Consider the following 57,671-nt stretch of genomic DNA (forward strand, 5'->3'; position numbering starts at 1 on the left):
CATGATGCATCGCACAAATTTATATTGACAACAATAAAAAGCTCTTCCAAAATGAAGCCGTATTGTGCATTGCAACATTTAACCAGATTGAGTCCAGTTCACCCAAACATCTTTCAGGAGTAGCAGCATGACAACCGCACAGCAACAATTTAACGACTTCGCCACCGAACAATTCGAAACCATCTTGCGTTTTACGCGCATTTCAATTGATGCCGCAGACCGCCTAGTTAAGCTACAAGTTGAAACTGCAAAAAATACGCTTGAAGATTCAGCGCGTAATGCAAAGGAACTTTCAGGCATCAAAGATACTCAAGCCGCTTTTGCTGCGCAGCAAAAACTATCGGAAGCAGCAGTCGACAACTCTATTTCTTATAGCCGTAGCTTGTATGAAATTGCATCACAAGCACAAACTGAATTTAGCAAACTTGTTGATGAACGCAGCGTTTACTTCAACAAAAACATTGTTTCAGGTCTAGATCGCTTTGTTAAATCGGCACCAGCCGGTACAGATGCGGCCGTTGCAGCTGTAAAATCCACAGTTCAAGCTACTGCTGCTGCAGTTGACAGCATGACTAAAGCAGCCAAACAAGTTGCTGACTTTGCAGATGCCTCAGTCAAAGCAGCATCAACTGCAACTGCTGATGCAGTTAAAACTGCCGCTAAGAAAACAAACGGTTCAAGCACAACGGCACAATAATTAACGAATTACCGTATCAAACAAACGGGCACTGAAAAGTGCCCGTTTTTTATTACCCAAGGGCCAAAGCCTCTAGGATTTTACTCTTCAGTCACTTCCGCAACCACAACCACTTCAGCCGGCGCATTCGCAGCCGCCTCATCATTCAAAACAGCTTTAATTGACAAACGAATACGACCTTTTTCGTCTTGCTCAATCACTTTAACACGAACGATCTCGCCTTCTTTCAGATAGTCGCCCACGTTATTGATACGCTCATTCGCGATTTGGCTAATGTGCACCAAGCCATCTTTACCTGGCATGATTGAAACGATAGCACCGACGTTTTTATCCAAGATCTTAACCACTGGACCTTCGTAGATACGACCAATTTCAACTTCAGCAGTGATTTCTTCGATACGACGACGCGCTTCAGCTGCGCCTTCTGCCGAAACAGAAGCAATCGTGATCGTACCATCTTCAGTAATGTCGATTTGTGTGCCAGTTTCTTCAGTCAAAGCACGAATAACCGAACCACCTTTACCAATCACATCACGGATTTTTTCTGGATTGATTTTCATCGTGTAAAGACGTGGAGCGTGTTCGCTCACTTCTTCACGCGCGCCATCCAATGCGCCTTTCATGATACCGATGATGTGAACACGACCTTCTTTAGCTTGGTCGAGTGCAACACGCATGATTTCTTTGGTGATACCGGTGATTTTGATGTCCATTTGCAGCGCAGTAATACCGTTTTCAGTACCCGCAACTTTAAAGTCCATATCGCCGAGATGATCTTCGTCGCCCAAGATATCCGACAATACCGCGAAGGCATTACCTTCTTTAATCAAACCCATTGCGATACCCGCAACGTGGTTTTTCATCGGCACACCTGCATCCATCAATGCCAAAGAACCACCGCAAACCGACGCCATTGAAGACGAACCGTTTGATTCAGTGATTTCAGACACGACGCGCATTGAGTAAGCGAAATCTTCTTTCGCTGGCAACATCGCGATCAAAGCACGCTTAGCTAAACGACCGTGACCGATTTCACGACGTTTTGGCACACCAACACGACCAGTTTCACCCGTCGAGTACGGAGGGAAGTTGTAATGCAGCATAAAGCTGTCAGTGTAACCGCCATGCAATGCATCGATTTTTTGTTCGTCAAGCTTAGTACCCAAAGTGGCAGCAACAATCGCTTGAGTTTCACCACGCGTAAACAATACCGAGCCATGCGCGCGCGGCAATACACCAGTGCGAATCGAAATTGGACGTACAGTGCGCGTATCACGACCATCGATACGTGGCTCGCCCGCCAAAATTTGACCGCGAACGATTTCGCCTTCCAAACCTTTAAAGATGCCTTTGATTTCATTGGCAGCCAAAGTGCCAGTTTCTTCAGTAATCAGCGCGTCTTTCACCAAAGCCCAAGTTTCATTGATTTTTTGCGTACGAGCTTGTTTTTGACGTAATTTGAAACCTTGTGCCAAGCCTTCAGCAGCGATGCCGCGTACTTGCGCGATCAAAGCTTCGTTAGCAACAGGGGCAGTCCAGTCAAACAATTCTGGATTCACTTCATCCGCCAATTCATTGATCGCGTTAATTGCCACTTGCATTTGCTCGTGACCGAATACGACCGCGCCCAACATAATGCTTTCAGACAATTCGCTGGCTTCAGACTCAACCATCAATACCGCTTGACTCGTACCCGCAACAACCAAGTCCATTTGGCTGTCTTTCATTTCTGACATAGCTGGGCACAATACGTATTCGCCGTTAATGTAACCCACGCGCGCAGCGCCGATTGGGCCATCAAAAGGCACGCCAGACAGAGTCAACGCAGCAGAAGCGCCGATCATTGCGGCAATATCAGAATCAACTTCAGGGTTAATCGACATCACGGTAGCGATAATTTGGATGTCGTTAAAGAAACCTTCAGGGAACAACGGGCGAATCGGACGATCGATCAAACGGCTCGTCAATACTTCTTTTTCCGATGGCTTGCCTTCACGTTTGAAGAAACCACCAGGGATTTTACCTGCAGCGTAAGTGCGCTCTTGGTAATCAACAGTCAATGGGAAAAAATCTTGGCCCGGTTTAACCGAGCGAGCGGCAACGACAGTCACCAATACAGAGGTACCATCCACATCAACCATCACGGCGCCAGTCGCTTGACGTGCAATTTCACCGGTTTCGATGGTGACGGTATTTTTGCCAAAAGCAAAAGATTTAGTAAATTTATTGAACACTCGTTGTCCTTTTCACAATGTTTGCCAGCGACCATGGCCAAAGAAACTTCCGCTGCGATGGGATCGATCAAGCTCATCACTTGCACATCGCCGATTCCGGCACAACCAAACTTTACTTCGCCGCCGGAATCGCTATTGGGCGCAGTAAAGGTTTAAAACGGGGAAGTACAAAGAAAAAAAGCCGCAATCGTTTGACTGCGACTTTTTTGCTGTGGGTTTTACTTACGTAGACCCAATGCAGCGATCAGACTGCGATAGCTATCGTTGTTCGTGCGTTTGAGGTAATCCAACAAACGACGACGACGAGAAACCATAGCCAAAAGACCACGACGTGAGTGGTGATCTTTCTTGTTAATTTTAAAATGTTCAGTCAAATCATTGATACGAGCAGTCAACAATGCAACTTGAACTTCAGAAGAACCCGTGTCGCCTTCCTTGTGTTGGAATTTTTTAACGAGTTCAGCTTTTTGAGCAACAGTAACAGACATTCAAACTTCTCCAAAAAATCACCCGAGGGTGATTAGACAAGCATAGATTGAGTCTTTCAACCCATTCCAGCTCCATTAACTTTCTACGCCAAGTGGGTAGAAAGCAGTCGTTTGGGTCGCAGTACGCTATCAGCGCCCACTTCACCCAAACCGATGAACACAGGATTATCCGACTTTTCCAGATTGCCGTAAAGCCTTAACTCCCCGAGCGGTGGATTAATCAGATCTAGAATCGGCATACCATTGCGCATTAATGCCGTTTGCGCCGCATTGAGCTGCAAACTTGGCAATTCAATGATGAGTTGCTCAGCAGGCATCAGCTTGGATTCTCGCTCCAGCATCTCCATTGCAATGTATTCATCCAAGGTAATGGCATCTTCTAGCTTAAAGCCGCCAGTCAACGTCCGGCGCAAACCTGACAAATACGCACCGCAACCTAATGCATTACCAATATCTTCAGCCAAAACGCGGATATACGTGCCTTTAGAACACAGCACATCCACAATCAGCACTGGCGCCTCATACGAAACAACATTTATTTCGTAAATCGTGATGGGGCGAGACTTTCGCTCAAGAACAACACCCTCACGGGCATATTCATACAGCGCTTTACCAGCAACCTTTAGCGCCGAATACATAGGTGGGGTTTGCTCAATCGGGCCAGTGAACTGCGCCAGAATCGGCAAAATTTGCGCCAAATCAGCAGGCGCTTCACCCGTTTCGCTAATTTCGCCCTCACCATCCAGCGTGGTCGACATTTGACCAAAGCGTATCGTTGCGCGATAACCTTTATCGGCATCGAGCATACGCTGGGCAAACTTAGTCGCCTCACCGAAACAAAGTGGCAAAAGCCCCGTTGCATACGGATCCAAAACGCCGGTATGACCGCCTTTTTCCGCTTGCAATAGCCAACGGCACTTCAATAAAGCGCCATTACTCGAAAAACCAAACGGCTTATCCAGCAGCAATACACCATCGATCTTACGCTTGGCCATCTTCTTCCGGCGCTTTTGGCAATGAGTTAGCTTGCTCAATTTTATGCGTCAAATCCATACCGTACTCAATCGATTCATCATATTCAAAATGCAATTCCGGCATTTTGTAGAGCGAGAAACCACGAGCGATTTGCGCGCGCAAAAAACCTTTCGCACGCTCTAATAAATGCGCGATTTCTGGGCGATGGCTTGCATCACCCAAAAAAGTATAAAACACCTTAGCGTGCGAATAATCGCGTGACACTTCAACGTCAGTCACGGTAATCAATGCCGCGTGTGGATGATTGAGTTCGGCGCGAATTACCGTCGCTAAATCTCGTTGAATTTGCTGAGCAACACGGTCAGCACGAGTAAATTGTTTATTAGCCATAATCTCTGTGAGGAGTGCGGTGCGAGGAGTGAGGTGAACAGCCTCTCAGCACCAATTAATAAAAAGCAAAAAGCGCAAGCACCACGAAGGGCCTGCGCTATTGTGTCGGGATGAGAACACCTCACACCTCACCCCTGACACCTCACATCATTACAGCGTACGAGCGATTTCCACCACTTCGAAGATTTCTAATTGGTCGCCCAATTGAATGTCGTTGAAGTTTTTCAATTGCAAACCACACTCGAAACCTGCTTTTACTTCTTTCGCTTCATCTTTAAAGCGCTTCAGATTTTCCAGCTCGCCTTGATGAATGACCAAGTTATTCCGCAAGACACGAACACCCGCCGAGCGTTTAACAACACCTTCCATTACCAAGCAACCTGCAATCGTACCCACTTTCGATACTGCAAAGACTTGACGAATTTCAACCAGACCAATGATGGACTCGCGACGCTCTGGTGCCAACATACCTGACAACGCAGCTTTAACATCATCCACAGCATCATAAATAATGTTGTAGTAGCGAATATCAACGCCTTCAGCTTCAGCCAACTTACGAGCAGAAGAATCGGCACGAGTATTAAAGCCAATCACCACGGCTTTCGACGCCAAGGCCAAGTTCACATCCGACTCAGAAATACCGCCGACTGCACTGTGCAAGATTTGCACGCGAACTTCACTGGTCGAAAGTTTTTGCAAGCTTTGTGACAATGCTTCTGACGAACCTTGTACGTCGGCCTTGATAATGATAGGCAAGTTTTTCACATCGCCTTCAGTCATCTTGGTAAACATATTTTCAAGTTTCGATGCTTGCTGACGAGCAAATTTCACATCGCGGAATTTACCTTGACGGAACATCGCGATTTCGCGCGCTTTCTTCTCATCAGTAAACACCATTGCATCCACACCAGCCGCAGGCACTTCAGACAAACCTAAAATCTCAACTGGCATTGACGGGCCAGCTTCGTTAATTGGTTTACCATTTTCGTCCAGCATCGCACGAATACGACCATACACTTGACCCGCCAAAACGGTATCGCCTTTGCGCAAAGTACCTGATTGAACCAACATCGAAGCCACAGGGCCGCGACCTTTGTCCAAACGCGCTTCAATGATAATCCCCTTAGCAGGACCATCGACTGGCGCAGTCAATTCAAGCACTTCAGCTTGCAACAGAATCGCGTCGAGCAATTCATCAATACCCAAGCCTTTTTTCGCTGATACGTGGATAAATTGAGTATCACCACCCCAATCTTCCGGTACCACTTCTTGCGCAACCATTTCTTGACGGATGCGCTCGAAATTCGCTTCTGGCTTATCAATCTTGTTCACTGCAACGACAATCGGTACACCCGCTGCTTTCGCATGGTGAATCGCTTCAATCGTTTGTGGCATCACGCCATCATCAGCAGCAACCACCAACACCACGATGTCAGTCAACTGAGCACCACGGGCACGCATTGATGTAAACGCTTCGTGACCAGGGGTATCAAGGAAGGTAATAACACCCTTGCCGGTTTCAACGTGATACGCACCAATATGCTGAGTAATACCACCCGCTTCGCCCGATGCCACTTTGGCGCGACGAATATAATCGAGCAATGACGTTTTACCATGGTCAACGTGACCCATAACGGTCACAACTGGCGCACGTGATGTTGAAACGTGATCCGTTTTTGCTTCCTCATCCAAATAGATATCCGGATCATCAAGCTTGGCAGCAACTGGCGTATGGCCCATTTCTTCGACAATAATCATTGCCGTTTCTTGATCCAACACTTGGTTAATCGTCACCATCATGCCCATTTTCATCAGCGCTTTAACCACTTCAACGCCTTTAACGGCCATTTTGTGGGCTAAATCGGCAACTGAAATTGTTTCTGGTACATCCACTTCACGCGCAACTGGCTCAGTTGGCGCAACAAATGCATGAGCATTATCTTGCGCAGCGGCATTGTTATTACGCTTGCCACCTTTTTTAGACTTCCAGTCATTACCCGTATCACCGCCGCGGGTTTTAATGCCTTTTTTCTGACGACCATCATTCCAGCCGCCTTTCTCGTCTTTCTTCGGTGCAGCCGCGCCGACAGCTGGTTTTTTATCCGCTGGCTTAGCTGCGGCAGGTGCTGCTGCGGCCTTTTCCGGTGCATGAATTGGCGTTTCTTTCGGACGACGGAAGTCAACACGCGCACCAACGCGCGGCGCTTCGTGACCTGGCTTCAAGTGCGGTTTCACTGCGGGTTTTGCTTCAGCAGGTTTTGCGACCTGCTGTGGCTTAGCTTGCTGTGGTTGCTGTGGTTGCTGTGGTGCCGCTGCGGCAGGAGCCGCAACCGGAGTCGCATCAACAACAGGTGCAGCTTCAACAACCGGCGCAACGACTTCAGCAGGCTTTTGATCGCGATTTTTCTTCGCGGCCATTTCTGCAGCTTGACGTGCATAGAGTTCGTTTTGGCGACGTGACTCAGCTTCGCGTGTTTGACGCTGCGCTTCATCAATCACCAGAGTTGGCGCAGCAGGCGCAACAGCAACGGGCGCAACTGGAGCAGCAGCGACAGGCGCTGCAACGGGCGCAATGGGCGCCGCCGGTGTTTCAACAACACGCTTTTTACGCACTTCAACCTGAATCGTTTTCGACTTGCCAGTGGCGTCGGTTTTACGAATTTCAGTTGTTTCTTTACGCGCCAACGTTACTTTTGGCTTTTCGCCTGCTTGACCATGTTTTTGTTTCAAATGACCAAGCAACAATTGCTTGTCATCCGAACTTAAAACATCATCGGCATTCGTTTTATTTACACCTGCAGCTTGCAATTGCTGAATCAGCTCTTGCGTTGGCATTTTTAATTCGGCAGCAAACTGGCTGACTTTGGGTTCACTCATTGATTACTCTCCCGCGCCTTAGGCGAACAAATGTTCGCGCGCTTTCATGATCAGTTGTTTAGCGGTTTCTGCGTCGATACCAGTCATTTCGGTTAATTCATCGACCGCCAAATCTGCTAGATCGTCACGGGTACGTATCTCTTTCTCGGCCAATACAGCAGCCAGTTCTGAGGTCATACCTTCCAGCGTCTTCAGGTCTTCGGACTGATGCTCAAGTCTTTCTTCACGCGCAATGGCTTGCGTTAGCAAGGCATCACGTGCACGAGAGCGCAGTTCGTTTACGGTTTCTTCATCAAACGCTTCGATTTCCAGCATTTCATTTAATGGCACATACGCCACTTCTTCTAATGTATTAAAGCCTTCCTGCACCAATACACTGGCTACATCTTCGTCAATATCCAGCGCCTGAACAAACAGGGCGCGAATTTTGGTGAATTCTTCTTCATGCTTTTCTTCAGCTTCATCAACGGTCATGATGTTGAGCTTCCAACCGGTCAATTCAGCCGCCAACTTCACGTTTTGACCGCCACGGCCAATGGCCATCGCCAAGTTTTCTTCATCAACCACCACGTCCATGCTATGGCTATCTTCATCCAAGATGATGGAGCTCACTTCAGCAGGTGACAAAGCATTAATCGCAAATTGCGCCGCATCAGGCGACCACAACACGATATCAACGCGTTCACCAGCCAGCTCATTACTTACTGCATTGACACGCGTACCACGCACACCGATACAAGTACCTTGTGGGTCAACCCGTTGATCGTTCGATTTAACAGCAATCTTGGCACGCATGCCTGGATCACGCGCTACACCTTTAAGCTCGATCAAATTATTTTCAATTTCTGGCACTTCAAGCTCAAACAGCTTCGCCATGAAATCAGGTGCGATCCGTGACAACACCAGTTGCGGACCACGTCCATTGCGATCCACGCGCAACAAGAATGCTTTCACACGATCCCCGACGCGCAAGTTTTCTTTTGGAATCATTTGATCGCGCGGCAAGATCGCTTCTAGTTTACCCAACTCAAGAATCGCATTGCCACGTTCGATACGTTTAATGCTGCCCGACACGATATGTTCGCTACGTTGCAAGAAATCATTCAGGTTTTGTTCGCGCTCAGCATCACGGATTTTTTGCAAAATGACTTGCTTAGCGGCTTGTGCGCCGATCCGGCCAAATTCAATCGGCTCTAACTCAACTTCCCATACATCGCCCACTCGCAAGTCAGCGCTATAGTCAGGCGCATCAGTAATTGCGATTTGACGTGATGGCTCTTCGTGGTCGTTATCCTCAACCACATCCCAGACGCGGAAGCTACGGTATGCGCCAGTATTGCGATCAATCGAAACACGAATTTCAACTTCGTCGTCGTAACGTTTTTTAGTTGCAGAAGCCAGCGCCAATTCAAGCGCGCCAAATACAACATCTTTTTCTACGTTTTTTTCGTGTGCAAGTGCTTCGACCAGCACTAGAATTTCACGATTCATAAATTAGTCCTCCGGCCTAGAACAACAGCCAAATTAACAGTATTTGCCAAATGGGTTTAAGTGCTTCAGCAAAAATCTTCTTGCATCGTTGTCTCGCCTTGCCGTACTAAGGCGTACTGCCTGCGGCTTCGACGCCTCGCCATAAAATTTTTGCGCGAACACCTACCGATTAAAACTGCGGTTCGATCCGAACGCGATCAATCGCCGACAAAGCCAATTTCAGCTCTTCGCCCGCCACATCAATCACCACATGATCATCCACCAAGCCCAACAACTTGCCGATTAAATTCCGGCGACGATCAGGCAAGGGCAACCGAAGCTTAACCTTCACCATCTCTCCGGCAAATCGCTCAAAATCCGCCGGTTTCTTAATTAGGCGATCCAATCCCGGTGAGGACACCTCAAGGCGCTCATGGGGAATATTTTCAACCATAAACAGACGCAACAAATGATTGCTCACTGCCACGCAGTCATCGATGGTGACGCCGCCTTCTTTGTCGATAAAAATGCGCAACAAGCCTTGCTCGCCCATTTCGAAATCGACTAATTCGTACCCTAAACCTGGTAAGGTACTGTCCAACACAGATTGCAGATTGACCGCCATACTTCCCTTCTCAAAAGCTACAAACAAAAAATGGGCTGCAAACTATTGCGCGCCCATTCATACAATGTTGAAAGCACTCCCGCTTTTTACGGGATTTTCCTGATTCTAACAGAAAAGATAAGCTGGCGAAATACTCCCTCACAAAGATGCACTTGTCTCATCGGTGCTTTTGCCCATAAAGTAAGGCTACGAAGGAGACAACACAATGAATCAACCTTGGCTCGCAAGCTATCAAGCCGATGTACCGCACTCGGTCAATCTGGATGAATTTGCATCCGTTCCCGAAGTCATCGCCCAAAGTGTCGCCAAGTATCGCGACCGTGATGCATTTATTAATATGGGTAAAGCCATCAGTTACGCCGAACTAGATCGGCTCTCAGTGCTCTTTGCAACCTATCTGCAACAGACTCTAAAATTACCTGCCGGCTCACGTGTTGCGGTAATGATGCCCAATTTATTGCAATACCCCGTTGCGATTTTCGGCATTTTGCGCGCGGGCTATATTGTCGTTAACGTCAATCCGCTGTACACCCCGCGTGAACTAGAGCATCAACTCAATGATTCTGGTGCTGAAACGATCTTAATTTTAGCCAATTTCGCGCATACGCTCGAAGCTGTTTTCAAAAAAACCACCATCAAACACACGATTGTGACCGAGCTGGGCGACCTACTTGGCTTCCCAAAAAGCCTGATCGTCAACAATGTCGTTCGCCACATAAAAAAATTAGTGCCGAAATACACCCTAGCTGGGCATACTACGTTTAATCAAGCTATTAAAGCAGGCCAGAGCAATACCCTCACCCCTGTAAAACTCGGCCACGATGACATTGCCTTTTTGCAATACACGGGTGGCACGACGGGCGTTGCCAAAGGTGCAATGCTGACGCACGGCAACATCGTTGCCAATATGCAGCAAGCGCACGCATGGATCAGCCCAGTAGTCGGCGACGGCCAAGAAATGATCGTTACTGCACTACCGCTGTATCATATCTTTTCGCTCACAGCGAACTGCATGGTGTTTAGCAAAATTGGCGCAACCAACCTACTCATTACCAATCCACGCGACATTCCTGACTTTATTAAGACACTTTCCAAATACCCAGTGACTTGCATCACAGGCGTCAATACTTTATTTAACGCACTCCTCAACAACCCTGAATTTGCAAAGCTCGACTTTTCACGCTGGAAGCTCGCGCTGGGCGGCGGTATGGCCGTGCAACACGCCGTGGCCGACAAGTGGCAAAAAACCACTCATGTTCCGCTGATCGAAGCCTATGGCCTCACCGAGACTTCACCAGCCGCAATGATCAATCCAATGAACACCCGTGAATTCAACGGCATGATTGGCCTACCCGTGCCACTCACGGAAGGTGAAATTCGTAACGATGAAGGCGTCGTCTTGCCGACCGGCGAGCGTGGCGAACTCTTTATTCGCGGCCCGCAAGTGATGAAAGGTTACTGGAATCGCCCTGAAGACACGGCGCAGATTCTAGGCAACGACGGTTTTCTGGCCACAGGTGACATTGCCATTATGAAACCCAGTGGCTTTTTCCAAATCGTTGACCGCAAAAAAGACATGATTTTAGTATCGGGATTTAATGTTTACCCAAATGAAATCGAAGACGTCGTTGCCAATCACCCTGGCGTACTCGAAGTAGCGTGCATTGGTATTGCCGACGAAAAGACAGGAGAAGCAATTAAACTGGTGATTGTCAAAAAAGATCCAGCCCTGAGCAGCGAACAAGTCATTGAGTTTTGTCGTGGGCAACTTACCAATTACAAAATACCGCGCAGCATCGAATTTAGAGATAGCCTACCCAAATCGAATGTGGGTAAAATTTTGCGCCGAGAACTGCGCAATGCCCCCACCCCGACCAAGGACCCATCATGAATCTCTTGCCGTTTTTTAAACTAATGGCTGAACGCAGCGCATCCGACCTGTTTTTAGCCGCCGATTCGGCCATCGTGATCAAAATTCAAGGGTCGTGCCACCCAGTTAACAATCAAATTTTAAGCGCCGAACACGTCAAACAACTCGCTTATCAACTGATGGGCGAAGCGCGCGTCGCGACGTTTGAGCGCGACCTTGAAATGAATTTTGCCTATCCCGTCAGCGGCATTGGCAATTTTCGGGTTAACGTTTTCAAAAGCCGCGGTAGTGTCGCTCTGGTCGCCCGCTTCATTAAGCCCAAAGCCGACACACTAGAAGAACTTGGCATGCCCGAGATCCTCAAAGATTTGGTCATGGAAAAACGCGGGATTATTCTGGTCGTTGGCGCCACCGGCTCTGGCAAATCGTCGACCGTTTCAGCCATGCTAGAGCACCGCAATGAAAACCACAGCGGCCACATCTTAACGATGGAAGACCCCATCGAATTTATCTATAGCCACAAAAAATCCCTCGTTAATCAACGCGAAGTCGGCACCGACACACACAGCTACGACGATGCGCTACGCAACGCGATGCGTGAAGCACCGAATGTACTAATGATCGGCGAAATCCGTGATCGCAGCACGATGACTTACGGAATGCAATACGCGCAAGCTGGCCATTTGTGCATTTCAACCTTGCATGCCAACAATAGCTACCATTCGCTCAGCCGGATTGTGAATTTTTTCCCGCAAGAAGCACGTGAGTCGCTGCTCTATGATCTATCGACCTCACTCAAGGCGATTATTTCACAGCGCTTAGTGCGCTGCAAAGACACCGGCAAACTCAAACCCGCTGTCGAAGTGATGCTGAACACCAACCGCATTGCTGAACTCATCAAAAACGGCGAACTCGCCGAAATCAAAGAAGCGATGGAGCAATCACTTTCTGAAGGCTCACAAACCTTTGAGCAATCGCTGTATAAAATGTACCGCAATGGTGAAGTAGAACTCGATGAAGCGCTACGCAATGCCGATTCGGCAACCAATCTGTCGTGGATGGTGAACAACGCGCAATCGGTGCAAGAGCAAGAAGCCAGCCGCAAAGCCGCCAACAATCAGCCCACCGAACCTGATGTGACTTTCGATATTTCTCTGCATTAAGACTTGCAACTAAACAAGGCCGCTTTGGCGGCCTTTTTTCATTTTTGGAATTAATATGAAACTCTACGGTATCCCAAACTGCGACACGGTAAAAAAGGCTCGCAACTGGCTCACTGAAAATGGCATAGCCTATGAATGGCACGATTTTAAGAAGCAAGGTTTGAGCGAGGAACACGTCGCACAGTGGCTCACGCAAATCGAATGGGAGCAACTGATCAACAAACAAGGCACGACCTGGCGCAAACTGGACGACACCACCAAAGCCAGCGTCATTGATGCCGCCAGCGCTACCGACGTCATGCTCGCCAATCCATCGGTCATCAAGCGCCCAGTCTTGGTCACCGGCAACAGCACCAATGTCGGCTTCAAGCCTGAGCTCTATCAAGCACTACTCAGCAGTTAAAACCATAGGTATTGCTATATAAGTATTCAAATAGAAACCTTATATGGCAATACCCCATATTTTAAACCTGAAAAAAATCAGCATAAATTCGAAAACAAGTATAAAAACACAAAAACCCAAAATTAAATAAATCACCGCCAGCCGCCCACAAAAAAAGCCGACCCAAGGTCGGCTTTTTGATATTTAGTTCAACTGCAATTATTTCAAATGACCGCGAATCAAAGACAGCATTTGGCCGAATACACGCGGCGTACCACAAAGCACATCGCCCGACTCAAGGAATTTTTCTTCGCCATTAAGATCCGTCACCAAACCACCCGCTTCTTGCACCAAGAGCGTACCGGCAGCGATGTCGACGAGTTTCAGGTCGAACTCAAAGAAACCATCAAAGCGACCACAGGCAACATAGGCCAAATCCAGCGCAGCAGCGCCCGGACGGCGCACGCCTGCGGCTTTTTGTGCCATATCGCGGAAGATATTTAGGTAGTTTTCTAGATTATTGAATTTGGTATACGGGAAGCCAGTACCAACCAGTGCATCCGACAAATCACGGACTTTCGATACGCGGATACGGCGGTCATTCAAGAATGCGCCAACGCCACGTGTCGCGGTGAACAAATCGTTGCGATTTGGATCGTAAACGACGGCTTGGGTAATCACGCCTTTATGTTCCAGCGCGATGGAGATGGCGTATTGTGGGAAGCCATGCAAGAAATTCGTAGTACCATCAAGCGGATCGATAATCCAAACGTATTCAGAATTACCGCGCTTGCCCGACTCCTCTGCTAAAATCGCGTGGGTCGGATAAGCCTCAAGAATCGTCTCGATGATGGCTTGTTCCGCAGCACGGTCGACTTCAGTCACGAAATCGTTGTGACCTTTTTTCTCAGGTGTAATTAGGTCCAGATTATTCGACGCACGTTGGATCACGGTCGCGGCGCGACGCGCAGCGCGCACCGCAGTGTTCAGCATTGGATGCATGACTTCTCACTATTAAAAAAGATCGATAAATTTAATGGCGTATTCTACCCGTCTCGCACGGAGTAATAAACCCGCTTATGCAGAAAGAAGCAAATCAAATGACGCAAACTCGTTTTTTATCCCACATTCGTGTGTTTCTGACTACCTCAGCGCCAGCGATCCACTAAAATTGCGCACTACCCTACTCGTTCCACACCCAGCGAAATACTAAAATGATCAATAACGAAACTGCCTGCTTAGCTAACATCCGCGTCGTCCTCTCGCACACCAGCCACCCCGGCAATATCGGCTCGACCGCCCGCGCGATGAAAACCATGGGGCTGACGCAGCTCTACCTGATCAATCCCAAAGAATTCCCGTCTGAAGTCGCCGACGCGCTCGCCTCCAGCGCGCGGGATATTTTGGCCAATGCCAAAGTCGTTAGCTCCATGGAAGAAGCACTGGAAGGCACCACCTTGCAAGTGGCGATGACCGCGCGCCGCCGTGAACTCTCGCAACCACTGCAAACCCCGCGCCAGCTCACGCCTGAACTGGTGCAAGCTGCGCGCACAGGCGCTGCAGTCGCCTTGGTATTTGGTGCAGAAACCAGCGGACTAACCATTGCCGAGCTGGAACAATGCAATCGCCGCGTCACGATCCCAACCAATCCAGATTATTCCAGCCTCAATCTTTCGCAAGCGGTGCAAATTTTGGCCTACGAGCTACGCACCGCATGTTTTGAAGAAGGCTACGACGACATTCGTTACCTCGAAGAAAACCGCGAACGCGCGCCGCATCAAGCCGTAGAGCTGTTTTTTGAGCATTTCGAAGAAGTGTTACTGACGATTGGCTTCTTGAAACCGAACGCACCAAAACGCCTGATGCCACGCCTACGCCGCCTGTTCGTTCGCGCGCAAATGGAACGCGAAGAACTCGACATCATGCGCGGAATTTTGCGTGCGGCGAGTGAATTCAAAACGGGAAAGAAAGAATAAGAAGATTAATATCGATGGTATATGGCCGTAGTCTTTATTTATAATTACCTACAGCCATATACACCTCAACAAAAAATCAAGAAGCCGCTTTTTCACCACCGAACTCTTCAAATGCCAACAAAGCTTCAGCCCCCGTCATCACACTGGGACCTCCGCCCATATAAATGGCGACTTGTAACATCTCCATAAACTCTGCACGAGTCACGCCCAATTTGACGCAGGCTTGTGCATGAAAGCCCAAGCAGCCTTGGCAGCGTGCCGCAACTGCAATACTCATCGCCATTAATTCTTTATGTTTTTTACTCAACGCGGCTTCCGTGTGCGTCGCCTTGGTGATTTGCATAAAACCTTGCTGCGTCTCCGGAATTTCCTTCGCAAACTCACGTAATTTGCCGCTAATATCCTGCACTAACTTGCGATAATTTTCTGTCATTTTTATTCCTTCGCTAACAATCAAAATACTATTTTATATAATATAACTCAACAATATTTATTGCGCAAACGCAAACAGGCCTCATAGCGAGGCCTGTTTAAACAAAATACAGCTCAAATTAAGTGCGTGGTAACGTTACACCGACTTGGCCTTGGTATTTCCCGCCACGATCACCATAACTGGTTTCGCAAACATCATCGGCATCAGCCTCAAAGAACAACACTTGAGCCACGCCTTCGTTGGCGTAGATTTTGGCGGGCAGCGGCGTCGTATTTGAGAATTCCAAAGTCACGTAGCCTTCCCATTCCGGCTCAAACGGCGTGACGTTCACGATAATGCCGCAACGTGCATAGGTTGATTTGCCGAGGCAGATCGTCAAGGCGTTACGTGGAATACGGAAGTATTCCACCGTGCGAGCGAGTGCGAACGAATTCGGCGGGATAATGCAATAACCTTTGCCCGATACATCGACAAAACTGCCTTCATCAAAGTTTTTTGGGTCCACAATCGTTGAGTTGATATTGGTAAATACTTTGAATTCATCAGCGCAACGAATGTCGTAGCCGTAGCTAGACGTACCGTAGGACACAATTCGTTCACCATTCACTTCTTTAACTTGGCCGGGAACAAACGGTTCGATCATGCCGTGCTCTTGCGCCATCCGGCGAATCCATTTATCTGACTTGATACTCATGGTTTTGTACTCATATTAAAGGGGTTAACGTGTTTGTCACACAGCTGTAAATATTCTTCCCGTATTGTAACGGTATTAGCTGCTCCCGCTAAGAACTCGGCACAGTCGGATTGCAATTAATCAAACATCTCGTTCGATTTTAGATTTGTGACAAAGCAAATCTTGCTCAATGCAAGCCCATTGCCGACAATGATTTAAAGGCAACACATCAACCTTCGGAGCATTCAATGAGTTCAAACCCTTGCCCAGCGCTGGTATTAAATAGCACTGGCGACACCCAATTTGATACCAACGCCCTCAAAGGCCAAACATTCGTGCTGTATTTTTACCCGAAAGACAGTACGCCAGGCTGCACCACCGAAACCGGTGATTTCCGCGATCTACATTCCCAATTTTTAGCCGCGCAATGCCAAGTTTTTGGGATTAGCCGCGATTCATTAAAAAGCCATGAAAACTTCAAAACGAAACTGAATCTGCCTTTTGAGCTGGTTTCCGATCCGGATGAAGTCGCCTGCGAAGCATTTGGTGTAATGAAATTAAAAAATATGTATGGCAAGCAAGTCCGTGGTATAGAGCGCAGCACGTTTGTAATTAACGCAGAAGGAGAAATCATCAAGGAATGGCGCGGCGTGAAAGTACCTAATCACGCGGCGGAAGTTCTGAGCATTGTGCAATCTATGCAGTAAATACTAAGCGGCCGACGAGCCGCTTTTTTATTGAATCCAAGTACATGCGCAAAAGTTTTATGGCAAGGCGTGAGGCCCCAATACAAGTCGTACGACGAGGCCAAACAAGGAAGCCAAGAAAACTTTTGCTTTAATACTAAAACAAGGAGTGCATCATGGCCGCCCGCAAACGTAAAGCCCCGAGTGACAGCAAACTTTTTGTGCTGGATACCAATGTATTGATGCATGACCCCACCTCAATTTACCGTTTTCAAGAGCATGATGTGTTTGTGCCGATGATGACACTAGAAGAGCTGGATTCGAATAAAAAAGGCATGACCGAAGTCGCGCGTAATGCACGGCAAGCCAGTCGGTTCATGGAAGAGCTGGTCGCTGGAATGGAAAATAGCCTGCACGACGGCGTTTCACTCAGCAAAGGCAGCAAGGATCAAGCCACTGGGCGTTTGTTCTTGCAAACAGAGGCGATCACCAGTGTCTTGCCAGCTCAATTACCCATGGGCAAAGCTGACAACCAAATTCTCGGTGTCGTCCATCATTTGCAGCAGGTTTTTGCCAAACGCGAAGTGATTTTGGTGTCTAAAGACATCAATATGCGAATTAAAGCGCGGACTTTAGGCTTGGCCGCTGAAGATTACTTTAACGACAAAGTTTTAGAAGACACCGACCTGCTCTACAACGGTATGCGCGAAATTGACATCGATTTTTGGGAGCGCAATGGCAAAGATCTACAAAGCTGGCAAGAAGGTAATCGCAGCTACTGGAAAATCAAAGGCCCTGACGTACCCGATCTCTATGTCAATCAGCTTTTATTCCAAGCGGGTGATACGCCACTGCAAGCCCGTGTGGTGAGTATTGATGGTAAAACGGCGGTGTTTGAAAGCCTCAAAGACTATACCCACACCAAAAATGCGATTTGGGGCATTACAGCGCGCAATCGAGAGCAAAATTTTGCACTCAATTTGCTAATGAATCCCGATGTGGATTTTGTATCACTGCTCGGGCAAGCGGGTACCGGTAAAACGCTACTCACTTTGGCTGCGTGCTTAGTGCAAACTTTAGAGAGCAAGATTTACACCGAAATCATTATGACCCGCGTCACCGTCCCCGTCGGTGAAGACATCGGTTTCCTACCTGGCACGGAGGAAGAAAAAATGATGCCGTGGATGGGCGCATTAGAAGACAATCTGGATGTACTGAATCAAACCGATGCCGAAGCGGGCGATTGGGGCCGCGCAGCCACTCGTGATTTGATACGTTCACGGATTAAAGTGAAATCACTTAACTTTATGCGTGGCCGTACTTTCCTGAAGAAATTCTTGATTATCGACGAAGCGCAAAATTTGACGTCCAAGCAAATGAAAACGCTGATTACGCGCGCGGGCCCCGGCACCAAGGTGGTCTGTTTAGGAAATATCAGTCAGATTGACACGCCTTATTTGACCGAAGGCTCGTCGGGTTTAACCTATGTCGTTGATCGCTTTAAGGGCTGGGGACATTCGGGCCACATCACCTTAACGCGCGGCGAGCGCTCGCGCTTGGCCGATTACGCCGCTGAGGTGCTGTGAGGCTTAAGGAATATTTCATCGACTTAAATATCTAGAGCCAATAAAAAACCGAGCCTTGGCTCGGTTTTTATTTTACAGGTATATGAATATGATCTTCAGTAGCAATAGCCTACAGCCAAATACCCGTTAATACTTTAATTTAATCATCACAAGTCGCCTCAAAATGCTCGCAACATTCAAGCGTTCCTAAGGAAGATACAAACTCAGGCACTAATAAAGGCCACTGAGTATTTGGGCCTTTACCATCAACGCCATAAATAGCCATTGCACTACAAAACGCTGATTTTATTTTGCCACTAACAGCGCCCACACTCATTCGGTAAATTTTATAAAGTAGCGTACGTTTTTCAAACGGCTCCACCCTGAATTCAAAAAATTCACTATTCAAGAATAAAATGTAACCTGGTCCATCAAACATAGTTTCACCAGAAACAGCAAATAGATAAGATTTGGCTTCTTCGTCGTAAACCCACCATAAACCACTAGCAATTTCCTTCCGAATTCGCTTTTGAAGGTAAGGAAAAGGCTCTGCATCTACCAAAATATTCTGAATATCCCCAAAGGAGAATGGCCTAAATGTGTAATTCATTTAAAGATCCAAGATCTCAAAGCAAGGCCAACAACAACACCGCAGCCCGCGCAGGCAATCGCGCATTATCCGCGACCAGCCACATATTCACCGAGCGGCCATCAACCGAGACCGACAATTGATTTAGCCAGACTTTATCGCCGCCAATCGCGTCTTGCGGCGTGGCAATGCCTGCATCGCCTTCCGCTTTCATATGGTACAAAGTCGGTGCATCGGCCATTGCGGCTTCAACTTGCGCCAAGGTGACCGCTTGACTCAATTGCACACTCAAACTCACCGCATGGCCAAAAAAGACTGGTACACGACTCACGGTCAGGCAGTTCACTGATGTGCCAACGGCGGCCAATTCAGTCGTAATACGCTCTTCTTCACCGCGCAGAGCCGTTGGCAAAATATTAAACGCCAAGCGTTTTGGGTAACCTGCCAGCTCAACTTCTTGCTGTGCGAATAATTGCCGCGTTTGCATCGCCAAAGCATCAATTGCCGATTTGCCGTCTTCGGACACCGACAACATCGCCGTTGCCGCAGAGAAATCAATCGTTGCCAAGGATTTCAAAGCAGCGAGCGGCGCTGAAATCATCGACGTCAGCACATGTGGCAGGCCAATACATTGGCCGCGCTGCGGTCTGCCGGTTTTGCTATCCGTCGCCCCCGTCAAATCAATCACCGCCGCGCCCGCTTCAGCGGCGATTTGAGCGTATTGCGTCGCCAAATCCGGAGCGCCAACAAACAACACTGCATCGGCTTTTTTCCAATCAAACGTCGCCACATCAATCATTGGCAAAGAGTGCTTTCGTAATTCGACTTCGCTGGCTTCATCATCGTCGGTCAATGGGTAAAGTGCGGTCAAAGCCAATGGCATCTCGCCCAATACATCCAATACCGCCTGAGATGCAGGGGTATCTGCCCCAACGAGTGCAACAGAAATAGCTTTAGACATATACCAACTCCAAGTATTGAACCGCAAGTAAGGCGGAGAGGCTGCATTTTACTCGTTTAAGCCAGATAAAACGAGCAGGATTTTTAAGCGGAGAAGCGAGGAAAATGGCTTATTTTGTACTATTCACCTGATACAAAGCATCTCGGCTCGATTGGATTAAACGTTCTAGCTGACCGCTCTTTTCCAAGGTATTCAAACCCGCATTAAACGCTTTCACCCAACGCTCGGCATTGGGGTGTTTTTTGTAGACGACGACATGCAGCGGCGCATCCCAATACGCTTCTTTTTGGCAACTGATAGAAACGCGCTCGACTGGCGTTAAATGTTGCGCCATCAAATAAGGTGCGACTTCAGCGTCAATCGGGAACAACTGAATATAACCAGCCAGTAATTTTTTAAAGTTAGCCACATCGCTGTGCGCTGCATCAACTTTCAATACGCCTGCGGCCTGAAGCTTGGCAAAGTCTTCAGAGTAATAATTCCCGCTCGTAATCCCGATGGCGTACGGCGATAAATCCGCCAAGGTTTTCCACGGAAATTGCTGACCTTTTTGATGACAAAACACCATGCGCAGCGACATCACCGGGTCGGTATACAATAAATCACGCTCGCGATCGGCATTTTTAGCCCAGCCAAAACTACCGTCATAAATGCCACGGCGTGGCGCTTCGATGGCACGATTATTGGGCACCGATTTAAGAACGACTTCAATATTTTCTAGCGCAAATGCGCTGACCACAATCCGCGTCAGCAAGCCTTGAAACGGTAGTTTTTCGCCCATATACGGTGGATATTCCTGCAATGTCAGCGTGATTTTTTCTGCATACACGGGCGCTGACAGCAGGCAAAGCCCAAGCAGACTAGCCAAAATTTTCATCACCCGCTCCTGCAATAGGATTTGAATTTCAGCCTAGCTTACAGGCATAAAAAAAGGCCTTCACGGCCTTTTTTTAAATGATGAATGGAAAAACAATTACAGCGCAGCAACCACCGCATCGCCCATCGCCGAGCAGCCCACTTTCGTCGTGCCCGCTTCAAAAATGTCCGCCGTGCGCAGGCCTTGTGCCAGCACTTTCTTAACCGCATTTTCAACACGCTGCGCAGCCGCTTCGTTGTTGAAGGTGTAACGCAACATCATCGCCACCGACAAAATCGTTGCTAATGGATTGGCAATGTCTTTGCCCGCGATGTCTGGCGCCGAACCATGACTCGGCTCATACAAACCTTTGTTATTCACATCGAGCGATGCGCTTGGCAACATGCCGATTGATCCGGTCAACATCGACGCTTCATCGCTCAAAATATCGCCAAAGATATTACCCGTGACCACCACATCAAATTGCTTCGGTGCTTTGACCAATTGCATCGCCGCGTTATCAACCAACATATGGCTGAGTTCTACGTCTGGATATTCTTTGGCCATGTCAGTCATGATTTCTTTCCAGAACTCAGTGGTTTCCAAGACGTTGGCCTTATCGACTGAGCACAGCTTCTTGCCGCGCTTTTGCGCTGCTTGGAAAGCCACATGGCCAATACGACGAATTTCAGATTCGGCGTACAGCATGGTGTTAAAGCCTTCGCGCTCGCCTGCTTCATTCACGCGAATGCCGCGTGGCTGGCCGAAATAAATATCGCCGGTTAATTCACGCACGATCAAAATATCCAAACCTGAAACCACTTCAGGTTTCAGCGTGGAAGCATTCGCCAATTCTGGGTACAAAATCGCTGGACGCAGATTGGCAAACAAACCCAAATCTTTGCGAATTGCCAAGAGGCCGCGCTCTGGGCGCAATGGGCGATCTAATGTGTCGTATTGCGGGCCGCCAACAGCGCCGAGCAAAATCGCATCGGCTTCGCGAGCCAAGTTTTGGGTGAATTCTGGGTACGGCGAGCCGTATTGATCGTAAGCTGCGCCGCCGAGTGGCGCTTCTTGCAGCTCTAAATCCAAACCATCATTTTTTAAAACTTCGAGCACTTTGCGAGCTTGTGCAACGATCTCAGGGCCAATGCCATCACCGGGCAGAATCAATACTTTCATGGTGTTCTCGTGGGTTTAGTGAATTAATTATTCTTAGTTTCGTGCCAGCATGTATATGAATGTAGACTTTATAAAATAAAGCCTACAAGGCAATACCCATTAACACATTAAAATATTTACAATCGGCAAACGTAGAAAAAGAGGGGCTAGCCCCTCTTTTTGCCAAGACCATTCGCTTAGAACGATACTTTGTAGTTCACATCGCAGTCCGTCATCACGATCACACGTGGGTGCGTTTGCAGCAATGAAGCTGGCAATTGCGTCGTGATTGGGCCATTCAAGGTGCGATCCAGAATCTCAGCTTTCTCAGCGCCTTTCACCACGAGCAAAATCGCGCGCGCTTGCATGATCGTACCCATGCCCATCGTTACCGCATGGGTTGGCACTTCGTCGATGTGGTTAAAGAAGCGTTTATTCGCTTCGCGAGTTTCTTGCTTCAACGTGACTTTGTACGTACCGCGTGACAAATGCTCATCCGGCTCGTTAAAACCGATATGACCATTGCCGCCAATGCCGAGCAATTGCAAATCCACCGGACCTTGCTCAAACATCATTTTGTCGTACAAACGGCATTCTGCATCAACGTCAGCCGCATTGCCATCCGGCACGTGCGTATTACCGGCTTGAATATCGATATGGTCAAACAAATTTGTTTGCATAAAGTTGCGATAGCTTTCTTTATGCGTCACTGGCAAACCAACGTATTCATCCAGATTAAATGTTTTTGCGTGCGCAAAGCTCACCAAACCTGCTTGATAGGTTTTTACAATTTCTTTGTACAAACCCACTGGCGTACCACCGGTTGCCATACCCAAAATGGCGTTCGGTTTGCTGCGTACCATAGAAATAATCAGGTCGGCTGCGGCACGATCTAAATCGCTTTGATTTTTAAATTTATGCAGGATCATTCGTTTAGTTTCCAATAATGAGTTCGACCGTAAAAGGATACGACAAAACTCGAAGAATAATATTGATTCAAGTTGAAAAAAGCGGCTCCAGTGAATCAGCCGCTTTATTTATTGCATTACTTAGCAAATAACCAAGGTTGATTTGCTTGATGCAGCGCTTCAAATGCACGAATTTTGTCACTATGCGCTAAAGTCAAACCAATTTCATCCAAACCATTGAGTAAACAATGCTTACGATGCTCAGTTACATCAAACGGAAACACTTCACCGCTTGGTGTTGTAATCGTTTGCGCAGCCAAATCAATTTTTAGACGATAACCTTCAGTTTTCGCCTCAGCAAATAACTGATCGATCACGGCAGCGGGCTGAACAATCGGCAATAAACCGTTTTTAAAACAATTATTAAAGAAAATATCAGCAAAACTCGGTGCAATCAGCGCACAGAAACCGAAGTCTTCAATTGCCCATGGTGCATGTTCGCGCGAAGAGCCGCAGCCAAAATTATCGCGTGCTAGCAATACTTGCGCGCCTTGATTGCGTGGCAAATTCAGTTCGAAATCTGGATTGAGTTTGCGCTGGCTGTTGTCGATGCCCGGCTCGCCCTGATCCAGATAACGCCACTCATCAAACAAATTCGGGCCAAAGCCTGAACGCTTAATTGATTTTAAAAATTGCTTTGGAATAATCGCGTCGGTGTCGACGTTGGCTCTATCCATCGCGCAAACCAAACCATCCAAAGAGACAAATGCTTTCATTTCGCCGCCTTTTCGATGGCTTCGCCACCTTTTTTAATATCTTGACCGATGCCCGACACGGTATTGCAAGCCGTTAACGCCAGCACGAAACTACACAAGAATAATGAACGCAACATAGACAAATCCTTAAGCAAAATCGCGTACGTCAACAAAATGCCCAGCAATCGCTGCCGCGGCGGCCATTTCTGGGCTCACCAAATGCGTACGACCACCTTGACCTTGGCGACCTTCAAAATTGCGATTCGACGTGGACGCGCAACGCTCACCTGGCTCCAAGCGATCCGCATTCATCGCCAAGCACATCGAACAGCCCGGCTCACGCCACTCAAAACCCGCGTCGATAAAGACTTGATGCAAGCCTTCGGCTTCCGCTTGCGCTTTCACTAAACCTGAGCCTGGCACAATCAAGACTAATTTCACGCTATCGGCTTTTTTCTTGCCTTTCACCACACCCGCAGCCGCACGCAAATCTTCGATTCGGCTATTGGTACAGGAGCCGATAAAGACTTTATCGATTTTAATATCAGTCAGTGGGGTATTGGCTTCTAAACCCATATATTGCAAGGCACGCGTGTAGCTACCCTGCTTGGTTGCATCCGTTTGCGCCGCTGGATCAGGTACTTTTCCAGATACGCCCAACACTTGCTCAGGCGAGGTGCCCCAAGTGATTTGCGGCTCGATGTCTGCTGCATTTAATTCAACGACAGCGTCAAACACCGCACCTTCGTCCGAAACGAGGTTTTTCCAGTTTGCCACTGCTGCATCCCATTGCTCCGCTGTCGGCGCAAAAGGACGACCTTTAAGGTAGTCGAATGTTTTTTGATCAGCTGCGACCATACCAGCGCGTGCGCCGGCTTCAATCGCCATATTGCACAGCGTCATCCGGCCCTCAATCGACAAGGCGCGAATCGCTTCGCCGCCAAACTCAATCGCATAGCCTGTACCACCCGCCGTGCCAATTTTGCCGATAATCGCCAAAGCGATATCTTTCGCGGTAACGCCACAACCGACTTGGCCATCGACGCGCACCAGCATCGCTTTAGATTTTTTTGCGACCAAAGTTTGCGTTGCGAGTACATGCTCCACTTCCGACGTGCCAATACCATGCGCCAACGCAGCAAATGCGCCGTGCGTTGAAGTATGGCTATCGCCACAAACGACGGTCATGCCCGGCAAAGTTGCGCCATTCTCTGGGCCAACCACATGCACAATACCTTGGCGCAGGTCTTTAAACGGGAAATACGCTAGCGCGCCAAACTCTTTAATGTTCGCGTCTAGGGTTTCAACTTGCAAACGAGAAATAGGATCTTGAATCCCTTTTTCCCATTCATTGGTTGGCGTATTGTGATCGGCTGTCGCAACGACAGACGAATTGCGCCACGGCAGTCGATGCGCTAGTTTTAAGCCTTCAAAGGCTTGTGGACTCGTCACTTCGTGTACCAAATGACGGTCGATATAGATTAAGCAAGTACCGTCGGCTTCTTCATGCACAACGTGAGACTGCCAGAGTTTGTCGTAGAGCGTTTGAGCCATAACAATCATCGCAAATAAGGCTATCAGGGAACTGCCGAAGTTAGCACAGAAGCCCTTTTGCGACAACCCGCAATACCCGATTTACCCAACATCGGCGATCAATTTTGACCTTCAAGTTAAGGCAGAATAATAATAAGCACTTAATCTCAAGGATAGGCGCAATGAAAGCCCTAATTTTTACTCTAGCGCTGCTGACTAGCGGCGCGAGCTTTGCCGCGTCGTGCCAACAAGTCGCACAAACCCTCGCGCAGCAAAAATCACTGCCAGCAGCAGAATTGGCCGACATTTTGAATTCACTCAATCGCAGCCAGCACTTGCCGGAAAAATTTGTCACCAAGAAACAAGCTAAGAATGCGGGCTGGCAGCCGGGGAACAGCCTATGGCAAACCCAGCCGGGCAAATCCATCGGTGGCGATCGCTTTGGCAATCGTGAGCAACGCCTGCCTCGCGGCAATTATTTTGAAGCTGATTTGGATTACCAAGGTAAAAAGCGCAATGCTAAACGTTTTATCTACCAAACCAAGGGCGATCAAAACAGCGGTGCGCGTTACATCACCACCGATCATTACGCCACATTCACCGAGGTGCCAGCATGCCAATAAAAACTCAAATTCAATTGCGCCAAATTCGCACGCTGCACGATATTTATCAGCAACTGGGCGAGCAGATCGAGCTACCGGCTGAATTCGGCGCCAATCTAGATGCGCTCTACGATTTTTTATCGACCGACTTGGCTGGCCCGATACAAATTCACTGGCCCGACTGCCAGCAATCCTTGGCATTCCTAGATAAAAAAGACGCCGAAGCCATCATGAATCTATTTAAAGACATTGCAGATGAAAGAGATGATTTTGAGCTCATAAAACACTAGGGTATAGCCACCTAGCCATTATTTTAAATAAGCTACATAGATATACATACCAAATAAAAAGGCTCACAGTAATGTGAGCCTTTTTATTTGAAAAATCCTGCCTAGCAGAAAAATTCAATCTTTGCGATGTAATAAAACACACACGTCACATGCAACAGTGCCATGTGTCATAAAGCGATGGCTTATATGATGAATGCAAGTGAAATCATTATGCCATTCGAAAGGAGTAGACCATGAGCAAAAAACTCAGCCCTCGTGACATTCGCAAGCAGCTCGGAATGAACCAACAAGATTTCTGGAGCCAAATCGGCGTCACCCAAAGTGGTGGCTCGCGCTACGAAAGTGGCCGCAATATGCCCAAGCCCGTCGCCGAACTCCTTCGTGTGGTGCATGTGGAAGGAATCGACTTGGCGAGCTTACGTAAAGAAGAACTTCAAGTACTGGAAATTTTACGCACTGAACGCCCTGAATTACTCAGCGAGTTAATCCAAAAAGCCAAAGAAACTGAAGCTGCTTTAGCCTAAACGCTCAGTTTAACGGGCAAGCCAATCGCTTCAATCCGCGCAGCCAACTGCTGCATCCACTCAGTGGGTGCAGCCGCAAGGCGCGGTGCCTCAATCTGCAATGACGGCCGTGCCAAACCATAGAGCAACACGCCCTGCAAAGGCACACCTTGCGCCAATTGCTCGGCCAAAAATCCCACGTATGCACTCAATACTGCCTCGTCAGGCAATTCACCATCCAGCGCAAACATGCAGGTCTGCACCCACGTAGGGCACAAGGCCGCGGCCGTCGCCAAACGACGCGTCACTTGCTGGCGATTCAGTTTGATTTGGTTTACAAATTCAAAGCCATCTTGCGGCGCACGATCGAGCTTAAACCACACTTCGCCCTGCATCGTCGCCATTTGCTGCAAACCCGCTTGCACATTGGCTTTATCGAGCTGACTACCATTGGTAATCAATACGGTTTTAATTTGCCCACGCAGCACAAATCGATCTAAAGCACGCCCAACCACGTCAATACACTCCAAAAACTGCGCAGATGTGGTCGGCTCGCCATTGCCAGAAAACGCAATATCGTTCAAACGCCGCGCACCTTCAGGCACAGCGCGCTGCATAAAATCGCCATGCACGATGTCGTTCAGCATCAAATCAAGCTCAGATTCAAGCTGAGAAACGAGGGTATCGGGCGCTGGGCCGCGCTGTAAATCAGGTACCTGGCAATACACACAGCGCCAATTACAGGCATTGTTTGGATTTAAATTAATCCCGACTGAAACACCACCCGCACGACGCGACACCACCGGATACACATAAGTTAGGCCCGCAATATCTCGGCTATGGTCATCCACACGCAGTGGCGTGATGACCGGTATTTCAAGCGTCATTTTGCGGTGCTCTCACCAATAAAACCGGCGTTTTGGTATGTCGCAACACACCCTCAGCAACGCTACCGAGCAAAAGATGCGTTAAACCACCGTAACCGTGCGTCCCCATCACCAACAACTCGGCCTGCCACTTCTCACCCTCTTCAACCAAGGAACGCGCAATTTGCCCGCCCCAAATTTCCAACAAATCGACTTCGACCGTTAAGCCTGCAGCGCGCAACTCTTCGGCACGCGAATCTAATAAATTTTGCCCGCCAACGCGCAAAGAACTTTGCAATTGCGGCACATCCAAAAATTCATTCGCACTCCACGCAAACTGAGCCAAATCAATCACATGCACCAAGCGAACGATGGCGTGCTGCTCATTAGCCAAGCGTTTCGCCTCTTGCAAAGCCGCCGCACTGGTATCACTGTGATCGACTGGCACTAAGATTCGTTGATACATGATGAAACTCCTTAATCAATTGATAATTTAGTCTAGCAGGCCAAAGCTATTGCAGCATCAGAGTGTCGAGCATAAACTCAAACCACTTTATTCATTAAAACTACTATGCCACGAATTAAACTCGACTTACCAGAGTGCAAGTTGTTTCAATGCGATATTTCTGTTCGAATTAGCGAGATCAACTATGGCAATCACTTAGCTAATGATGCCTTACTCGGCCTACTGCACGAAGCTCGCGTACTCTGGTTAAAAAGTATCGGTTTTCGCGATGAATTAGACGTTGGCGGCGCAGGTTTAATCCTTTGCGATGCCACACTGGTCTTTATGCAAGAAGCTTTTCATGGCGATCTGTTGCATATTCGCCTTGGCGTAGCTGAAATCAGTAAGGCACAGTTTGAACTTTATTATCATGTAACAAACCAAGACAAGACCATTGCTAAAGCCAAAACCACCATGGCCAGCTTTAGTTACACGGAACGAAAAATCACCCACTTGCCCGAATCCTTGCGGCAAGTTCTAGCATGCTCAGGAGCATCAGCGAATGAAAAAATATCCAGCCAATAGTCCAGAAGCAATGGCACGTATCTTAGTGATGCAAATGATGTGTGATGGCAGCTTTGATCCCGAAGAAATCGACGAACTCGAGCATCTGCACGCCTACGAAATCCTCGGGATTACCCGTAAAGGCTTTATCCAGGTACTACAAGCCTACTGCAATGACATTACTGACGAAGCCGATGAAAATGGCCAAATTAAACTAATCGACAAGCAACGCATTGACGATCTGCTTGAAACCATCGACGAGCCACAAAAACGTTTACAACTTGCCGCATTGGCACTTGATATTGCTAAGTCAGACCAAGAAATCTGTGACGCAGAACTCGCCGTTTTTAGCCGCATGTTAAAGAATTGGCACCTCACACTGGATGATTTGGCCGTCGCGTTTGGTGATTAATACTGGAAATGCGCTTGCCTTGAGTCCGTGCATAGAGCTAAAAACAATAAAAAGTCTATTGAATCCATAAGGTGAGCTATGAGCTGGGCTGCAGATTTTCACAAATCCTTTGAACGCAACTTCATTCCGACTCTCGGAAGAAAATTTGCTTTCATTGGACTATTTTTAGTCTTTCCAACGCTTATGCTCATCGCCATTGCATCGGCGGAGTCGACGCTATCTCGCGTTGTGAGTCAACTCGATGCATCAACTCGCCAGCAAATTATCGATGAACTAAGTCAACTCAAGCTTTACGCTTGGATTGCACTTTTTATTACCGCGCTGCTCTGCATTATTGAAGTGACCTATTTGCACTTCTGGATTACCAAACCCATTCGCTTGATCGACCAAGTGTTTGACGACGCAGCCAGCCATGATGGTGATCTTTCCAAAAACATTCCTGCGCCTTATTCCGATGAAATCAGCCAGCTTGCTTTAACGTGCAACCGCTTTTTAAGTAAGCAGCGCGATATTGTCTCAAACGTGCAAACAATGACCGTTGGGATGGCGCTGGAAGCTGCTAAATCACAAAAACACATTAAAGATTCTGCATCCGCGACCACGCAACAAGATCAATTAGCCAAAAAAGTCGTTGAAGCCAGTAACTCAACAACCGAAGGCATTAACCAAGTTTCAAGCCGCACGGGCGAAATCTCGCAAACAACGGCACAAAACTTAGTGATGGCGCGGCAATCTTATGCCGAGCTGCAAGACGTGACCAATCGCATCAATGCGATCACGCAAAAAATTGGCAACTTTAATCAAACCGTTGATGGCTTGAATAAACGCTCGGCCAGCATCAAAACCATTGTCGATTTAATTAAAGAAATCGCAGGGCAAACCAATTTACTGGCGCTCAATGCCGCAATTGAAGCCGCACGCGCTGGCGAGCAAGGGCGTGGCTTTGCCGTCGTTGCCGATGAAGTACGCAAACTGGCCGAAAAAGTTGGCGTCGCTACCGATGAAATCTCGGGCGACATCGACAATATGCTCAGCCAAGTCGCAGAAACTCTAGCTGAAACTGCGATGATTACCGTTGATGCGAATCGCACACAAGAAGTCGTCGATAAAGCCTCGAATCAATTCTCGCTCTTGATGCGCGATTTTGAGATGACCGCCGAAGCGCTATCGGGCATTGCTGCGACGCTAGAAGAATTTACCGTCGCGAATAATTTAGTCAACGCGAACGTTTCAGAAATTCATCAGCTCTCGCTCGGCGTAAATGAACGCATGGGGCGCTCGGCACAATCTTCACACGATGTCGCAGAAGCCGCCGAAAAAGTCCAAGCGATGATCGGCCGCTTTACCGTCGGCCAAGGCGCGCTGGACTTAACGATTACGCAAGTGTGCCAATTCCGTGATCGGGTCGCCGAGAAAATTGAAGGCTTAATGAAACGCGGCATTGATGTGTTCGATCAAAATTACAAAGCCGTACCCAATAGCGTGCCGCAAAAATACAAAACCACGTACAACCAGTATTTCGTACAAGAAATCCAACCGCTTTACGACGAATTAGCGAAAACTGCCTTGGGCGGCAAATTCTCTCTTGCGGTTGATACCAATGGTTACGGCCCAACACATAATAGCTGGTACTCCAAGCCACTCAGCGGCGACAAAGCCGTTGATTTGGTAAATAGTCGCGACCAGCGAATCTTCAACGATCCTGCTGGCTTGCGTGCGGCTCGCAATACTGAGCGCTTTTTGCTGCAAACCTATTTACGTGACACGGGCGAAATTATGACCGAAGTTGACGTACCGATTATCGTTGGTGGTCGTCATTGGGGCGGTTTACGCCTAGGCTTTGATGGATCAGCCATCTTGGGCAACGCACAATAGATCGATGCACAAAGCTAGTTTTAGCGCGATTGTACAGGCCGATTGCAGAATATTGATTTTAGGTAGCCTGCCAGGTGATGCCTCGCTTAATGCGGGGCATTATTACGCCCATCCTCGCAATGCCTTTTGGCCGATGATGAGCCAGCTCATTCGCACTGACCTCACCGCCCTGCCATTTGATCAGCGCTATGAACAGCTTTTAGCGCATCGGATTGGCCTGTGGGATGTGGTGGCAAAAGCGCAGCGACCTGGTAGCCTCGATACCGCCATCAGCGCCGCACAGCTCAATCCACTTACTGATTTGTGTGCTGAGCTGACGCAATTAAAGCTTGTCGTCTTTAACGGCAAAACTGCCGCAAAACTCGGAACATCATTAATGCCAGGGTATATCCATCAAGCCACCGTTCCATCTAGCAGCCCGGCACATACCCTTGCATTAGCAGAAAAGACCAGCCAATGGCTGGCTCAACTTTCTCCCTATTTGAATGATGATATGCCCTCTTAGGATTGGGCTAAAAATAAGCCCCCCGAATCAATGCGCTCAACAAGAACGTCATCCCAGAATGCTTTTATCTGGGATCCAGCAGCGCCGCTGGATTCCCGCTACAAGCATGCGGGAATGACGAGTTTTTGAAGGCGAAAGTAATCTGAGCCAAATCCTTAACGCTCGTCCTTGCTCGACGCCCAGATTGCAAACATCAACCAAATTGCATTCACCAATGCCAATACAAAACCTAAAAAACCCAAGAGCGGCATCCCAAACATCGTCGGCCCCGCTTTGATCGTCATCGCAATTGACGAGCCAATAATCAGCGCACCGGTCACAATCCCCATCGTTAAACGATTGGCGCTTTTGGCGATTAAATTACCAAAGCGATCGAGGCGCTTTAAATCTAAATCGACTTTTAAATTACCGCGCCGTGCTTGTTTAATCAGCTTGCCAATATCGCGTGGCAAACCAGATAGCACGCCAAACGCTTCAAACAGATTATCTTTGCCGTTTTTAAGCCATGTTTTCGGGCTTAAACGCTCCAAAATCACTTCTTTCACAAACGGCGTCAGATGCGGCACCATTTTAAAGTCTGGATCCAGCTGCCGCCCCAAACCTTCTAGCGTAATTAGTGCTTTAAAGAGCAGCGTTAAATCCGATGGCAGCGTGATTTCATGCTCGCGCATAATCACGGCCACATCGTTGAGCATATGACCGAAGGGCACGTCTTTAAGCGGCAGATTTTCATAATTGAACATAAAGTCGGCAATATCGCTGGCGAGCTTATCTTCATCCACCACCGTTTCGCCAGTCCATTCCAACAGCACATTCAAGATGCCGTGCTCATCACGCTGCGACAGCGAGGCGAGTAAATCCACAATCTGATCGCGGCGCGGATGCGGTAAACGCCCCACCATGCCGAAATCCAAAAACGCGATCCGATTGCCTTCCAAATACTTCACATTGCCTGGATGCGGATCAGCGTGAAAATAGCCGTCGATCAAGACCATTTTTAGTACCGCATCCGCGCCACGCGCCGCTAGCACTTTACGATCTAATCCCGCCGCATCCGCCGCCGCCAAATCATTACCCGCAATGCCGCCAATATAACTTTGTACATTCAGACTTTCACCCGTCCATTCCCACCAAATACGCGGGATCTCAATCTCGTCATGACCAGTGAAATTTTGCACGAAGCGCTCTAGATTGCGTGCTTCGGTCGATAAATTCAGCTCGCGGCGCAGTGATTTGGCAAATTCGTCGACAATTCGCACTGGCTGATAGCGGCGCAAATCAGGAAATTCAAATTCGGCCAAAGTCGCGATATGCCGCAAAATGCGTAAATCCGCTTCGATTTTCGGAATAATCCCAGGGCGACGGATTTTCAGCACCACCTCAGTGCCATCTTGCAGTTTGGCACGATGCACTTGCGCAATTGATGCCGAGCCTATTGGTTGCGGATCAAGATCTTGAAACACCACATGCGGGTCTTCACCCAGCACTTGCTGCAATTCAGGCACAAGCTGTGCAAAATCAATCGGCGGCACTTCATTTTGCAGTTTTTCAAATTCAGCAATCCACTCTGGCGTAAACATATCCACGCGCGTAGCCAGCACTTGACCGAGTTTAATAAAGGTCGGACCCAATTGCTCGAGCGCTTTACGCACACGCACAGCGGGATCAAGCAATTCAATCTCATGATCGCCAGGCAAATGAAGTGCATCGCTAGCGCGTTCAATGCCTTTGTTCAAGCCTAATTTCTGCACCAAATTACCAAGACCATAACGAATCAAAATCGCTACAATCTCACGCACGCGAGGTAAATCTCGCATTACGGTGAACGTTTCTTTCAGCATTCGGTCTTAATTCCTTCTGGCTTAGCCGATGATTGAACCAACTTTAATTTGGAATTTCTCAATTTTATGCTTTACAGCCCGATTCCACATCCGTACAGTTCCTGCCCATGAAATGGATAGTCATTCTCACCACACTTTTCGCCCTTTCCGCGCCTAACAGTTATGCGGATGAGGATATGCCAGTCGGCGATACCAGCCAAGCTAGCCTATGGGGAAATGCGGACGCAAGTCCAGCTCCCAAAGCCAAGCCACGCATAAAAAAACCGCAAGAACGCTCAACAGAACGATCCGCCGACTATACCCCCGCGCAAGACCTACTTTTATCGGCAATGAGTTTAATTGGCGTGAAATACACTTGGGGTGGCAATACACCGGAATCAGGCTTGGATTGCAGTGGTTTTATTCGCTATGTCTTTCAAAACTCGATGAATATGACCTTGCCGCGCACCGCCTTTGAAATGGCGCAAACGGGAAGAACAATCGACAAAAATGAATTAAAGCCCGGTGATTTGGTTTTCTTTAATACGCTAGGCCGCACTTTTTCTCACGTAGGTATTTACTTGGGCGACAATCGCTTCATCCATTCGCCACGCGCAGGGCGCAGTGTTGAAGTCGCCAATATGGGACAAAACTATTGGACGACTCGCTTTACCGGTGCACGCCGCATCGCTGACGGCGGCTCTGACGGCCTGAACATCAATACCATGTTAGCCAATAGCAGCAATGAATCTAAACGCGTTGCGACGAGCGCTAGCGCCAGCGCCAGCGTGAACAATCTCACTGGCACAGCGACACGAAGTGTCTGCAAGAAAGTAACGACTGGCAAAGGTAAGAAAAGAAAGACTGTCATGCAATGCACTCGCGTGAGTAGTGCGCCCGCCAAGATAAGTAAACCAGCAACAGCAGCAAAGGGCAATAAAGCCGCAGTCAGCTCACGCAGTAGTAAAGCAAGCAAAAACACCAAAAAAGCCAGCGCTAAAGCTCCTGCCAAAAGCACAAGTAAGGCACCAGCAAAAAGCAATAAGAAAACGACCAAACCAGCGGCAAAGAAGCCTAAATAAAAATACGTCGCGCATAAAAAAGCCATTCATCACTGAATGGCTTTTTTATTGCTTGCGGCTTAAGCGGTCAGATTATGTGCGGGAACGATAATCAAACCTGCCCGCTGACCCGGTGGCACATCAGGATTCGGAAAAATAATCCGTGCGTCTTTTTCTGTGATAACGAATTCTTCGCCTTGATCGACCGCCAATACCATCCCCACTGGCAATGGCGTGAAATTATCGGTTTTGCCATGGATTGCGAATTTAAAATCGTGGCTGTTTTTCATCACTTCGCGCGATACACGGAAAATCTGCGCATGCTCAGGGATTAATTCAGGTTCAGGCACTTCACCGTGCACCAAGCCTTGTAGATACGCCGCCATTTTTGATAAATCAATACCTTGATTTTGCCCAAATGGCCGTGCGCTCCCTAGCTCAATCGTGAACGACGCCGCATCGCATTGCCAGCTAGTAAAAAACGAAAACGTACTGGATTTAGTCGATTGCAGCAGCACCGTATCAACACCCGCCAAAGACAAACGTGCGATTTCGGTCGTTGAAAATGTCTTACCCGGTTTGGGTAAAGGATAAATCGCAAACTTTTCGATCAATGAACCGTGAATCGCTGTGTGCAAATCGTAATGCAGTCGAGGCTTACTGGCATCGCCACCTTGAAAGAAGCGCATCACATGCATTTCTAACATCGCAGCACGGCGCTTTTCGACGCCATCTTCCACGTCTGGCGTACGGCTAAACAAGCGATTCATATCTTCTTCGACAAATCGCTGCCCCAGCCGCAATGCCGCCACATTGCCGAAAATAAACAGCACTCGCGCCCGAACCTTGATTACACCCGCACAGATTTGCTCAATCAGCTGTTCAACCAGCTCAACGGGCGCAGTTTCATTGCCATGCACACCGCATGAAATCACCAGATCTAAAGCGTTTTTTACGCCATCTTGTGGCTCAAAGCGGATCACACCCTCATCCATCACTTGCACACTAGCGCCACTGGGCAGGCAATATGGCAAAGCAATGGCCGTGTGTCCGGCAAGGGTTTCATGTAAAAAACTAGTCATTCGCTATCTTCCTCAACGGGCTTCTCGGCGTAGTAAGCCGTGATTTTAGCAGGTCATTCCTGACAAGGATAACTTTCTTACTTACGACATTACGCAGCAAGTTCAAAAATCAAAAACTGGGAACACGAAAAAAAATAGAGCAGGAGTCATTAGCTCAATGCGTGAGACACGCACAGTGGCCTCAGATTTTGCCTTTTTTCGTGTTTTTCGTGATCTAGCTGTTGAATTTTCTGCATAACATCAGTTACTCATCACGCCCATGCAGTTGGAAGGGATAAATCGAGCCCAAACGTAGAATTTGCGTTAATTCATCCAGTGCGCTGCGCACTTCCACTAGCAATAAAGGATCCAGCAAATCGCTTTCGAGCAAACGATCACGGTAATTTCGCTCCACCCAACTGCATAGCTGTGGATAGAGTTTATCGTTCATCCAAACACCGGAATTGACCTCAAGCGCTTCTTGCGCAGTAAGCGCGACACGCAAGCGCAAGCACGCAGGGCCGCCGCCGTTTTGCATGCTTTGTTTTAAGTCATACACCAGCAATTCATCAATCGGCCCGCCACTGCTTTGCAACGCTTGCAAATACGCCCACACCGCGGGTGTATTTTTGCATTCCTCAGGCACCAACAAGCGTTGCTTGCCATTGGCTTTGGCCAATAACTGGCTATTAAATAAATACGATTTCACTGCATCGGCAACGCTGACTGCATCCCGCGCCACTTCAATCACTTGCAAACGCCCTGCCATTTTTTCGCTGAGTTCAGCGTAAACCTGTGCCGAATGCAAAAAAGCGTCTTGATGGCAAAACAGTACGTCTTGATTGCCCACTGCGATCACATCGTTATGAAACACGCCAGCGTCAATCACAGCAGGATTTTGCTGCGCGAGCACCGTGTGGCTTAGAGCAAGGCCGTGGCGGCGGATGACGGCTTCGCAGGCTTCACGGGTTTGCCGCGCAGGGAATTTCGTGGGCTCAACTTGCCCGCCCCAATGCTGACGGCCATACACAAAAAACTCAACGCCTTGCTTGCCGTAATCATCACAAAACCGCGTGTGATTCGCCGCACCTTCGTCACCGAAAGCCGCCATCATCGGCAAAGCATCGTGCACCGCAAAGTAAGCCGGATTAGAAAAAATAGCGCGCAAACTACGCGCAGTCTGGCGATGTTCAATCGCGCGATGAAATTTATTTTGTAAGTTAGCGACGGTAAAATGCACGCGGCGATCTTGCGTATCGGCCGAAGGGCTCACTGTCGCGGCATTGGCGGTCCACATCGATGAAGCCGAACTCATTGCCGACAAATACCCTTCTGGCGTATTGCCCAGCGAGCTAATAATTTCTTGGTCTGTACCCGTATACCCTAGGTCGCGCAAAACCCACAATGCAGGTCGTTCTTGCGGTGGCAATACGCCTTGGCGGTAACCCAAATCGGCCAGCGCCTTCATTTTGGCCAAACCTTGCAAGGCGGCTTCACGCGGGTTAGCCGCTTGTTTGGCATTACCTGTCGAAGCAACATTGCCAAAAGAATGCCCACCGTAATGATGCGTAGGCCCAACCAGGCCATCAAAATTGGCTTCAAATGCGCTGGCGTTCATAGTCACAGCTGCGCTCATAAAGTCATCCCAGCTGGCAATTGAGCCGGCAACACCAGTTGCTCAGCTTCTAGCGACGCGACTGGATACGCGCAATAATCGGCGGCGTAATACGCGCTGGCGCGATGATTGCCCGACGCACCAATGCCGCCAAATGGCGCGGCGCTTGATGCGCCAGTCAAAGGCTTATTCCAATTTACAATTCCCGCACGGGCTTCGCGCCAAAATAATTCATACTGCGCGCGCGAGTCAGACAGCAAACCCGCCGCTAGGCCAAACTGCGTGCGATTGGCCAGCACCAGCGCCTCGCTAAAATCGTCATAACGCAGCACTTGCAATAGCGGACCAAAGTATTCTTCATCGGGTAAATCAGTCACGCCACTGACATCTAAAATCCCTGGCGACAATAAAGCCGTACCGGCCTGAACGCGTTCCATCGCCAAGAGCGAAACTGCGCCCTGCGCCAGCAAACGCGCTTGCGCTGCGAGTAACGCATCCGCCGCAGCTAAGGAAATCACCGCGCCCATAAACGGCTGCGGTTCTGCATCCCACGCGCCGACTTTCAACGCCGCCGCTACGCTGATTAAGCGCGCCAAAAAGGCATCGCCCCATGCGCCATTCGGAATCAGTAAACGCCTCGCGCAAGTACAACGCTGACCCGCAGAAATAAACGCCGATTGAATCACATGATGCAGCGCGGCATCGACCTCGGCGACTTCCTCGACAATCAATGGGTTATTCCCGCCCATTTCCAGCGCAAGAATTTTTTGCGGCGCGCCAGAAAATTGACGATGCAAGGCGTAACCGGTGTTGGCGCTACCGGTGAAATAAATCCCATCCAAATCGGCATGCGCCGCCAAAGCCACGCCTGTATCACGGCCACCTTGCAGCACATTCAACACGCCGGCTGGTAAACCTGCGGCCATCCACAATTCGGCGGTTCTTTGCGCCGTCATTGGTGCGAGCTCGGATGGCTTAAACACCACACAATTACCTGCAATCAGCGCCGGAACAATATGCCCGTTGGGCAAATGCCCCGGAAAGTTATACGGACCAAAAACGGCCACAACGCCGTGCGGGCGATGACGCAATACTGCTTGGGCATCGCCTTGCTGTGATTCTTTAGTACCCGTGCGTTCGTCGTAACTTTTCAGAGAGATCTCGATTTTATTGACCATCGTTGCGACTTCGGTCAACGCTTCCCAGCGCGGCTTGCCTGTTTCCAAGCCGATGGTATCGGCCAAACTCGCTTGATTGCTTTTGAGTAACTCAGCAAAGTTACGCACCAAGGCCACGCGCTCAGCAAATTCTAAATCGCGCCAAGCCGGAAAGGCTGCGCGAGCGGCTTGCACCGCTTGCGCCACGTCTTCAGCATTGGCCGATTGACCTTGTCCTACAACGACTTGTGAAACCGGATTGCGCGAAGCAAATGCCTCGCCCTGTCCCAACAACCAGTGTCCGTGAATAAGTTGTGATAGTTGAACTGACTGAGTTGATTGCACCAACATAATAGGTATATTCCTCTAAGCCTTAGCTGATAAAGGTACAGCACGGATACTGGCACCATTTTCTAAATTTAATCGTTGCAAAACATCGCTCGTTAACGGCAAGGAATCTTCAAGTGGCCGAGTGATGGCCAAAGTCACGCGAAAATCGGTCAAGCTGCGATTGCTGACCAACCATGGCGTACCATTTTTCGGCGCGGCAGCGACCGCCAAAGATTGATACACGGTGCTGTAACGCACCGCACGAATATCGCTCAAGCTGCATTCCAAACTCGGGCCTGCGTCAAAAATATCGACATAGCCTTGGTAACGAAAACCCTCAGACTCCAACATCGCGCGCGCTGGTTCGGTGGCTGGATGCACATTGCCCAGCGCCGCTTGCGCCGCTTCGGATAGAAAACAGGTATAAATCGGATGCTTAGGCATCAATTCGGCGATAAACGATTTACTGCCGACATAAGACAGAAAATCAGCCTTGGCAAAATCCATCGTAAAGAAATGTCGACCCAAACTTTCCCAAAACGGAGACTGCCCTGCTTCATCGGAAACACCGCGCATTTCAGCAATCACACGTTCAGCAAAGCGCTCGGGAAACTCAGCCATAAACAAAAAACGGCTTTTCGATAGCAGCGCGCCATTACCCTCTTTGCGATACGGCGGTGCTAAAAAGAGCGAACACAGCTCGCTCGATCCAGTGAGATCGGAGGTCAAAAATAAAGTGGGGAGTTGCTTATAGATATCCAGCTCACGCGAAGCGTGTACCGACAAACCGACGCGATAGTTGTACCAAGTATCGTGCATACCGAGTGCGGCTTCGATGCCGCAAATGCCGACGATTTTCTGTGTCGTATCATCTTCCAGCACGAATAAGTAGCTGGCATCGGCCAATTCTGGCGTGCTATTTAGGCTATCAACACTGGCATTAATTCGTTCGCCCAAACGCTGCGGATTGGCCTGCAAGGTCGTTACGCCGACACCCGCAGTCGCTGCCAACGCAAGCAGCGCATCCAAATCAGCGGGGACAACAGGACGTATCAACATGGTCATCAACTTGAAAAGGAATACGGACAATGTAGCAAAGTGTAGAAAAAACGCGTATCGGGAGTATCCCCATTCGTTTTAAACAGCGAGATCAACAGCTCAAACGGCCCAGTAAAGCGCAAGCGGAGAAGTCGCCACAAACAAATGAATTGGATGTGAAAAAGCGATAGTAATTAGACTTTATGACAAGGGTTTTAGCAGAGAATGAAATCCCCTGCGCGATTGGCAAGAGATGAAAAAAGCCACTTTTTGGACTCTGCAGGGAAAATTAAAATTAATTTGCCGACATCAAAGTTCGGCCACCTTCAAAGCGCGGCGCGAAATAGGAATTAGCCAAAGACTCAATTCTCACTTTGCCTTTACTGGATGGTGCATGAATGAATTTATCGTCTCCCAGATAAATCCCAACGTGCGAGAACGAGCGATCCGTGGTTTTAAAAAACACCAAATCCCCCGCTTGCAGCTTGGCCTTAGAAACTGGCCTAGCCACTGAGGCCATTTCAGCCGCAGAGCGCGGCAGGCTTACGCCCAGCGCATTTTTATACACCAACATCACTAAGCCACTGCAATCCAAGCCCGCCTCAGGATTGGTGCCGCCAAATTGGTAATTGGTTTCTAATAAGCCCAACGCATACATCACCACTTCACGCCCCGCGCCATCAACTTGAATATTCGCCAACGAGGGTATTGGCTTAGCAGGCTTATTGGATGGTGGCTTGCTTGAAGTACACCCTACTAGTATTGATAGCAACATAATGCAAAATAGTGACGATCTAGACATCAAAGCCGATTTAAACATCAGCCAAAACCTTGATGTGCTCAGCGACACTGCGCGCCAAAGCGGATAAATCGTAACCACCCTCCAACATCGACACTATCCGCTTTTCACTATACTGCTCAGCGATTTTCATAATTTGCTTGGTGACCCACGCGTAATCAGCCTCTACTAAGCCCATCGAACCCATATCATCTTCCAGATGAGCATCAAATCCGGCCGAAATCAAAATCAATTGCGGCTTAAATTCGTGCAACGCAGGCAACCACTGTTGCAGAACTACATCACGAAATTCTGCGCCTTTGCTTGCGCGCGGCATTGAAATATTGCGCATATTTGGGCCTTTTGGCACGTCACCCGAATACGGAAAAAATGGATGCTGAAAAATACTCACCATCAAAGCACGCGGCTCGTCCCATAAACAGTCCTCGGTGCCGTTGCCGTGATGCACATCAAAATCAACAATCGCTACGCGCTCCAAGCCATATGCGGCCATCGCGTGCTTGGCGGCGATTGCAATATTACTGAGAAAACAAAAGCCTAGCGCTTTTTCTCGCTCGGCATGATGACCCGGTGGGCGGGTTGAGCAAAATACATTTTGCGCCCTGCCCTGCATCACCAGATCAACCCCTTGAATCGCCGCACCCGCAGAATGGTAAGCGGCATTCACCGTATAGGGATTCAGGACAGTATCGGGCTCTAAATGCACATGACCTTGCGCGGGACTAGCGACGGCCAAGCGATCAAGATATTGCTCAGTATGCACACGTAATAACTGTTCGCGTGTGGCGGGCTGCGCGGTAAGATGGAGCAAATAATCCCAAATTCCAGCGGCAATCAACCTATCCTGAATAGCCGCCAAGCGCTCGGGACACTCGGGATGACCCAGCCCCATTTCATGCATGACACAAGATGGATGACTAATAAATGCTGTTGCGCCACAGGAACCGACCACAGACTTGCCCCTTGCTGATGAGATGTGTTTTATTGATGAAGAGCATATTTTAAACGCCTGCTCTTAGTTTACGCCGCACGGCAAAAGAGGGAAAGAATGAATCATTTAGGCCAACACAGCCTGTTGCAACAGGTACACGCAGCAGAACAGCAGCTCAACCAAATTATTTTGGGCAAAGCACACGCACTACGCCTAGCGCTGACCTGCGTATTGGCGCGCGGCCATTTACTCATTGAAGACGTACCCGGTGTCGGCAAAACAACGTTGGCGCACGCGCTCGCCAATGTCTTGGGGTTGCAATTTGCCCGCATTCAATTCACCAGTGATTTACTCCCTGCGGATTTACTCGGTGTCTCTGTGTACGAGCGCTCTGAGGAGCGCTTTCGCTTTCATCCCGGGCCGATTTTCACGCAAGTACTACTCGCTGATGAAATTAACCGCGCCACGGCCAAAACCCAATCGGCTCTGCTTGAAGCGATGGCCGAGCAACAAGTCACCATTGACGGGCAAACCACCGCACTGCCACATCCGTTTTTTGTCATTGCCACGCAAAATCCACAACAACAAATTGGTACTTTTCCGCTACCCGAATCGCAGCTGGATCGTTTCTTATTGCGCGTGCAATTGGGCTATCCAGATGCGGCAGCTGAGCGCGCCTTATTACAAGGTGTTGATCGGCGCGATTTGCTGGCGCAAATTAAGCCAATGCTAGAAGTTGAGCAACTGATTGCAGCGCAGCTTGAAATTCAATCGATTCAAGTCGCGCCAGCGCTACTCGATTACATTCAAGCTTTATTAGCCGAAACACGCGAAAATCAACGTTTTGCCTGCGGGCTCTCGCCGCGTGCTGCGCTAGGTTTAGTGCAAGCTTGCAAGGCATTTGCTTGGCTAGATAATCGAAAAATGGTCATTCCAGACGATGTACAGCAGATTTTTCCTGCCTTAGCAGGGCATCGCTTAATCTTACGCCAAAGCGGTCGCTCCGACCCAGAAGCCGCATTGCAAATCCTTAAGCACGTTGCCATCCCCTGATGAAACACTGGTTCTATCAACATTGGCTGAGATTTATTGATCGGCGTCATCCACTAGCCAGTGGTCGGCAGCGCATCCGCCATCAAAAACTGTATATCTTGCCAACGTGGTATGGCTTGGCCTACATCATCACCGTGCTCACACTGTTGGTGGGTTCGCTCAATTATCAACTCAGCCTTGGTTTCTTTTTCGCCTTTTTACTGGTCGGGATCGCTAACGCAGTGATGCTACGTAGCTACGCCAATTTGCTGGGACTAGAGCTTAGCACTGGCGCAGGCGACGCTGTTTTTGCTGGCGAAGATGCCCATTTCCCAATTACTTTACACAATCACAAACCGCAGCAGCGTGCGGGCATTCAAATTTCAAGCGCTCACAGCGACCCCGTCATCGCCACGCAAATCAAAGGACTGGATCATCGAGTCGTTTCGCTGGCGATACGCAGTACCCAGCGTGGGCCGCTCAGCCTGCCACGAATTCGAGTTGAATCGACACAACCCTTAGCCTTATTTCGCTGCTGGACTTATCTTAATTTGCAGCAAGAAATTCTGGTTTATCCTGCACCGGAAAACAATCCGCCCCCCTTGCCTGAGCATTTATATGGCAAAGATGGTAAGGAATTTCGCCCAATTGGCAACGACGATTACAGCGGCCTACGCAATTTTCAGCGCGGCGATGCTCGGCATGATATTGCGTGGAAGCAAAGTGCTCACGGCGAAAACCTGCTGGTACGACAATATCAATCTCCTCTTGGAGAATCCCTATGGCTAAATTGGGCTGAAATGGATCCGCTCACCACTGAGCAACGCCTCAGTCGACTTTGCGCTTGGATTTTGGCCGCACAAGATCAGCAACGTCCTTATGGCTTAAATCTGGCTGAAATTGAATTCCCACCCGCACTGGGTGCCGAACATCAAACTCAATGTCTGAGTGCTTTAGCCTATTTTGGTGCTCATCGCGGAGCAATATCATGAGCCGCATGCTGCATCCGCGTGAGCAACAGCTGCTTGGCCTGCTAATGGGCTTGGTGTGCTTCCCGCATTTACTGATGCAACCCCCTTGGTTAGCGATTGCACTCTCTTTATGTGTCATTATTTTTTGCAGCCTTACGCCTTTGCTGCGTAGCAAAATTCCTGCATGGCTTAGTGTGACGCTCGCAATTCTGAGCTTGGGGGTCGTATTCCAAGCACATCAAAGCCTGATAGGGCGCGAGGGCGGCGTAGCCATTTTAGTCGCACTCAGCATTATTAAGCTGTATGAAACACGAACATTGCGTGATGCACATTCGATGTTTTTATTATCGCTCTTCACCACGGGGGCGGGATTTTTACAAGGCCAGGCACCGTGGCAAGCAGCCGTCGCCCTCATTACATTTCTAGCCATTTTAAGCCTTGCACTCAAACTAGAAAATCCACTTCTATCAATACGTATATCCACCCAGACCTCATTTAGATTACTACTGGAAGCAATACCCATTGCGCTGCTTTTATTTTTACTATTTCCTCGTTTACCCACACCACTCTGGTCGACACCCAGTGAAACCGTCGGATTAAGTGGTTTGTCCGGCGAACAGATGAGCCCAGGCAGCTTAAGCCAGCTCATTAAAGACGATAGCATTGCATTTCGTGCCGAATTTACACAAAACACCCCCAGCCAAGATCAGCTGTATTGGCGTGGCCCTGTATTTGATCAATTTGATGGCGAGCGCTGGCTGCCAACTCGAAATGCCTATGGCACAACACCGCAAATCATCGCGCTTGGACCAAATGTTGATTATCAAATTACGCTAGAACCGCACCAGCAAAATTGGCTACTAGCACTTGATTTACCAACTAAAGCACCTAACGACGCAGCACTTAGCCGTCAGTTACAGTTGCTTCGCAGCACGCCGGTCACTCAGCGACTGCGCTACCAAGCCAGTGCCACGCTCAAATGGCAAACCGTTGGCGATGAAGGTGTAACTCAGGCGCTCAAATTACCCAGTAAAATCAATCCCAAATCCCGAGCGTTAGCCAATAGTTGGCAACATCTCCCCCCTGCCGAGCGGGTCGAAGCAGCGCTGGACTGGCTACGTAACAATGGATTTACCTATACGCTGAATCCGCCGCTTTTACGCCAACGCGATCGAATTGATGAGTTTTTATTTCAGAGCAAGCAAGGTTATTGCGAACACTTTTCTAGCTCGTTTGCTTTCCTTATGCGCGCTGCCGATGTTCCTGCCAGAATTGTCACCGGCTATCAAGGCGGGATGCTTAATCCGGGTGGCAATTACTATATTGTTCGCCAAGCTGATGCCCATGCTTGGGTTGAGGTTTGGTTAGCAGGGCAAGGCTGGCAACGCGTAGACCCAACATTTGTGATTTCACCCTCTCGCATCGAAAGTGGCCTAGGGAATAGTTTTCAAGGTGCTGCGCTGCCAATGATGCTACGCAGCGATAATTTTTGGCTTAAAACACTGCGCTTAAATTTAGATGTGTTTGTGAATAATTGGAACCAATGGGTGATTGGTTATGACGACAAGCGCCAGCTCGATTTCTTGAAAAAACTTGGGATTGATGACTTTCTCTCTTGGAAGTTTCTATTGTGGCTGGGCGCTGGTTTGCTACTGAGTCTAGGTAGCTTTACGCTATGGCTGCTGCTGAGCAATCGCCCGCCGCCACTTGATTTAGCTAGCTTGCTGTATCAGCGCTACTGCAGAAAACTCGCCAAGCGCCAACTTAGCAGAGCACCCCATGAAACCGTGCTCCAATTTGCGGCTCGCTGCCAAGCAGCGTTACCGGAACAAGCGGCTGAAATTGAAACCATCACACAGCTCTATATTCAGGCGCGCTATGCACAAGATCAACAAGCTTTGCTGGCATTAAAACAAGCCATCAGCCATTTCTAACCGTTTTAATTTATGATTGAGCCTTACACGGCTCAATCATTGACAAAACCATGGCGCGCTACCTTGCAGAACCTCCGTTTGCCCATCAAAACCCAGCTAAAATCGGCGTACTCTTAGTCAATCTAGGTACACCCGAAGCGCCGACCGCTCAGGCTGTGCGCCCTTATTTGCGACAGTTCCTATCTGATCCACGTGTGGTTGAAATCCCCAGGCCGATTTGGTGGCTGATTTTGAACGGGATTATTTTGACGGTTCGCCCGAAAAAAAGCGCAGAGAAGTACGCCAGTATTTGGACTAAAGAAGGCTCGCCGCTCAAGGTGTGGACCGAAAAACAAGCCAAGTTAGTCAAAGGCATACTGGGCGAAGCCTATCCTTCCCAATTGCTTGTCGATTACGCGATGCGTTATGGCAATCCGTCGATCGCATCGAAAATCGCCCAACTTAAAGCCGCCAATTGCCAAAAAATCATCATCGTACCGCTGTACCCGCAATATGCGGCCAGCACCACAGGCAGCGTGAACGATGAGGTTTATCGCGTTTTGCAAAAAACGCGTTTTCAGCCGGCAATTCGCACTGTTGCACCCTACTTTGATAACCCTGTCTATATTGCCGCGCTCGCACAGCAAGTTCGGAGTAACTGGCAGATCAATGGCCGAGGCGAACACCTTCTAATGAGCTTTCATGGCGTGCCGCGCTATACCTTAGATAAAGGCGATCCTTATCATTGCCACGCACTAAAAACAGGCCGACTTTTGGCCGAAGCTTTACAGCTCACGCCAGAGCAATACACCATTGCATTTCAATCACGCTTTGGTAAAGCCGAATGGCTCAAGCCGTATACCAGCCAAATCATCGCGCAATTAGGCAAAAAACAAATTGCTCAACTTGATGTGATTTGCCCTGGTTTTGTTGCTGACTGCCTCGAAACATTGGAAGAAATCGCCATCGAAGGCAAGCATGATTTCACCCAAGCAGGCGGAAAAAAATATAACTTCATACCCTGCCTAAACGACCATCCACAGTGGATTTCGGCGCTCACAGGGCTGATTGAGGCCGAGCTGACAGGCTGGCTGACAAACGGCAAAGCTGACAAAAGAAACAATACAGAATTAAATCAAACACTTAATCAAGCCAAAGCATTAGAAGCCACAAAATGAACTTGGGAAATTGCAAAATTAACGCTACACTCTGCGGTAAGCTTAATCTTACAAAAGGGGAACTACCCAATGACCACTAAACTGTTCTTAGCTGAAGATGACCTGATCCTCGCTGATGCGCTAAAAACGAGCTTGTCTCAAGCCGACTTCCAATGCGACTGTGTAAACGATGGCGCACTCGCGCTGCAAATTTTGCTACACAATGACTACGATGCAGTCGTACTTGATATTGGTTTGCCAAACATGGACGGTCTGACCGTACTACGTAATGTGCGCCAACACAAACCATCATTGCCCATCTTGATTTTGACGGCACTGGACGGTTTGGAAGAACGCGTTGCGGGTTTGGATGCCGGTGCGGATGATTACTTGGCCAAACCATTTGAATTCTCTGAACTTGAAGCTCGTTTGCGCGCCCTATTGCGTCGTAGCCAAATCTTGCCGCAATCAGTACAACAATTGGGCAATTTGCGTCTAGACCGTGCTGGTCAACGCGCATGGTGCAATGACACGCCGCTTGATTTGTCAGCGCGTGAGCTCACTGTGCTTGAAATCTTGATGTCGAATATCGACCGCGTTGTGACCAAAGAGCAAATCGTTAGCGAATTGGGCAATGAAAACGCTGAAGTGGGCTTGAATGCGATTGAAGTTTACGTTCACCGCCTGCGCAAAAAACTCGATCCAGCTGGCGTCGTAATTCGCACGATCCGCGGTCTAGGTTATTTACTTGAGAAGCAACAAGTTATCCCTGCTGATGCCAATAACTAAGACTTCGCTACGGCAGCAATTGCTGCTGTGGTTACTCCTGCCCCAACTGGTTTATTGCCTAGCTGGGGCAGTTCTTTTCTTCTCTATCACTCTCTACTACGCCAATCGTATTATCGATACCCGCCTAGCCGAAGCCGTTGAGTCGCTCTCCCAACTCGCCAAGACAAAAGACACTAACTTCGCGATCTTAGCGCCGATGATAGTGCAAGAAACAAGCTATCGTTTCTACTCTGTTACCAGCAAAGATGGGGAGGTATTGCAAGGCAAGGCCGATTTGAAGCGGCCCACAGCACAATACCTAGAAAAAATCGCAGCAACTAACATCCCATTTTTTTACGACACACAAATTAATAATTCCCAGTTTCGTGTCGTCGCAGTCAAACTTTCAGCAGTGAATGCCGAACCCAAAATCATCCAAGTTGCCTTTGATTTAGCACTGCGCAATCAATATGCTTGGCAAATTTTCCTATCCACCGCGCTACCGCTCGCGCTACTCATTATCACAACTTGCCTGCTGGTTTGGTGGGGAATTGGTCGCGGCCTGCGCCCGCTGGCGCAATTACAATCTTTAATGGAACATCGCAAAGCGCAAGATCTGTCGCCATTGGCACTGCAAGACGCACCGCAAGAACTGCAAGGCTTGTCGTCAGCATTGAATCATTTGCTCTCTGGCACCGAGGAAAGCATCAATCGTCAACGGCGCTTTATTGCCGATGCCGCGCATCAATTACGCACGCCACTGGCGGGGCTAAAATCGCAAACCGAGCTGGCTATGCGAGAAAACTCGCCCGAAGGGCTGCGCGAACGTTTGAATATGGTACACACCAGCGCCACGCGCAGTATTCATCTGGTCAATCAATTATTGACGCTCGCACGCTCTGAGCCGGGCAGCCAAAATGGCATTCCAAAAGTGCATATGGATTTGGCGAAAATTATTCGTGATTTGACTGCTGAACTCGTGCCACGCGCTCTCGCTGCACGAATTGATTTGGGCTGCGATTGCTTTGTTCCTTCCGCGCTAATGCAAGGCAATTCCGCGCTGCTACGGGAAATGTTTATCAATCTCGTCGAAAACGCGATTAAATACATTCCACGCGATGGCAGCATTACGGTTCGCCTCACTGAGGATGAGCATAATTATATTGTCGACGTTGAAGACAATGGCCTAGGCATTCCGGATAGCGACAAAGAACGCGTTTTCGAGCGCTTCTATCGCCGCGAACAAACCGGCAACGGTTGTGGACTGGGCATGGCGATTGTGAAAGAAATCGTCGAGCGCCACGCGGGTACGGTTGAGCTACTCGACGCAGTACCACACGGCTTAATTGTTCATGTGGTATTGCCCAAGACTGAAATACCAGCCTAGCTTAGCTGGCGATACCCACGAAAAAGCCCCGAAGAATTTCAGGGCTTTTTTCTTGTAACAGCGTAAATTCAAATCAATCAAAAATAACCGTTTTATTTGAATACACCAAAACGCGGTGCTGCAAATGCCAGCGTACAGCGCGCGATAATACGATGCGTTCCAAATCTCGGCCTTGCTGAATCAAAGCATCCACATCATCACGATGCGAAATCCGGTTCACGTCTTGCTCAATAATCGGGCCATCATCGAGTACTTCAGTCACATAGTGGCTGGTCGCACCAATCAACTTCACGCCACGCGCAAAAGCGCGGTGATACGGTTTTGCGCCGTCAAAAGCAGGCAAGAAACTATGGTGAATATTAATAATGCGTTGTGGGAATTGCGCCGTGAATTCATGACTCAACACTTGCATATAACGCGCCAGCACAATCAAATCAATTTCTTTTTCAATTAATAGCGCTTTTTGTGCGGCTTCGGCTTCAACTTTATTGTCTTTTCCTACCGCAATCACGTGATATTCAATGCCATAAAACTCAGCCAACGCGCGGCAATCTTCATGGTTTGAAATAATCAGTGGGATGTCGCATTTTAATTCGCCACTTTTATGCCGATGCAATAAATCCACTAAGCAATGATCATATTTAGAAACAAAAATAGCCACTTTTTGCGGGCGATTGGATAGCGCCACCTTCCAAGTCATTTGAAAACGATCTGCAATCGGCTGAAAAGCGGCCGAAAATGCGGCCATATCCAAAGTAAAATCAGTTAAATCCCATTCAATGCGCATTAAAAATAGATTGTCAGCATTATCTTGATGCTGATCGGAGTGAACAATATTGGCGTTATAGGTATACAAAAAATTGGCAATTGCCGCAGAAAGACCTTTTCGATCTGGGCAACTAATGAGGAGGGTTGCAGTATGTGTCATTCGGCATCGTCTTAATAAATGTTTGTGCCAAATTCTAACATCACCCACCGCACTGCAACAGCGAAGTGGCAACAAGTCTTGTGATTAATCAGAGTATCAAGCAGCCCACAGCGTCAGCGCCGCCGCACGCTGTGCGTCCACCCGCAACAAAGCATCAATAAACATTTGCTCAAACGGAGCGCTATAACCATGCGGCGGAATCGTCGCCAGCCAACGGTACTGATTCGTCGCCTTTGCATCTCTCACTAAGGCGACCGGATAATTAAATAAAGCAGCATAAATTGCCCTGCCAATTCCATCGGTGCGTGCTGGATTAAATAAGCGACCATTCGGGCCGCGCATCTCATGATCCAGCGCCCGAAATACCAAAGCCATCGTTTCTTCAGGTGATAATCCATCTAATTTTGCAGTTTTTGCTACGGCAATCAGTATTTCTTGCGGTACGATGTCCATCTTGCTGCTCCTGCTGGCGACACGGGAACTCCATCCTAGTTCGCTTGGCGCACAGCGCAATTTTTTTACTCACCGTCGATCAGCTTACTTATGTTCAATATTGTTTTGTTTCAACCTGAAATTCCACCGAATACAGGCAACGTGATCCGCCTTGCTGCCAACACCGGCTGCATGCTGCATTTAGTTAAGCCGCTCGGTTTTCCACTCGACGACACCAAAATGAAGCGCGCGGGCTTGGACTACCATGAATACGCCAATATGATTGTGCACGAGAATTGGGATGATTGCGTCGCCCATCTCGCCGGAAAACGCTTTTTCGCAGCGACGACCAAAGGCTCGCAACGTTTTGATTTGCTGCAATATGAAGCCGGTGATGTGTTTGTATTTGGCCCAGAAACACGCGGCCTACCTGCCGATTTGCTGGCGACTTTCGCTGCGGATCGCCGAATTCGTCTACCCATGCAGCCCGATAATCGCAGCCTGAATTTATCCAATACCGTTGCGATTACGATTTATGAAGCGTGGCGCCAAAATGGCTTTGCTGGCGGAGCTTAAAAATAGGCGATGTTCAGATTTGGTTTTGATGCTATGCCACGCTCGTTGAGCTAAGGCTTAAAAACCCCGTCCAAGCACACCGAGCACGAAGAGAGACAAACAGTTTTATCGTTTGGCTCACGCCACGCGAGGGCATCGGGGACCGATGTGCGCCTCGGGGCGGCTTCTTTGCTTACTTTCTTGGCCGTTCAAGAAAGTAAGTCCCCGTCGCGGATTGCGACTATAAAACACTGTGCCGTAGGCACTTAAAACTATCAACATGTAATCTGAAAACCACCTAAAACAAAGGGTATTTACTTGTAGCGCTTAATGAATAGCGCCTACAAGCAAATGCCCTAAGTAATAAAGAAATGAATTTCAATGATTCCGCATAAAGTCCGCGGTTTTCATAAAGGCTTCTTCCAAGTGGCTGCGCAATTCGTCTGTCATTTCAATTTCAGCCATTGCCTGCAACATGCACAACATCCATTGATCGCGCTCAGACTCGCCAATTGCAAATGGCATATGTCGGCCACGTAAGCGAGGATGACCGTATTTCTCGATAAATAATTGCGGCCCACCGAGCCAGCCAGACAAAAACTCGAATAGTTTCTCACGAATCAACGTCGTATTCTGCGGATGCATGGCCTGAATGCCTGCCGCACGCGGATCACTCGCCATGATGTCGTAAAACCGATCCACTAGTGTTCTCAATATCACCGAGCCACCTAAAGCCTCGTACGGCGTCATCTCAATTACATCGCTCATCATTTCACCTCAACAACTTTAACTAAACTGGCCACCAATTTCGCGCGCGTGCGCGCTTCATCGGTATCCAGGCCAGCAGCCACCGCCACCCCCATTCGACGCCGAACAAAAGCTTCTGGTTTACCAAACAAACGTAAATCCGCGGTCGGCACCGCCAGCGCGGCAGCCACGCCTTCAAAAGCAATACCTACCGCATCTATTGCCCCGTAGATCACTGCACTTGCTGCCTGCATACGCATACCCACATCCACCGGCAAACCTAAAATCGCGCGAGCGTGTAATTCAAACTCAGAATAATCTTGGCTTTTAAGCGTCACCAAACCAGTATCGTGCGGGCGTGGACTCACTTCGCTGAACCACACCGCATCGCCTTTCACAAACAGCTCAACGCCAAATAAGCCACGCCCGCCGAGTGCTGTCGTTACTTTTTCCGCGATTTCTTGCGCGCGCTGTAGCGCCAATGCACTCATTTTTTGCGGTTGCCAGCTTTCGACATAATCGCCCTTCACTTGCACATGGCCAATTGGTTCGCAAAACTGCGTTTCAATCGCCCCACTCGCACCGATGGCACGCACGGTGAGCAAGGTAATTTCATAATCAAAATCGACAAAGCCCTCCACAATAATCCGCCCTTGTTTAACTCGGCCACCGCTGGCGGCGTAATCCCATGCCGATTGAACATCCGACTCACCTTTAAGCAAAGATTGTCCCTTGCCGCTCGACGACATCACCGGTTTGACCAAGCAAGGAAAACCGATCTCCGCCACCGCAGCTTGCAGTTCAGCCAAAGTATCGGCAAAACGATAGCTAGATGTCGGCAAAGCTAATTCTTCGGCGGCCAAACGACGAATCCCTTCGCGATTCATCGTCAAATGCGTGGCACGCGCCGTCGGAATGACCTCAGCCAAACCGTCCGCTTCAATCGCCAGCAAGGCATCAGTCGCAATCGCTTCAATTTCCGGCACAATTAAATGCGGTTTTTCCAGCTCAACCAGAGCGCGCAATGCTTTAGCATCAGTCATATTCAGCACATAACTGCGATGCGCCACCTGCATTCCTGGCGCATTCGGATAGCGATCCACAGCGACCACTTCAACGCCCAAACGCTGCAAGGCAATGATCACTTCCTTGCCCAACTCGCCAGCACCCAGCAACATAACTTTGGTCGCGGTACGACTTAATGGAGTGCCTATTTTCATTTTTAACTCACTGATATAAAAAATATTTTTCCAATTTCGGCTAAAGCACAAGCGAAAGGCAAGCCATTTCTATCCTCGTTAAAGCGTGCCGAATCAATCTAACGGTTGTTTCACAATGCGCGGCGCAGCTTGCGCCTCAAACCGAACCTTGCATCTTGATATTCACTAGACTACGTTAAAGTTTTACATACCTTGAGAACTACAATCATGCTAAAAAATATGAGTGTAGGGGCAAAAATCATTCTTGGCTTTGCGCTATTAATCATACTGCTCGTATTTGTCGGCATTATCGGTTTAGTCGGCCTTCACCAGCAGCACGCCGTGGCGAGCCAATTACTACATATCAATCTGCAATATGGCGTCCATCTCATTGAAGCCCGCAAGCAAGTCGGTGATTTACGCCGCTTTGAAAAAGACATGCTTCTTAACTTTAGCGAGCCCGAAAAAGTCGCTGAATACAACGAAAAATGGCAAAAAGCACTCGACCTAACTCAAGCGGAGTTAGCTGAGGCAAAAAAACTCGCCACCCCTGAACAAGTCAGCAAACTAGACAGTCTCGTGGGCAATATCTCAGCCTACAGCAAAGGCGAAGCCAGTATCTTAGCCGATATCAAAGCGAATAAATTCACAACTTCACAAGATCTAAATAAAGAATTCTCCAAGTTCAAAGAACCAATTCGGGCCATGTCCGACACGCTAAGTGAACTTTCCGAAGCAGCACTCAAAGATGTCAGCGGTATTGACGAGCAAATCGATACCATCAAATCACAAAAAACCAGCACCACCATCACACTAATGATCGTCGCCGTACTCGCTGGCATTGCGTGCGCCACACTGATTTATCAAAGCATCCGTCACCCCTTAGCCAATATGCAAAACACCATCGGTGAGATTGATCGCACAGGTCGCATTGGCATGCGCTTGCCGATTGAAAACAACGATGAAATCGGCAAAACCTCTCTTGCCATGAATCAGCTACTCGGCAATATGTGCGATGTCATCGGCACAGCCAATCGCTGCTCCAACGATCTAGTGCAATCGGCACATGAACTCACCCATGCCGCCAATCAAGTAAGCAGTGCTTCGAGCATGCAATCGGAAGCCTCATCCGCCACCGCCGCCGCGATTGAAGAAATGTCGGTCAGCGTGCATTTAATTTCTGATAACTCACATCAACTCGAAGAAGAAACTCGCCTTGCGGCCAGCACCGCAGTCGATGGCACCGCCATCGCCAAGCGCACGACAGTACAAATCCAAAAAATTGCTGATTCAATCAACAAATCCAATGAACTTATCGGCCAACTCAACCACCGCTCGGATGAAATCGGTAGCATTGTCATGGTGATTAAAGATATTGCTGATCAAACCAATTTGCTCGCACTCAATGCGGCAATTGAAGCGGCTCGTGCGGGTGATTTAGGGCGCGGGTTTGCTGTTGTTGCCGATGAAGTTCGAAAACTCGCTGAACGAACCACACAGGCGACCATCGAAATCACCAGTAAAATTCAAGCCGTGCAGCACGACACTAGCGTTGCCGCTAAAGGCATGTTTGAAGCCAGTAGCCTCGTAGATACTGGCGTGCGCAGCACTCATGAAGTCGCCGAAGCACTCCATCAGATTGAAAATCTTTCTCAACGTAATGTCGAGCACATTGCCAGCATTAGCAGTGCCATTTTGGAACAAAGTAGCGCCAGTCAAGAAATTGCACGCAATGTAGAGCGCATCGCCCAAGCTGGCGAGGAAAATAGCAGCGCAGCGCAAAGCGCTTGCGAATTATCCGAGCGGCTCAACCGTCTCGCCAGTCAGCTAGATACTACAATCCAGACGTTCAAAATCTAATCACCATTGCGATCTGCTCTTGCAGATCGCAAATCCGCTGATTGACACCTTCTATTGAGCACGTGCATGCACCGCGATTATTCAGCCCATTCTGCATCTCCACCATCGCTGGAGCGTATTTTTAGCCAGCGTTACCGCAATGAAACCGAACTTGCCAGAGAGCTATCCCAAACCCTTCAAATCAGCAGCGACGATCAACTCCGTGCCGATGCACTCGCACGCATCATTACCGAACGACTGCGACTAGAGCGGATAAATCAATCAGGGCTAGATGCCATTCTCGCTGAATTTCCTCTAAGTAGTAGCGAAGGAAAAGCACTACTCAACTTAGCCGAAGCGCTGTTACGCATTCCCGATCAAGGCAACGCCAATCAATTGCTACGTGAACAGCTGCATGCTGCAAATTGGTTAGCCCACCGTGGGCACAGCCCTTCTTGGCAAGTTAATCTTGCTGCATGGGGGTTGAGCCTTGCTGACAGCATCAGCAACTCATCGGGCAAGCCCATAGCCAGAGAAATCATCAAACAGGCGATAGGCTGGCTGGGACAGCATTTCATTATTGCGGAAAATATCGAACAGGCAGTCAAACAAACCCAGACACAATTTTTATATTCTTACGATATATTAGGCGAAGCGGCGCTCTCGACATTTGACAGCGATGGCTATTTTGCCAAGTACACACAGGCGATTCACCATATCGGCCAGCTCAACCAAGGGGCTGGCGTGCGCTTTGGCGCTGGCGTTTCCATCAAACTTTCCGCACTGCACCCACGCTTTGAACACGCACAACAACAGCGCCTCAATAGCGAACTTTACCCACGACTACTTGAACTGGCTTTATTAGCCAAGCAATATGATATAGGCCTAACCATTGATGCAGAAGAGTGTGAACGGCTTGAAATTACGCTCAGACTATTTGGCCGCCTTGCCTTTGACAATAAACTCGGTGAATGGGCCGGTCTAGGGATTGCAGTGCAAGCCTATCAAAAACGCGCTTTAAGTGTGATCCAATGGCTCTGTCAATTGAGCTTGCACCGCCCTTTGGTGGTGCGCCTAGTCAAAGGCGCGTACTGGGATAGCGAAATCAAATGGGCTCAGCATGCTGCGCTAGTCGACTATCCTGTTTTCACTCATAAATCACATACTGATCTAAGTTATCTGGCCTGTGCCCAAACCCTACTACACGCAGAACATCGCATTTACCCTCAATTTGCAACGCACAATCCATTTACGCTCAGCTTGGTGCATCAAATGGCGGGCGAGAGAGATTGCGAATTTCAAGGGCTATTTGGCATGGGAGAAGCGCTCTATAGCCTAATCGATGAATTGGGTGTAAATCGCCCCTGTCGAATTTACGCGCCGATTGGCGAGCAAGCTGCTTTACTACCTTATTTGATCCGGCGATTTTTAGAAAACGGGGCAAATACCTCGTTTGTGCATCAATTACTCAGCCCAGAAAAACAAACTCATTTAACTTGGCCAACAACACAAAATAGCCCCGCCTATCCTAAGCCCAATAAATTAACACCCAGCTACGAGACGCCTAGCCATTTTGACTGGACTCATCAACCCGATCTGACGCACTTTCAAGACATCAGTAATGAATATAAAAATCACAGCCTGCTCGCGCTACCAATGATAGGCCATGGTTTACCCGAGTTATATGAACATAAAAAAAGCTTCAATCCAGCCGATCAACGCCATTGTATTGGTTTGATCAATGAAGGAGGCTTAACAGACATTGAAAAAGCCCTCAGCACCGCAATCGATGCTCAAGCGCTCTGGGCCACCACCAGTGTCATCGAACGAGCCGCATTACTGGAAAAAACAGCCGAATATTTGCTTGAACACCGCATTGAATTAATGACAATTTTGATCCACGAGGCAGGTAAGACCTTGGACAACGCACAAAATGAAGTGCGTGAAGCGATTGATTTCTGCCGCTATTATGCCCAAGAAGCCCGTCAGCAATGGCAGCACAGCAATCCCAAAGCACTCGGCGTGGTCGTTGCGATTAGCCCATGGAATTTCCCGCTCGCAATCTATGTGGGTCAAATTGCCTGCGGCTTAATTGCAGGCAATGCCGTCGTCGCCAAACCAGCACCAGAAACGCCTTTGGTCGCGATGCTAGCCACGCGCTGTTTTTACAAAGCGGGATTCTCTCGACATATTTTGCAATTCATTCCGGGCGGGGCAGCCGCTGGCGCCGCATTATTACTCGATCGCCGTTGCAACGGTGTTCTATTTACTGGCGCATTGCAAACCGCACAAAAAATCAGCCACGACATTCAACTCGCCGGCGGCAATAAAGCATTCATCAGTGAAACCGGTAGCGTGAACTGCATGCTAGTGGATAGCTCGGCACAAATAGATCAAGTCTGCAAAGACGTACTCACTTCGGCCTTTGATAGCACCGGTCAGCGCTGCTCCGCACTGCGGATTTTATGGGTACAAGAAGAGATCGCAGACGAAACCGTACAACGAATCAAGCGGGCAATGGCCGAATTAAAAGTTGGGAATCCGGCGCAATTGCGCACCGATATTGGCCCTGTGATTAGCCAGATTGCTGCCAACAAGATCAATCAAGCCATTCGCCAATACCATCACTGTGCAATTTATCAAACACCGCTAAGCGATGATTTGAGCTACGGCTTTTTTATTTCACCCACGCTGATCGAATTGGGCGAAAAAGATCCACTCCCCGCAGAGATTTTTGGCCCAGTGCTCTTTGTGAAGCGCTTCAAAATGGCTCAATTAGATCAAACCATCCAAGCGATTAATCAACTCGACACAGGGCTCACGCTAGGTATTCAGTCTCGCCTTACCGCTACCGTTGATCGCTTAATTGCGGGTACACGAATAGGAAATTACTACATTAATCGCACGCAAATTGGCGCAATTGTCGCCAGCCAGCCATTTGGTGGAACAGGTAACGCTGGGAGCGGACCGAAAACGGGCGGACCATGGTCGATTTGGGCTGCCACTCAAGATGGCGACCCTTGCCAAGCCCATGAAGTACAAACTAGCCAATGCTTAAACGATCTAACACAACTACTTGCCCAATGGGATAACGCAACGGCTGCGTCACTAAAAGCACAGTTGGACGACGTCGCCCAGCGCACGCCGATAGGCTGCAGCATCACACTACCCAGCATCACGGGTGAAAGCAACACACTCAATTATCGCGGCTTAGGGCGAATAGCCTGCCTTGCCGACGAACCCGCCAGCCTATTTGAATTAATCAGTGTCGCGCTGCTCACTGGCAATATTCCTGTCATCCGCTATCTGCCGAATCCATGGCGTGAAGCATTAAAACACCACGAAATTGAAATCAGGCCGAACTTTAATCTAGAGCAGATCGATGGCATTCTTTGCCAGCAACGCGAAAAACGTCCTTATGCAATCAGCTTGCTAACCCCCATCATCACACCGCTCAGCAATGGCCAATGGCCTTTATTTCGCCTCGTTAGCGAATACACCATCACGACCAACACCGCAGCGATGGGCGGTGATCTGCCGCTAATTTGTGATGCCAATGGGTATGCAGATGCAACCATTGATAAATAAAGTCTACAGCGCAA

55 protein-coding genes are annotated in these 57,671 nt (G+C 48.8%); 24 read left to right on the forward strand and 31 right to left on the reverse strand.

Annotated elements, in window-relative coordinates; translation table 11 throughout:
- Positions 1–127: 127 nt before the first annotated feature.
- Complete coding sequence (locus Q320_RS0101805; protein ID WP_027467581.1) at positions 128–697, forward strand: phasin family protein; 570 nt, start codon at positions 128–130, stop codon at positions 695–697.
- An 80-nt stretch (positions 698–777) separates the two neighbouring features.
- Here Q320_RS0101805 and pnp read toward each other — a convergent pair whose 3' ends face one another.
- The 7 genes from pnp to rimP all read right to left on the reverse strand — a co-directional run bounded on the left by pnp (position 778) and on the right by rimP (position 9,756).
- Entirely contained in the window at positions 778–2,931 is a 2,154-nt protein-coding gene (pnp, locus tag Q320_RS0101810) for a polyribonucleotide nucleotidyltransferase (RefSeq protein ID WP_027467582.1), read from the reverse strand.
- Between the two features lie 218 nt (positions 2,932–3,149).
- Positions 3,150–3,419 (reverse strand): 30S ribosomal protein S15, encoded by a 270-nt coding sequence (gene rpsO, locus Q320_RS0101820; RefSeq protein ID WP_027467584.1) that lies wholly within the window; start codon positions 3,417–3,419, stop codon positions 3,150–3,152.
- 83 nt (positions 3,420–3,502) lie between these two features.
- Positions 3,503–4,414, reverse strand: a complete 912-nt coding sequence (gene truB / locus Q320_RS0101825) for a tRNA pseudouridine(55) synthase TruB (RefSeq protein ID WP_027467585.1) — start codon at positions 4,412–4,414, stop codon at positions 3,503–3,505.
- Positions 4,401–4,784 carry a 30S ribosome-binding factor RbfA gene (rbfA, locus tag Q320_RS0101830; RefSeq protein ID WP_027467586.1) on the reverse strand — a complete coding sequence of 128 codons (384 nt, stop codon included), beginning with the start codon at positions 4,782–4,784 and terminating at the stop codon, positions 4,401–4,403. The genes truB and rbfA overlap by 14 nt, the downstream gene beginning before the upstream one ends.
- Before the next feature lie 150 nt (positions 4,785–4,934).
- Complete coding sequence (gene infB, locus Q320_RS0101835; RefSeq protein WP_027467587.1) at positions 4,935–7,661, reverse strand: translation initiation factor IF-2; 2,727 nt, start codon at positions 7,659–7,661, stop codon at positions 4,935–4,937.
- A gap of 18 nt (positions 7,662–7,679) precedes the next feature.
- Positions 7,680–9,152 carry a transcription termination factor NusA gene (gene nusA, locus Q320_RS0101840; RefSeq protein ID WP_027467588.1) on the reverse strand — a complete coding sequence of 491 codons (1,473 nt, stop codon included), beginning with the start codon at positions 9,150–9,152 and terminating at the stop codon, positions 7,680–7,682.
- 169 nt (positions 9,153–9,321) lie between these two features.
- Positions 9,322–9,756, reverse strand: a complete 435-nt coding sequence (gene rimP, locus Q320_RS0101845) for a ribosome maturation factor RimP (RefSeq protein WP_035851671.1) — start codon at positions 9,754–9,756, stop codon at positions 9,322–9,324.
- Between the two features lie 205 nt (positions 9,757–9,961).
- Between rimP and Q320_RS0101850 the strand changes: the two genes are divergently transcribed.
- Genes Q320_RS0101850 through Q320_RS0101860 form a run of 3 tightly spaced genes read left to right on the forward strand, consistent with a single transcriptional unit; the run spans position 9,962 to position 13,192 of the window.
- The gene (locus Q320_RS0101850; RefSeq protein WP_027467590.1) at positions 9,962–11,647 is read left to right on the forward strand and encodes an AMP-binding protein; all 1,686 of its coding nucleotides are present in this window, start codon (positions 9,962–9,964) and stop codon (positions 11,645–11,647) included.
- Positions 11,644–12,789 (forward strand): PilT/PilU family type 4a pilus ATPase, encoded by a 1,146-nt coding sequence (locus Q320_RS0101855; protein WP_027467591.1) that lies wholly within the window; start codon positions 11,644–11,646, stop codon positions 12,787–12,789. Before Q320_RS0101850 ends, Q320_RS0101855 begins: the two co-directional genes overlap by 4 nt.
- A 55-nt stretch (positions 12,790–12,844) precedes the next feature.
- Positions 12,845–13,192, forward strand: coding sequence for an ArsC family reductase (locus tag Q320_RS0101860; protein WP_035851674.1), 348 nt, complete (start codon positions 12,845–12,847; stop codon positions 13,190–13,192).
- 198 nt (positions 13,193–13,390) lie between these two features.
- On the opposite strand, the gene Q320_RS0101865 is transcribed toward Q320_RS0101860, so the two are convergent.
- Positions 13,391–14,173: an inositol monophosphatase family protein gene (locus tag Q320_RS0101865; RefSeq protein WP_027467593.1), complete on the reverse strand. Its 783-nt coding sequence runs from the start codon at positions 14,171–14,173 to the stop codon at positions 13,391–13,393.
- A gap of 212 nt (positions 14,174–14,385) precedes the next feature.
- Between Q320_RS0101865 and Q320_RS18065 the strand changes: the two genes are divergently transcribed.
- Entirely contained in the window at positions 14,386–15,147 is a 762-nt protein-coding gene (locus tag Q320_RS18065; protein WP_035851675.1) for an RNA methyltransferase, read from the forward strand.
- Positions 15,148–15,223: 76 nt separating this feature from the next.
- Here Q320_RS18065 and Q320_RS0101875 read toward each other — a convergent pair whose 3' ends face one another.
- Both Q320_RS0101875 and dcd read right to left on the reverse strand, forming a co-directional pair.
- Complete coding sequence (locus Q320_RS0101875; protein WP_027467594.1) at positions 15,224–15,580, reverse strand: carboxymuconolactone decarboxylase family protein; 357 nt, start codon at positions 15,578–15,580, stop codon at positions 15,224–15,226.
- A 118-nt stretch (positions 15,581–15,698) separates the two neighbouring features.
- Positions 15,699–16,274 carry a dCTP deaminase gene (gene dcd, locus Q320_RS0101880; protein ID WP_027467595.1) on the reverse strand — a complete coding sequence of 192 codons (576 nt, stop codon included), beginning with the start codon at positions 16,272–16,274 and terminating at the stop codon, positions 15,699–15,701.
- A 227-nt stretch (positions 16,275–16,501) separates the two neighbouring features.
- Here dcd and Q320_RS0101885 point away from each other — a divergent pair, with 227 nt between their 5' ends.
- Together Q320_RS0101885 and Q320_RS0101890 are read left to right on the forward strand one after the other, a co-directional pair.
- Positions 16,502–16,960: a peroxiredoxin gene (locus Q320_RS0101885; RefSeq protein ID WP_027467596.1), complete on the forward strand. Its 459-nt coding sequence runs from the start codon at positions 16,502–16,504 to the stop codon at positions 16,958–16,960.
- Positions 16,961–17,115: 155 nt separating this feature from the next.
- Positions 17,116–18,525, forward strand: a complete 1,410-nt coding sequence (locus tag Q320_RS0101890; RefSeq protein WP_027467597.1) for a PhoH family protein — start codon at positions 17,116–17,118, stop codon at positions 18,523–18,525.
- Positions 18,526–18,664: 139 nt separating this feature from the next.
- Here Q320_RS0101890 and Q320_RS0101895 read toward each other — a convergent pair whose 3' ends face one another.
- From Q320_RS0101895 to leuC, 8 genes are all read right to left on the reverse strand, one after another.
- Positions 18,665–19,114 carry a hypothetical protein gene (locus Q320_RS0101895; RefSeq protein ID WP_027467598.1) on the reverse strand — a complete coding sequence of 150 codons (450 nt, stop codon included), beginning with the start codon at positions 19,112–19,114 and terminating at the stop codon, positions 18,665–18,667.
- Positions 19,115–19,130: 16 nt separating this feature from the next.
- The gene (locus tag Q320_RS0101900) at positions 19,131–20,054 is read right to left on the reverse strand and encodes an Asd/ArgC dimerization domain-containing protein (RefSeq protein ID WP_027467599.1); all 924 of its coding nucleotides are present in this window, start codon (positions 20,052–20,054) and stop codon (positions 19,131–19,133) included.
- A 109-nt stretch (positions 20,055–20,163) separates the two neighbouring features.
- Positions 20,164–20,931, reverse strand: coding sequence for a substrate-binding periplasmic protein (locus tag Q320_RS18070; protein WP_051534381.1), 768 nt, complete (start codon positions 20,929–20,931; stop codon positions 20,164–20,166).
- A 96-nt stretch (positions 20,932–21,027) separates the two neighbouring features.
- Positions 21,028–22,092, reverse strand: coding sequence for a 3-isopropylmalate dehydrogenase (leuB, locus tag Q320_RS0101910; RefSeq protein WP_027467600.1), 1,065 nt, complete (start codon positions 22,090–22,092; stop codon positions 21,028–21,030).
- A gap of 176 nt (positions 22,093–22,268) precedes the next feature.
- Positions 22,269–23,000, reverse strand: coding sequence for a glucosamine-6-phosphate deaminase (gene nagB, locus Q320_RS0101915; RefSeq protein WP_027467601.1), 732 nt, complete (start codon positions 22,998–23,000; stop codon positions 22,269–22,271).
- Between the two features lie 116 nt (positions 23,001–23,116).
- The gene (gene leuD / locus Q320_RS0101920) at positions 23,117–23,755 is read right to left on the reverse strand and encodes a 3-isopropylmalate dehydratase small subunit (RefSeq protein ID WP_027467602.1); all 639 of its coding nucleotides are present in this window, start codon (positions 23,753–23,755) and stop codon (positions 23,117–23,119) included.
- Positions 23,752–23,871 (reverse strand): entericidin A/B family lipoprotein, encoded by a 120-nt coding sequence (locus Q320_RS21155; RefSeq protein ID WP_084282275.1) that lies wholly within the window; start codon positions 23,869–23,871, stop codon positions 23,752–23,754. Before Q320_RS21155 ends, leuD begins: the two co-directional genes overlap by 4 nt.
- Before the next feature lie 10 nt (positions 23,872–23,881).
- Positions 23,882–25,288, reverse strand: a complete 1,407-nt coding sequence (gene leuC, locus Q320_RS0101930; RefSeq protein ID WP_373277161.1) for a 3-isopropylmalate dehydratase large subunit — start codon at positions 25,286–25,288, stop codon at positions 23,882–23,884.
- Between the two features lie 161 nt (positions 25,289–25,449).
- On the opposite strand from leuC, the gene Q320_RS0101935 reads away from it, so the two are divergent.
- From Q320_RS0101935 to Q320_RS0101945, 3 genes are all read left to right on the forward strand, one after another.
- Positions 25,450–25,890, forward strand: a complete 441-nt coding sequence (locus Q320_RS0101935; protein WP_027467604.1) for a ribonuclease domain-containing protein — start codon at positions 25,450–25,452, stop codon at positions 25,888–25,890.
- Complete coding sequence (locus Q320_RS0101940) at positions 25,881–26,159, forward strand: barstar family protein (protein WP_027467605.1); 279 nt, start codon at positions 25,881–25,883, stop codon at positions 26,157–26,159. The genes Q320_RS0101935 and Q320_RS0101940 overlap by 10 nt, the downstream gene beginning before the upstream one ends.
- Positions 26,160–26,392: 233 nt before the next feature.
- Positions 26,393–26,683 carry a helix-turn-helix domain-containing protein gene (locus Q320_RS0101945; protein ID WP_027467606.1) on the forward strand — a complete coding sequence of 97 codons (291 nt, stop codon included), beginning with the start codon at positions 26,393–26,395 and terminating at the stop codon, positions 26,681–26,683.
- On the opposite strand, the gene Q320_RS0101950 is transcribed toward Q320_RS0101945, so the two are convergent.
- Both Q320_RS0101950 and Q320_RS0101955 read right to left on the reverse strand, forming a co-directional pair.
- Positions 26,680–27,549, reverse strand: a complete 870-nt coding sequence (locus Q320_RS0101950) for a radical SAM protein (RefSeq protein WP_051534382.1) — start codon at positions 27,547–27,549, stop codon at positions 26,680–26,682. The two genes, Q320_RS0101945 and Q320_RS0101950, sit on opposite strands and share 4 nt — an antisense overlap.
- Complete coding sequence (locus Q320_RS0101955; RefSeq protein ID WP_027467608.1) at positions 27,539–27,994, reverse strand: universal stress protein; 456 nt, start codon at positions 27,992–27,994, stop codon at positions 27,539–27,541. The genes Q320_RS0101950 and Q320_RS0101955 overlap by 11 nt, the downstream gene beginning before the upstream one ends.
- A gap of 105 nt (positions 27,995–28,099) precedes the next feature.
- Between Q320_RS0101955 and Q320_RS0101960 the strand changes: the two genes are divergently transcribed.
- The 4 genes from Q320_RS0101960 to Q320_RS0101975 all read left to right on the forward strand — a co-directional run bounded on the left by Q320_RS0101960 (position 28,100) and on the right by Q320_RS0101975 (position 31,329).
- Entirely contained in the window at positions 28,100–28,558 is a 459-nt protein-coding gene (locus tag Q320_RS0101960) for an acyl-CoA thioesterase (RefSeq protein ID WP_027467609.1), read from the forward strand.
- Positions 28,536–28,949: a tellurite resistance TerB family protein gene (locus tag Q320_RS0101965; RefSeq protein ID WP_027467610.1), complete on the forward strand. Its 414-nt coding sequence runs from the start codon at positions 28,536–28,538 to the stop codon at positions 28,947–28,949. Before Q320_RS0101960 ends, Q320_RS0101965 begins: the two co-directional genes overlap by 23 nt.
- Positions 28,950–29,132: 183 nt before the next feature.
- Positions 29,133–30,824: a methyl-accepting chemotaxis protein gene (locus tag Q320_RS0101970; RefSeq protein ID WP_169734422.1), complete on the forward strand. Its 1,692-nt coding sequence runs from the start codon at positions 29,133–29,135 to the stop codon at positions 30,822–30,824.
- 4 nt (positions 30,825–30,828) lie between these two features.
- Complete coding sequence (locus Q320_RS0101975; protein ID WP_027467612.1) at positions 30,829–31,329, forward strand: DNA-deoxyinosine glycosylase; 501 nt, start codon at positions 30,829–30,831, stop codon at positions 31,327–31,329.
- 155 nt (positions 31,330–31,484) lie between these two features.
- On the opposite strand, the gene Q320_RS0101980 is transcribed toward Q320_RS0101975, so the two are convergent.
- Positions 31,485–33,170 (reverse strand): ABC1 kinase family protein, encoded by a 1,686-nt coding sequence (locus Q320_RS0101980; RefSeq protein ID WP_027467613.1) that lies wholly within the window; start codon positions 33,168–33,170, stop codon positions 31,485–31,487.
- Between the two features lie 107 nt (positions 33,171–33,277).
- Between Q320_RS0101980 and Q320_RS18075 the strand changes: the two genes are divergently transcribed.
- Positions 33,278–34,231 carry a C40 family peptidase gene (locus Q320_RS18075; RefSeq protein WP_084282277.1) on the forward strand — a complete coding sequence of 318 codons (954 nt, stop codon included), beginning with the start codon at positions 33,278–33,280 and terminating at the stop codon, positions 34,229–34,231.
- A 59-nt stretch (positions 34,232–34,290) separates the two neighbouring features.
- On the opposite strand, the gene astE is transcribed toward Q320_RS18075, so the two are convergent.
- The 6 genes from astE to Q320_RS0102015 form a co-directional block, all read right to left on the reverse strand.
- A complete protein-coding gene (gene astE / locus Q320_RS18080; RefSeq protein WP_051534384.1) occupies positions 34,291–35,292 on the reverse strand; it encodes a succinylglutamate desuccinylase in 1,002 nt (333 codons plus the stop codon).
- 244 nt (positions 35,293–35,536) lie between these two features.
- The gene (astB, locus tag Q320_RS0101995) at positions 35,537–36,907 is read right to left on the reverse strand and encodes an N-succinylarginine dihydrolase (RefSeq protein WP_027467614.1); all 1,371 of its coding nucleotides are present in this window, start codon (positions 36,905–36,907) and stop codon (positions 35,537–35,539) included.
- Positions 36,904–38,394 carry a succinylglutamate-semialdehyde dehydrogenase gene (gene astD / locus Q320_RS0102000; RefSeq protein WP_051534385.1) on the reverse strand — a complete coding sequence of 497 codons (1,491 nt, stop codon included), beginning with the start codon at positions 38,392–38,394 and terminating at the stop codon, positions 36,904–36,906. The genes astB and astD overlap by 4 nt, the downstream gene beginning before the upstream one ends.
- Before the next feature lie 15 nt (positions 38,395–38,409).
- The gene (astA, locus tag Q320_RS0102005; protein WP_027467616.1) at positions 38,410–39,432 is read right to left on the reverse strand and encodes an arginine N-succinyltransferase; all 1,023 of its coding nucleotides are present in this window, start codon (positions 39,430–39,432) and stop codon (positions 38,410–38,412) included.
- A gap of 274 nt (positions 39,433–39,706) precedes the next feature.
- On the reverse strand, positions 39,707–40,111 hold the full coding sequence (locus Q320_RS0102010; protein WP_245590949.1) for a C40 family peptidase: 405 nt from the start codon (positions 40,109–40,111) through the stop codon (positions 39,707–39,709).
- Positions 40,112–40,223: 112 nt separating this feature from the next.
- Positions 40,224–41,162, reverse strand: coding sequence for a histone deacetylase family protein (locus Q320_RS0102015; protein ID WP_027467618.1), 939 nt, complete (start codon positions 41,160–41,162; stop codon positions 40,224–40,226).
- A 96-nt stretch (positions 41,163–41,258) separates the two neighbouring features.
- Between Q320_RS0102015 and Q320_RS0102020 the strand changes: the two genes are divergently transcribed.
- From Q320_RS0102020 to Q320_RS0102045, 6 genes are all read left to right on the forward strand, one after another.
- Complete coding sequence (locus Q320_RS0102020; RefSeq protein ID WP_035851686.1) at positions 41,259–42,194, forward strand: AAA family ATPase; 936 nt, start codon at positions 41,259–41,261, stop codon at positions 42,192–42,194.
- On the forward strand, positions 42,194–43,165 hold the full coding sequence (locus Q320_RS0102025; RefSeq protein WP_027467620.1) for a DUF58 domain-containing protein: 972 nt from the start codon (positions 42,194–42,196) through the stop codon (positions 43,163–43,165). Before Q320_RS0102020 ends, Q320_RS0102025 begins: the two co-directional genes overlap by 1 nt.
- Complete coding sequence (locus Q320_RS0102030) at positions 43,162–45,078, forward strand: transglutaminase TgpA family protein (RefSeq protein ID WP_051534387.1); 1,917 nt, start codon at positions 43,162–43,164, stop codon at positions 45,076–45,078. Before Q320_RS0102025 ends, Q320_RS0102030 begins: the two co-directional genes overlap by 4 nt.
- A 50-nt stretch (positions 45,079–45,128) precedes the next feature.
- Positions 45,129–46,235, forward strand: coding sequence for a ferrochelatase (gene hemH, locus Q320_RS0102035; RefSeq protein WP_027467622.1), 1,107 nt, complete (start codon positions 45,129–45,131; stop codon positions 46,233–46,235).
- 69 nt (positions 46,236–46,304) lie between these two features.
- A complete protein-coding gene (locus Q320_RS0102040) occupies positions 46,305–47,003 on the forward strand; it encodes a response regulator transcription factor (RefSeq protein ID WP_027467623.1) in 699 nt (232 codons plus the stop codon).
- On the forward strand, positions 46,990–48,369 hold the full coding sequence (locus Q320_RS0102045; RefSeq protein WP_035851695.1) for a sensor histidine kinase: 1,380 nt from the start codon (positions 46,990–46,992) through the stop codon (positions 48,367–48,369). The genes Q320_RS0102040 and Q320_RS0102045 overlap by 14 nt, the downstream gene beginning before the upstream one ends.
- A gap of 73 nt (positions 48,370–48,442) precedes the next feature.
- On the opposite strand, the gene purU is transcribed toward Q320_RS0102045, so the two are convergent.
- Together purU and Q320_RS0102055 are read right to left on the reverse strand one after the other, a co-directional pair.
- Positions 48,443–49,297: a formyltetrahydrofolate deformylase gene (gene purU / locus Q320_RS0102050; RefSeq protein ID WP_027467625.1), complete on the reverse strand. Its 855-nt coding sequence runs from the start codon at positions 49,295–49,297 to the stop codon at positions 48,443–48,445.
- Positions 49,298–49,393: 96 nt separating this feature from the next.
- A complete protein-coding gene (locus Q320_RS0102055; protein WP_027467626.1) occupies positions 49,394–49,750 on the reverse strand; it encodes a hypothetical protein in 357 nt (118 codons plus the stop codon).
- Between the two features lie 90 nt (positions 49,751–49,840).
- Here Q320_RS0102055 and trmL point away from each other — a divergent pair, with 90 nt between their 5' ends.
- A complete protein-coding gene (gene trmL, locus Q320_RS0102060; protein ID WP_027467627.1) occupies positions 49,841–50,305 on the forward strand; it encodes a tRNA (uridine(34)/cytosine(34)/5-carboxymethylaminomethyluridine(34)-2'-O)-methyltransferase TrmL in 465 nt (154 codons plus the stop codon).
- A gap of 357 nt (positions 50,306–50,662) precedes the next feature.
- On the opposite strand, the gene Q320_RS0102065 is transcribed toward trmL, so the two are convergent.
- Both Q320_RS0102065 and purT read right to left on the reverse strand, forming a co-directional pair.
- On the reverse strand, positions 50,663–51,055 hold the full coding sequence (locus Q320_RS0102065; RefSeq protein WP_035851698.1) for a group II truncated hemoglobin: 393 nt from the start codon (positions 51,053–51,055) through the stop codon (positions 50,663–50,665).
- Positions 51,052–52,251, reverse strand: a complete 1,200-nt coding sequence (gene purT, locus Q320_RS0102070; RefSeq protein WP_027467629.1) for a formate-dependent phosphoribosylglycinamide formyltransferase — start codon at positions 52,249–52,251, stop codon at positions 51,052–51,054. Before purT ends, Q320_RS0102065 begins: the two co-directional genes overlap by 4 nt.
- 207 nt (positions 52,252–52,458) lie before the next feature.
- Here purT and Q320_RS0102075 point away from each other — a divergent pair, with 207 nt between their 5' ends.
- Both Q320_RS0102075 and putA read left to right on the forward strand, forming a co-directional pair.
- Positions 52,459–54,090, forward strand: coding sequence for a methyl-accepting chemotaxis protein (locus tag Q320_RS0102075; RefSeq protein ID WP_027467630.1), 1,632 nt, complete (start codon positions 52,459–52,461; stop codon positions 54,088–54,090).
- A 66-nt stretch (positions 54,091–54,156) separates the two neighbouring features.
- The gene (gene putA / locus Q320_RS0102080) at positions 54,157–57,657 is read left to right on the forward strand and encodes a bifunctional proline dehydrogenase/L-glutamate gamma-semialdehyde dehydrogenase PutA (RefSeq protein ID WP_051534388.1); all 3,501 of its coding nucleotides are present in this window, start codon (positions 54,157–54,159) and stop codon (positions 57,655–57,657) included.
- Positions 57,658–57,671: the final 14 nt, after the last annotated feature.

Origin of the sequence: Deefgea rivuli DSM 18356, assembly GCF_000620145.1 — a bacterium.
GTDB lineage: Bacteria > Pseudomonadota > Gammaproteobacteria > Burkholderiales > Chitinibacteraceae > Deefgea > Deefgea rivuli.

What these genes read in the sequence shown, in the direction of transcription:
- rbfA (WP_027467586.1), bottom strand. Translation starts at nt 4,784, where the DNA reads ATGGCTAATAAACAATTTACTCGTGCTGACCGTGTTGCTCAGCAAATT.
- infB (WP_027467587.1), bottom strand. Translation starts at nt 7,661, where the DNA reads ATGAGTGAACCCAAAGTCAGCCAGTTTGCTGCCGAATTAAAAATGCCA.
- Q320_RS0101885 (WP_027467596.1), top strand. Translation starts at nt 16,502, where the DNA reads ATGAGTTCAAACCCTTGCCCAGCGCTGGTATTAAATAGCACTGGCGAC.
- Q320_RS0101860 (WP_035851674.1), top strand. Translation starts at nt 12,845, where the DNA reads ATGAAACTCTACGGTATCCCAAACTGCGACACGGTAAAAAAGGCTCGC.
- nagB (WP_027467601.1), bottom strand. Translation starts at nt 23,000, where the DNA reads ATGATCCTGCATAAATTTAAAAATCAAAGCGATTTAGATCGTGCCGCA.
- Q320_RS0101855 (WP_027467591.1), top strand. Translation starts at nt 11,644, where the DNA reads ATGAATCTCTTGCCGTTTTTTAAACTAATGGCTGAACGCAGCGCATCC.
- Q320_RS0102055 (WP_027467626.1), bottom strand. Translation starts at nt 49,750, where the DNA reads ATGGACATCGTACCGCAAGAAATACTGATTGCCGTAGCAAAAACTGCA.
- hemH (WP_027467622.1), top strand. Translation starts at nt 45,129, where the DNA reads ATGGCGCGCTACCTTGCAGAACCTCCGTTTGCCCATCAAAACCCAGCT.
- Q320_RS0101980 (WP_027467613.1), bottom strand. Translation starts at nt 33,170, where the DNA reads ATGCTGAAAGAAACGTTCACCGTAATGCGAGATTTACCTCGCGTGCGT.
- Q320_RS18075 (WP_084282277.1), top strand. Translation starts at nt 33,278, where the DNA reads ATGAAATGGATAGTCATTCTCACCACACTTTTCGCCCTTTCCGCGCCT.
- truB (WP_027467585.1), bottom strand. Translation starts at nt 4,414, where the DNA reads ATGGCCAAGCGTAAGATCGATGGTGTATTGCTGCTGGATAAGCCGTTT.
- Q320_RS0101945 (WP_027467606.1), top strand. Translation starts at nt 26,393, where the DNA reads ATGAGCAAAAAACTCAGCCCTCGTGACATTCGCAAGCAGCTCGGAATG.
- purT (WP_027467629.1), bottom strand. Translation starts at nt 52,251, where the DNA reads ATGAAAATAGGCACTCCATTAAGTCGTACCGCGACCAAAGTTATGTTG.
- Q320_RS0101865 (WP_027467593.1), bottom strand. Translation starts at nt 14,173, where the DNA reads ATGCATCCAATGCTGAACACTGCGGTGCGCGCTGCGCGTCGCGCCGCG.
- Q320_RS0101955 (WP_027467608.1), bottom strand. Translation starts at nt 27,994, where the DNA reads ATGTATCAACGAATCTTAGTGCCAGTCGATCACAGTGATACCAGTGCG.
- Q320_RS0101890 (WP_027467597.1), top strand. Translation starts at nt 17,116, where the DNA reads ATGGCCGCCCGCAAACGTAAAGCCCCGAGTGACAGCAAACTTTTTGTG.
- Q320_RS0102040 (WP_027467623.1), top strand. Translation starts at nt 46,305, where the DNA reads ATGACCACTAAACTGTTCTTAGCTGAAGATGACCTGATCCTCGCTGAT.
- astA (WP_027467616.1), bottom strand. Translation starts at nt 39,432, where the DNA reads ATGTTGATACGTCCTGTTGTCCCCGCTGATTTGGATGCGCTGCTTGCG.
- astB (WP_027467614.1), bottom strand. Translation starts at nt 36,907, where the DNA reads ATGAGCGCAGCTGTGACTATGAACGCCAGCGCATTTGAAGCCAATTTT.
- Q320_RS0101895 (WP_027467598.1), bottom strand. Translation starts at nt 19,114, where the DNA reads ATGAATTACACATTTAGGCCATTCTCCTTTGGGGATATTCAGAATATT.
- leuD (WP_027467602.1), bottom strand. Translation starts at nt 23,755, where the DNA reads ATGAAAGCATTTGTCTCTTTGGATGGTTTGGTTTGCGCGATGGATAGA.
- Q320_RS0101875 (WP_027467594.1), bottom strand. Translation starts at nt 15,580, where the DNA reads ATGACAGAAAATTATCGCAAGTTAGTGCAGGATATTAGCGGCAAATTA.
- Q320_RS0102020 (WP_035851686.1), top strand. Translation starts at nt 41,259, where the DNA reads ATGAATCATTTAGGCCAACACAGCCTGTTGCAACAGGTACACGCAGCA.
- purU (WP_027467625.1), bottom strand. Translation starts at nt 49,297, where the DNA reads ATGACACATACTGCAACCCTCCTCATTAGTTGCCCAGATCGAAAAGGT.
- Q320_RS18070 (WP_051534381.1), bottom strand. Translation starts at nt 20,931, where the DNA reads ATGAAAATTTTGGCTAGTCTGCTTGGGCTTTGCCTGCTGTCAGCGCCC.
- Q320_RS0102025 (WP_027467620.1), top strand. Translation starts at nt 42,194, where the DNA reads ATGAAACACTGGTTCTATCAACATTGGCTGAGATTTATTGATCGGCGT.
- dcd (WP_027467595.1), bottom strand. Translation starts at nt 16,274, where the DNA reads ATGAGTATCAAGTCAGATAAATGGATTCGCCGGATGGCGCAAGAGCAC.
- Q320_RS0101965 (WP_027467610.1), top strand. Translation starts at nt 28,536, where the DNA reads ATGAAAAAATATCCAGCCAATAGTCCAGAAGCAATGGCACGTATCTTA.
- Q320_RS0102065 (WP_035851698.1), bottom strand. Translation starts at nt 51,055, where the DNA reads ATGATGAGCGATGTAATTGAGATGACGCCGTACGAGGCTTTAGGTGGC.
- astE (WP_051534384.1), bottom strand. Translation starts at nt 35,292, where the DNA reads ATGACTAGTTTTTTACATGAAACCCTTGCCGGACACACGGCCATTGCT.
- Q320_RS0101960 (WP_027467609.1), top strand. Translation starts at nt 28,100, where the DNA reads ATGCCACGAATTAAACTCGACTTACCAGAGTGCAAGTTGTTTCAATGC.
- astD (WP_051534385.1), bottom strand. Translation starts at nt 38,394, where the DNA reads ATGTTGGTGCAATCAACTCAGTCAGTTCAACTATCACAACTTATTCAC.
- Q320_RS0101850 (WP_027467590.1), top strand. Translation starts at nt 9,962, where the DNA reads ATGAATCAACCTTGGCTCGCAAGCTATCAAGCCGATGTACCGCACTCG.
- nusA (WP_027467588.1), bottom strand. Translation starts at nt 9,152, where the DNA reads ATGAATCGTGAAATTCTAGTGCTGGTCGAAGCACTTGCACACGAAAAA.
- rpsO (WP_027467584.1), bottom strand. Translation starts at nt 3,419, where the DNA reads ATGTCTGTTACTGTTGCTCAAAAAGCTGAACTCGTTAAAAAATTCCAA.
- leuC (WP_373277161.1), bottom strand. Translation starts at nt 25,288, where the DNA reads ATGGCTCAAACGCTCTACGACAAACTCTGGCAGTCTCACGTTGTGCAT.
- leuB (WP_027467600.1), bottom strand. Translation starts at nt 22,092, where the DNA reads ATGAAAGTATTGATTCTGCCCGGTGATGGCATTGGCCCTGAGATCGTT.
- Q320_RS0102030 (WP_051534387.1), top strand. Translation starts at nt 43,162, where the DNA reads ATGAGCCGCATGCTGCATCCGCGTGAGCAACAGCTGCTTGGCCTGCTA.
- Q320_RS0101900 (WP_027467599.1), bottom strand. Translation starts at nt 20,054, where the DNA reads ATGTCTAAAGCTATTTCTGTTGCACTCGTTGGGGCAGATACCCCTGCA.
- Q320_RS0102075 (WP_027467630.1), top strand. Translation starts at nt 52,459, where the DNA reads ATGCTAAAAAATATGAGTGTAGGGGCAAAAATCATTCTTGGCTTTGCG.
- Q320_RS0102045 (WP_035851695.1), top strand. Translation starts at nt 46,990, where the DNA reads ATGCCAATAACTAAGACTTCGCTACGGCAGCAATTGCTGCTGTGGTTA.
- Q320_RS0101940 (WP_027467605.1), top strand. Translation starts at nt 25,881, where the DNA reads ATGCCAATAAAAACTCAAATTCAATTGCGCCAAATTCGCACGCTGCAC.
- Q320_RS21155 (WP_084282275.1), bottom strand. Translation starts at nt 23,871, where the DNA reads ATGTTGCGTTCATTATTCTTGTGTAGTTTCGTGCTGGCGTTAACGGCT.
- Q320_RS0101950 (WP_051534382.1), bottom strand. Translation starts at nt 27,549, where the DNA reads ATGACGCTTGAAATACCGGTCATCACGCCACTGCGTGTGGATGACCAT.
- rimP (WP_035851671.1), bottom strand. Translation starts at nt 9,756, where the DNA reads ATGGCGGTCAATCTGCAATCTGTGTTGGACAGTACCTTACCAGGTTTA.
- Q320_RS0101805 (WP_027467581.1), top strand. Translation starts at nt 128, where the DNA reads ATGACAACCGCACAGCAACAATTTAACGACTTCGCCACCGAACAATTC.
- Q320_RS0101935 (WP_027467604.1), top strand. Translation starts at nt 25,450, where the DNA reads ATGAAAGCCCTAATTTTTACTCTAGCGCTGCTGACTAGCGGCGCGAGC.
- putA (WP_051534388.1), top strand. Translation starts at nt 54,157, where the DNA reads ATGCACCGCGATTATTCAGCCCATTCTGCATCTCCACCATCGCTGGAG.
- Q320_RS0101975 (WP_027467612.1), top strand. Translation starts at nt 30,829, where the DNA reads ATGCACAAAGCTAGTTTTAGCGCGATTGTACAGGCCGATTGCAGAATA.
- Q320_RS18065 (WP_035851675.1), top strand. Translation starts at nt 14,386, where the DNA reads ATGATCAATAACGAAACTGCCTGCTTAGCTAACATCCGCGTCGTCCTC.
- Q320_RS0101970 (WP_169734422.1), top strand. Translation starts at nt 29,133, where the DNA reads ATGCTCATCGCCATTGCATCGGCGGAGTCGACGCTATCTCGCGTTGTG.
- trmL (WP_027467627.1), top strand. Translation starts at nt 49,841, where the DNA reads ATGTTCAATATTGTTTTGTTTCAACCTGAAATTCCACCGAATACAGGC.